48 protein-coding genes and 8 pseudogenes (2 of these 56 only partly in view) are annotated in these 55,756 nt (G+C 69.9%); 23 read left to right on the plus strand and 33 right to left on the minus strand.

Annotation, left to right across the window (positions count from 1 at the left end):
• The 3 genes from IE263_RS33760 to IE263_RS33770 form a co-directional block, all read left to right on the plus strand.
• A protein-coding gene (locus IE263_RS33760) for a 4'-phosphopantetheinyl transferase family protein (protein WP_189941734.1) crosses the window boundary here: on the plus strand, positions 1 to 689 show its 3' portion. 43 nt of this gene lie to the left of the window's left edge; 689 of the gene's 732 nt are visible here — the last part of the coding sequence; its start codon lies off the left edge, out of view; the stop codon is at positions 687 to 689.
• Positions 690 to 762: 73 nt separating this feature from the next.
• Positions 763 to 1,956: a nitroreductase family protein gene (locus tag IE263_RS33765; protein WP_189941736.1), complete on the plus strand. Its 1,194-nt coding sequence runs from the start codon at positions 763 to 765 to the stop codon at positions 1,954 to 1,956.
• 358 nt (positions 1,957 to 2,314) lie between these two features.
• On the plus strand, positions 2,315 to 2,992 hold the full coding sequence (locus IE263_RS33770; RefSeq protein ID WP_189941738.1) for a helix-turn-helix transcriptional regulator: 678 nt from the start codon (positions 2,315 to 2,317) through the stop codon (positions 2,990 to 2,992).
• 27 nt (positions 2,993 to 3,019) lie between these two features.
• On the opposite strand, the gene IE263_RS33775 is transcribed toward IE263_RS33770, so the two are convergent.
• The 5 genes and pseudogenes from IE263_RS33775 to dmpG form a co-directional block, all read right to left on the minus strand.
• Positions 3,020 to 3,340 (minus strand): RedY/HapK family protein, encoded by a 321-nt coding sequence (locus IE263_RS33775; RefSeq protein ID WP_189941740.1) that lies wholly within the window; start codon positions 3,338 to 3,340, stop codon positions 3,020 to 3,022.
• A 26-nt stretch (positions 3,341 to 3,366) separates the two neighbouring features.
• Positions 3,367 to 4,527, minus strand: coding sequence for an L-prolyl-[peptidyl-carrier protein] dehydrogenase (gene redW / locus IE263_RS33780; protein ID WP_189941742.1), 1,161 nt, complete (start codon positions 4,525 to 4,527; stop codon positions 3,367 to 3,369).
• Positions 4,524 to 7,535, minus strand: a complete 3,012-nt coding sequence (locus IE263_RS33785) for a beta-ketoacyl [acyl carrier protein] synthase domain-containing protein (protein WP_189941745.1) — start codon at positions 7,533 to 7,535, stop codon at positions 4,524 to 4,526. Before IE263_RS33785 ends, redW begins: the two co-directional genes overlap by 4 nt.
• 122 nt (positions 7,536 to 7,657) lie before the next feature.
• On the minus strand, positions 7,658 to 8,530 hold the full coding sequence (locus tag IE263_RS33790; RefSeq protein ID WP_189941747.1) for an AfsR/SARP family transcriptional regulator: 873 nt from the start codon (positions 8,528 to 8,530) through the stop codon (positions 7,658 to 7,660).
• A gap of 260 nt (positions 8,531 to 8,790) precedes the next feature.
• Positions 8,791 to 9,359: pseudogene (gene dmpG / locus IE263_RS33795) on the minus strand (4-hydroxy-2-oxovalerate aldolase); the annotation flags it as partial.
• Here dmpG and IE263_RS48930 point away from each other — a divergent pair.
• Positions 9,355 to 10,192: pseudogene (locus IE263_RS48930) on the plus strand (GNAT family N-acetyltransferase). The pseudogenes dmpG and IE263_RS48930 overlap by 5 nt on opposite strands.
• A gap of 35 nt (positions 10,193 to 10,227) precedes the next feature.
• Here the strand turns inward: IE263_RS48930 and IE263_RS33800 are convergent.
• From IE263_RS33800 to IE263_RS33805, 3 genes and pseudogenes are all read right to left on the minus strand, one after another.
• Positions 10,228 to 11,157 (minus strand): UTP--glucose-1-phosphate uridylyltransferase, encoded by a 930-nt coding sequence (locus IE263_RS33800; protein ID WP_189941749.1) that lies wholly within the window; start codon positions 11,155 to 11,157, stop codon positions 10,228 to 10,230.
• A gap of 132 nt (positions 11,158 to 11,289) precedes the next feature.
• Positions 11,290 to 11,457 (minus strand): annotated as a pseudogene (locus IE263_RS48935) (cupin domain-containing protein); the annotation flags it as partial.
• 19 nt (positions 11,458 to 11,476) lie between these two features.
• The gene (locus IE263_RS33805; RefSeq protein ID WP_189941751.1) at positions 11,477 to 12,451 is read right to left on the minus strand and encodes a helix-turn-helix transcriptional regulator; all 975 of its coding nucleotides are present in this window, start codon (positions 12,449 to 12,451) and stop codon (positions 11,477 to 11,479) included.
• Positions 12,452 to 12,587: 136 nt separating this feature from the next.
• Between IE263_RS33805 and IE263_RS33810 the strand changes: the two genes are divergently transcribed.
• Positions 12,588 to 12,983: a RidA family protein gene (locus tag IE263_RS33810; RefSeq protein ID WP_189941902.1), complete on the plus strand. Its 396-nt coding sequence runs from the start codon at positions 12,588 to 12,590 to the stop codon at positions 12,981 to 12,983.
• A gap of 230 nt (positions 12,984 to 13,213) precedes the next feature.
• Here the strand turns inward: IE263_RS33810 and IE263_RS33815 are convergent, their stop codons facing one another.
• Positions 13,214 to 13,825, minus strand: coding sequence for a hypothetical protein (locus IE263_RS33815; RefSeq protein ID WP_189941753.1), 612 nt, complete (start codon positions 13,823 to 13,825; stop codon positions 13,214 to 13,216).
• A gap of 212 nt (positions 13,826 to 14,037) precedes the next feature.
• Here IE263_RS33815 and IE263_RS48940 point away from each other — a divergent pair, with 212 nt between their 5' ends.
• The 3 genes from IE263_RS48940 to IE263_RS33825 are packed head-to-tail and all read left to right on the plus strand — an operon-like array spanning position 14,038 to position 15,931.
• Complete coding sequence (locus tag IE263_RS48940) at positions 14,038 to 14,556, plus strand: ATP-binding cassette domain-containing protein (RefSeq protein ID WP_308430781.1); 519 nt, start codon at positions 14,038 to 14,040, stop codon at positions 14,554 to 14,556.
• Positions 14,544 to 14,936: an ATP-binding cassette domain-containing protein gene (locus IE263_RS48945; RefSeq protein WP_229911316.1), complete on the plus strand. Its 393-nt coding sequence runs from the start codon at positions 14,544 to 14,546 to the stop codon at positions 14,934 to 14,936. The genes IE263_RS48940 and IE263_RS48945 overlap by 13 nt, the downstream gene beginning before the upstream one ends.
• Positions 14,933 to 15,931: an ABC-2 membrane transporter-related protein gene (locus tag IE263_RS33825; RefSeq protein WP_189941755.1), complete on the plus strand. Its 999-nt coding sequence runs from the start codon at positions 14,933 to 14,935 to the stop codon at positions 15,929 to 15,931. Before IE263_RS48945 ends, IE263_RS33825 begins: the two co-directional genes overlap by 4 nt.
• A 251-nt stretch (positions 15,932 to 16,182) precedes the next feature.
• Here IE263_RS33825 and IE263_RS33830 read toward each other — a convergent pair whose 3' ends face one another.
• The 3 genes from IE263_RS33830 to IE263_RS33840 all read right to left on the minus strand — a co-directional run bounded on the left by IE263_RS33830 (position 16,183) and on the right by IE263_RS33840 (position 18,639).
• On the minus strand, positions 16,183 to 16,617 hold the full coding sequence (locus IE263_RS33830) for a VOC family protein (protein WP_189941757.1): 435 nt from the start codon (positions 16,615 to 16,617) through the stop codon (positions 16,183 to 16,185).
• Between the two features lie 188 nt (positions 16,618 to 16,805).
• Positions 16,806 to 18,002, minus strand: coding sequence for a hypothetical protein (locus tag IE263_RS33835; protein ID WP_189941759.1), 1,197 nt, complete (start codon positions 18,000 to 18,002; stop codon positions 16,806 to 16,808).
• Positions 18,003 to 18,111: 109 nt separating this feature from the next.
• A complete protein-coding gene (locus tag IE263_RS33840; RefSeq protein WP_189941761.1) occupies positions 18,112 to 18,639 on the minus strand; it encodes a SigE family RNA polymerase sigma factor in 528 nt (175 codons plus the stop codon).
• Positions 18,640 to 18,906: 267 nt separating this feature from the next.
• On the opposite strand from IE263_RS33840, the gene IE263_RS33845 reads away from it, so the two are divergent.
• Complete coding sequence (locus IE263_RS33845) at positions 18,907 to 22,305, plus strand: S8 family peptidase (protein WP_229911317.1); 3,399 nt, start codon at positions 18,907 to 18,909, stop codon at positions 22,303 to 22,305.
• Positions 22,306 to 22,521: 216 nt separating this feature from the next.
• Here IE263_RS33845 and IE263_RS33850 read toward each other — a convergent pair whose 3' ends face one another.
• From IE263_RS33850 to IE263_RS33865, 4 genes are all read right to left on the minus strand, one after another.
• Entirely contained in the window at positions 22,522 to 22,863 is a 342-nt protein-coding gene (locus IE263_RS33850; protein WP_189941763.1) for a VOC family protein, read from the minus strand.
• 116 nt (positions 22,864 to 22,979) lie between these two features.
• Entirely contained in the window at positions 22,980 to 23,342 is a 363-nt protein-coding gene (locus tag IE263_RS33855) for a hypothetical protein (RefSeq protein ID WP_189941765.1), read from the minus strand.
• A gap of 62 nt (positions 23,343 to 23,404) precedes the next feature.
• Positions 23,405 to 23,905 (minus strand): GNAT family N-acetyltransferase, encoded by a 501-nt coding sequence (locus tag IE263_RS33860; protein WP_189941766.1) that lies wholly within the window; start codon positions 23,903 to 23,905, stop codon positions 23,405 to 23,407.
• Positions 23,906 to 24,067: 162 nt separating this feature from the next.
• The gene (locus IE263_RS33865; protein WP_189941768.1) at positions 24,068 to 24,685 is read right to left on the minus strand and encodes a LysE family translocator; all 618 of its coding nucleotides are present in this window, start codon (positions 24,683 to 24,685) and stop codon (positions 24,068 to 24,070) included.
• A 549-nt stretch (positions 24,686 to 25,234) separates the two neighbouring features.
• On the opposite strand from IE263_RS33865, the gene helR reads away from it, so the two are divergent.
• Positions 25,235 to 27,382: an RNA polymerase recycling motor ATPase HelR gene (gene helR, locus IE263_RS33870; protein WP_189941770.1), complete on the plus strand. Its 2,148-nt coding sequence runs from the start codon at positions 25,235 to 25,237 to the stop codon at positions 27,380 to 27,382.
• A 479-nt stretch (positions 27,383 to 27,861) separates the two neighbouring features.
• The gene (locus IE263_RS33880) at positions 27,862 to 28,347 is read left to right on the plus strand and encodes a glycosyltransferase family protein (RefSeq protein WP_189941772.1); all 486 of its coding nucleotides are present in this window, start codon (positions 27,862 to 27,864) and stop codon (positions 28,345 to 28,347) included.
• A gap of 64 nt (positions 28,348 to 28,411) precedes the next feature.
• On the opposite strand, the gene IE263_RS33885 is transcribed toward IE263_RS33880, so the two are convergent.
• The 5 genes and pseudogenes from IE263_RS33885 to IE263_RS33905 form a co-directional block, all read right to left on the minus strand.
• A complete protein-coding gene (locus IE263_RS33885) occupies positions 28,412 to 29,545 on the minus strand; it encodes a winged helix DNA-binding domain-containing protein (protein ID WP_189941774.1) in 1,134 nt (377 codons plus the stop codon).
• Between the two features lie 140 nt (positions 29,546 to 29,685).
• Positions 29,686 to 30,324, minus strand: a complete 639-nt coding sequence (locus IE263_RS33890; protein WP_189941776.1) for a DUF6518 family protein — start codon at positions 30,322 to 30,324, stop codon at positions 29,686 to 29,688.
• Between the two features lie 338 nt (positions 30,325 to 30,662).
• A pseudogene (locus IE263_RS33895) lies at positions 30,663 to 31,010 on the minus strand (YciI family protein); the annotation flags it as partial.
• Between the two features lie 56 nt (positions 31,011 to 31,066).
• Positions 31,067 to 31,780: a CAP domain-containing protein gene (locus IE263_RS33900; RefSeq protein ID WP_189941778.1), complete on the minus strand. Its 714-nt coding sequence runs from the start codon at positions 31,778 to 31,780 to the stop codon at positions 31,067 to 31,069.
• 567 nt (positions 31,781 to 32,347) lie between these two features.
• On the minus strand, positions 32,348 to 32,839 hold the full coding sequence (locus IE263_RS33905; protein WP_189941780.1) for a flavin reductase family protein: 492 nt from the start codon (positions 32,837 to 32,839) through the stop codon (positions 32,348 to 32,350).
• A 202-nt stretch (positions 32,840 to 33,041) separates the two neighbouring features.
• Here IE263_RS33905 and IE263_RS33910 point away from each other — a divergent pair, with 202 nt between their 5' ends.
• Both IE263_RS33910 and IE263_RS48950 read left to right on the plus strand, forming a co-directional pair.
• Positions 33,042 to 34,499, plus strand: a complete 1,458-nt coding sequence (locus IE263_RS33910; RefSeq protein WP_189941782.1) for an FG-GAP repeat protein — start codon at positions 33,042 to 33,044, stop codon at positions 34,497 to 34,499.
• A 97-nt stretch (positions 34,500 to 34,596) separates the two neighbouring features.
• On the plus strand, positions 34,597 to 35,247 hold the full coding sequence (locus IE263_RS48950) for a LysR substrate-binding domain-containing protein (protein ID WP_373312167.1): 651 nt from the start codon (positions 34,597 to 34,599) through the stop codon (positions 35,245 to 35,247).
• Between the two features lie 28 nt (positions 35,248 to 35,275).
• On the opposite strand, the pseudogene IE263_RS50145 reads toward IE263_RS48950, so the two are convergent.
• From IE263_RS50145 to IE263_RS33935, 5 genes and pseudogenes are all read right to left on the minus strand, one after another.
• Positions 35,276 to 35,344, minus strand: a pseudogene (locus IE263_RS50145) (hypothetical protein); the annotation flags it as partial.
• Positions 35,341 to 35,496, minus strand: a complete 156-nt coding sequence (locus IE263_RS33920; RefSeq protein ID WP_189941784.1) for a hypothetical protein — start codon at positions 35,494 to 35,496, stop codon at positions 35,341 to 35,343. The pseudogene IE263_RS50145 and the gene IE263_RS33920, both read right to left, overlap by 4 nt.
• Positions 35,497 to 35,518: 22 nt before the next feature.
• Positions 35,519 to 36,232 carry an SDR family NAD(P)-dependent oxidoreductase gene (locus IE263_RS33925; protein WP_189941787.1) on the minus strand — a complete coding sequence of 238 codons (714 nt, stop codon included), beginning with the start codon at positions 36,230 to 36,232 and terminating at the stop codon, positions 35,519 to 35,521.
• A 144-nt stretch (positions 36,233 to 36,376) separates the two neighbouring features.
• Positions 36,377 to 36,676, minus strand: a pseudogene (locus IE263_RS33930) (MmyB family transcriptional regulator); the annotation flags it as partial.
• A gap of 295 nt (positions 36,677 to 36,971) precedes the next feature.
• Positions 36,972 to 38,018: a saccharopine dehydrogenase family protein gene (locus IE263_RS33935; RefSeq protein ID WP_189941788.1), complete on the minus strand. Its 1,047-nt coding sequence runs from the start codon at positions 38,016 to 38,018 to the stop codon at positions 36,972 to 36,974.
• A gap of 101 nt (positions 38,019 to 38,119) precedes the next feature.
• Between IE263_RS33935 and IE263_RS33940 the strand changes: the two genes are divergently transcribed.
• Both IE263_RS33940 and IE263_RS33945 read left to right on the plus strand, forming a co-directional pair.
• Positions 38,120 to 39,097, plus strand: a complete 978-nt coding sequence (locus IE263_RS33940) for a helix-turn-helix domain-containing protein (RefSeq protein WP_189941790.1) — start codon at positions 38,120 to 38,122, stop codon at positions 39,095 to 39,097.
• Between the two features lie 14 nt (positions 39,098 to 39,111).
• Positions 39,112 to 39,222: pseudogene (locus tag IE263_RS33945) on the plus strand (pirin family protein); the annotation flags it as partial.
• Here the strand turns inward: IE263_RS33945 and IE263_RS33950 are convergent.
• Complete coding sequence (locus IE263_RS33950; protein ID WP_189941794.1) at positions 39,188 to 41,698, minus strand: patatin-like phospholipase family protein; 2,511 nt, start codon at positions 41,696 to 41,698, stop codon at positions 39,188 to 39,190. The pseudogene IE263_RS33945 and the gene IE263_RS33950 sit on opposite strands and share 35 nt — an antisense overlap.
• A 147-nt stretch (positions 41,699 to 41,845) precedes the next feature.
• Here IE263_RS33950 and IE263_RS33955 point away from each other — a divergent pair, with 147 nt between their 5' ends.
• Positions 41,846 to 42,439 carry a TetR/AcrR family transcriptional regulator gene (locus IE263_RS33955; protein WP_189941796.1) on the plus strand — a complete coding sequence of 198 codons (594 nt, stop codon included), beginning with the start codon at positions 41,846 to 41,848 and terminating at the stop codon, positions 42,437 to 42,439.
• Between the two features lie 154 nt (positions 42,440 to 42,593).
• Here the strand turns inward: IE263_RS33955 and IE263_RS33960 are convergent, their stop codons facing one another.
• The 3 genes from IE263_RS33960 to IE263_RS33970 all read right to left on the minus strand — a co-directional run bounded on the left by IE263_RS33960 (position 42,594) and on the right by IE263_RS33970 (position 44,854).
• Positions 42,594 to 43,007 (minus strand): (R)-mandelonitrile lyase, encoded by a 414-nt coding sequence (locus IE263_RS33960; RefSeq protein WP_189941798.1) that lies wholly within the window; start codon positions 43,005 to 43,007, stop codon positions 42,594 to 42,596.
• An 81-nt stretch (positions 43,008 to 43,088) separates the two neighbouring features.
• Complete coding sequence (locus IE263_RS33965) at positions 43,089 to 43,754, minus strand: SDR family NAD(P)-dependent oxidoreductase (protein WP_189941800.1); 666 nt, start codon at positions 43,752 to 43,754, stop codon at positions 43,089 to 43,091.
• An 83-nt stretch (positions 43,755 to 43,837) separates the two neighbouring features.
• Positions 43,838 to 44,854, minus strand: a complete 1,017-nt coding sequence (locus IE263_RS33970) for a zinc-dependent alcohol dehydrogenase family protein (RefSeq protein ID WP_189941802.1) — start codon at positions 44,852 to 44,854, stop codon at positions 43,838 to 43,840.
• Between the two features lie 180 nt (positions 44,855 to 45,034).
• Here IE263_RS33970 and IE263_RS33975 point away from each other — a divergent pair, with 180 nt between their 5' ends.
• Positions 45,035 to 45,904: a helix-turn-helix domain-containing protein gene (locus tag IE263_RS33975; protein WP_189941803.1), complete on the plus strand. Its 870-nt coding sequence runs from the start codon at positions 45,035 to 45,037 to the stop codon at positions 45,902 to 45,904.
• A gap of 361 nt (positions 45,905 to 46,265) precedes the next feature.
• Complete coding sequence (gene rox / locus IE263_RS33980; protein ID WP_189941910.1) at positions 46,266 to 47,813, plus strand: rifampin monooxygenase; 1,548 nt, start codon at positions 46,266 to 46,268, stop codon at positions 47,811 to 47,813.
• A gap of 96 nt (positions 47,814 to 47,909) precedes the next feature.
• On the opposite strand, the gene IE263_RS33985 is transcribed toward rox, so the two are convergent.
• Both IE263_RS33985 and IE263_RS33990 read right to left on the minus strand, forming a co-directional pair.
• The gene (locus IE263_RS33985; protein WP_189941805.1) at positions 47,910 to 49,070 is read right to left on the minus strand and encodes an FAD-dependent oxidoreductase; all 1,161 of its coding nucleotides are present in this window, start codon (positions 49,068 to 49,070) and stop codon (positions 47,910 to 47,912) included.
• Between the two features lie 426 nt (positions 49,071 to 49,496).
• A pseudogene (locus IE263_RS33990) lies at positions 49,497 to 49,729 on the minus strand (SDR family NAD(P)-dependent oxidoreductase); the annotation flags it as partial.
• A 423-nt stretch (positions 49,730 to 50,152) separates the two neighbouring features.
• On the opposite strand from IE263_RS33990, the gene IE263_RS33995 reads away from it, so the two are divergent.
• From IE263_RS33995 to IE263_RS34015, 5 genes are all read left to right on the plus strand, one after another.
• Complete coding sequence (locus IE263_RS33995; RefSeq protein ID WP_189941806.1) at positions 50,153 to 50,914, plus strand: DeoR/GlpR family DNA-binding transcription regulator; 762 nt, start codon at positions 50,153 to 50,155, stop codon at positions 50,912 to 50,914.
• Positions 50,915 to 51,001: 87 nt separating this feature from the next.
• Positions 51,002 to 52,357: an ABC transporter substrate-binding protein gene (locus IE263_RS34000; protein ID WP_189941808.1), complete on the plus strand. Its 1,356-nt coding sequence runs from the start codon at positions 51,002 to 51,004 to the stop codon at positions 52,355 to 52,357.
• 82 nt (positions 52,358 to 52,439) lie between these two features.
• Positions 52,440 to 53,399: a carbohydrate ABC transporter permease gene (locus IE263_RS34005; RefSeq protein ID WP_189941810.1), complete on the plus strand. Its 960-nt coding sequence runs from the start codon at positions 52,440 to 52,442 to the stop codon at positions 53,397 to 53,399.
• Positions 53,396 to 54,286, plus strand: coding sequence for a carbohydrate ABC transporter permease (locus IE263_RS34010; protein WP_189941812.1), 891 nt, complete (start codon positions 53,396 to 53,398; stop codon positions 54,284 to 54,286). The genes IE263_RS34005 and IE263_RS34010 overlap by 4 nt, the downstream gene beginning before the upstream one ends.
• Positions 54,283 to 55,272: a zinc-dependent alcohol dehydrogenase family protein gene (locus tag IE263_RS34015; protein ID WP_189941814.1), complete on the plus strand. Its 990-nt coding sequence runs from the start codon at positions 54,283 to 54,285 to the stop codon at positions 55,270 to 55,272. Before IE263_RS34010 ends, IE263_RS34015 begins: the two co-directional genes overlap by 4 nt.
• A gap of 80 nt (positions 55,273 to 55,352) precedes the next feature.
• Here the strand turns inward: IE263_RS34015 and IE263_RS34020 are convergent, their stop codons facing one another.
• On the minus strand, positions 55,353 to 55,756 hold the final stretch of the coding sequence (locus tag IE263_RS34020) for a GNAT family N-acetyltransferase (protein WP_189941816.1). Its footprint extends 574 nt past the window's final position; 404 of the gene's 978 nt are visible here — the last part of the coding sequence; its start codon lies beyond the right edge, outside the window — the gene reads right to left on this strand; it ends in the stop codon at positions 55,353 to 55,355.

Here is a 55,756-nt window from a genome sequence, read left to right on the forward strand (position 1 = left end):
ACCGGCTCACCGTCGCGGTGGTGTCCGTCGCGTGGCTGCGCGCGCAGAGTGAGGCGGTGCTGGCCCGGCTGGAAGCCCGGCACCTGGCCCCGGAGGAGGCTGCCCGGGCGGCCGCCCTGCACGTGCCCAGGCGCCGCTACGAGTGGCTGGCGGGCCGGTTCGCAGTGAAGCACGGCGTCTGCGCGTACCTGCGGCGGCACCGGGGCCGGGACGCCGGTACCCGTGCTGTCCGGGTCGGCGCCGTCCCGCACGGGCCGATGGCGGGCCGGCCCGTGGTCGACGCGCCGGTCGGCGTCGGGATCTCCCACTCCGGGGACTTCGCCGTGGCCGCGTGCGGACCGCACGCCGTCGGGATCGACCTGGAGCACCGTCGCACTCTGTCGCCTCCGCTCGCCCTGCTCCTCTCCCGCGAGGGGGATCCGCGCTCCCCCTGCCCGGAGGGCGGACGCCTGGCCGGAATGCCGCTGCCGCTGCGCTGGGCGTGCAAGGAGGCGGTGCTCAAGTACTACGGGTTCGGGCTGCGCGTCGACTTCCGCGAGGTCGCCCTCACCGGCTGGCACCACGACGGGTGGTTCTCCTGGCGCGCGGGCCCCGGCCTGTTGCGGCACGCACCGACCGCGGACCGTGCCGCGCCGCGGACCTGGGCGCGTGAGGTCGGCGGCTGCTTCCTGGCCCTTGTGTGGACGTGAGCATGCTCCTGGCGCGGTGGGTGTCCGTCTGTGGAAGTGAACCGACCTCTGTGGAAGTGAGGTGGAGGACGGCATGCCGTCGCCATCGTCCCGTCCCGCGCCGTCGCCGGTGCGGCCGTTCCCCGACGCGCTCGACGAGGCGACGCGCTGCGCGGCGCTGAGTCCCTCGTCGCACAACTGCCAGCCATGGGCACTGGCCAGGGCCGTGACCGGGCAGGCGCGTGCCAGGGCGGCCGCGTTCCTGGGCCTCGCGGAGGACGACCCCGGGCAGGTACCTCCTCTCCACGGCGGCACCGAGTACCTGGCGCTCGCCCTGGATGAGCGCCGCCGCCTCGTCGCGCTGCCCGCGCACGCCGTCGAGATGGGCGTGAGCTGCGGCGCGTACTGGCGGGTGCTGCTGCGCGCGCTGGCCGCCCAGGGCTGGGCAGTGGTGCGGTCGCGTACCGTGGAGGCGCCCGGCGCCTGCCCGTTCGGGCCTGTCTGGCCCCGCGAGTGGAGCCTGCTGTGCGTGGCGGCGCTGCGGCGTGGTGCAGCCTCGGACGAACGCCTCGCCGACCTCGGTGCCATGGCGCGGGAGCGGCGCACCAACCGATCGCCGTACCGAACGGCTCTGCTCGATCCCGGCCTCCTCGAACGCCTCGCCCGCCCCGCCCACGCTGCGGACGGCCTCGGCGGGATCGACGTCCGGCACGTCACGGAGCCGACGGCGCTGGAGGTCTTCGCGACGCTGCTCGCCCGGCACGCGGGCCGGGACTTCAGCCATCACCGTGCCTGGAGCGAGACGCACTCGTTCCTCCGCCGGAGCGAAGCCGACGCACGCGGCCGTGGCGACGGCTTCACCCTCACCCAGTTGTTCGGGCCGATGTCGCGGACCCACCACCTGGCCAGGCGCCTGGCCCTGACGCCGTCGGCGATGCGGGTGCTGAGCCGTGTGGGGTACGACAGGCGCCTCGCCGCTGGGCTCGCGACGCTGGCCCGGTGTTCCCCCGCCGTGGTGGCGATGGGCTTCACCGGCGTCGCCCCCGGGCCGGGCGACGCCCTGCGCGGCGGGGCGCGGCTGGTGGACTACTGGCTCCAGGCCACGTGCTCCGGCCTCGCTCTGCATCCGATCAGCATTCTGGTGCAGCACGACGACCTGAGGCTCGAGACGCAGACCGCACTCGGTCTTCCCGGACACACGTTCTTCCTCGCCCGGCTCGGCCGGCCCACCACCGGCAGCCCGCCGGCCCCGCGCTGTGCCGCATCCTCACGACACCGCCCGATCTGAAAATACGAGAGCGCAGTACGGCTGCCCGCTCCCGCGGACTTCCGAAAATGCCCCACAGACTCTCCCCGTGAATATGAGCGCCGAAATCCAGCCAGGCCGAAGCAGGATTCCAGCCAGCAGAAACGTCCCCGCCGACTAACCGCAGTCTTCTTTCCCGGGCCGCTTGCAGAGCACCATGAAAGCGCCCCGAGAAGCGCCGCACAACCTTACCCGCGTCACTGCTCGCGTGCTAATGTGAGGCGCCTCAAGTAAACGGGGAAATGATGCACATGGCTCAGTGGTTATTGATGCTTCAACCGCCTTCCCTCCGCGCTGGGACTCCTCGCACAGCCGCCCGGCAGGACCCCTGGGGGCGCCGGTGAGCATTCATGTGGTCGTCTACTGCGACGAGGCGATCATGGGCGCCGGCCTGTCCGCCCTTCTGCGACAGCACGACCTCGACGTCCGGGTGGAGACCTCGCTGGACCGCGCACGCAGGGCGGCCGTCGAGTCCCGTCCCGACGCGCTCATCGTCGTCGCCCCGGTCCTCACCGTCGACGACAGATGCGAACTCGCCGAACTCTCCCGCCTGAGCCGGGTCATCCTGCTCAGCACCGCGGAGTACGCCCACCGCGCATTCGAGGCACTTCGACACGGCGTGCATGCGGTGCTCTCCTTGGAGAGTTCGGCCGTGGCGCTCATCCACGTCATCACGACAGTGGTCCAAGACAATTCCCTGGTGGCCCCTCTGGCCGCCCGCACATCACTCGGAAAGCAATTCGAGAAGAAACCGGCACCCCCGATGGGGCACGTCGCCGAAAGACTCACCCCACGGGAAAGAGAAATTCTTCTGTTATTGACCCGGGGAATCTCCAACGCCGAAATCGCGCAGAAACTCTCGGTGTCCAAGGCAACGGTGCGGTCGCACGTCCACAACGTGCTGCGCAAGATGGGCACGTCCACCCGCGCCCAGGCCGTCGCCGTCGCCTACCAGTCCGGGCTGGTCGACGCGATCGCGTCCCCCGTCCGGCAGGCGAACACGACGGGCGCCGACTGACCCGCGGTCCCGGTCCGGGCCGCGTCGTCAGCAGGCGGCCCGATAACCGGGCCCGACGCGCTCGCCGACCACTTCGTCCACCACCTCGGCCATCGTGCCGAAACCGGCCACCAGGCCCCGGAAGACCTCCGAGCCCATGTCCCGCTCGAACTCCACCCGGCTGCCCACCTCGATGACCTCGACGTAGTGGAAGGGAGCCCCCGGGTCCGCCGAGACTCGCTGAACACTGAAGGACAGCACACTGGGCAGTTCGGAGCACGCGGCGTAGTCGACGTGCCGCACCCAGTCCTCGAAACGGGCGGGCTCGGTCTCCGCACGCAGCCGGATGCGGTGAATGATGAGATGCACGGCGCTCTCCCCTCCTTCGTACGGCGTCAGCGGCGCATGCCGGCGGGTCGGCCGCCGAGTCCCAGCGCCCGTGCGACGTTGTTCTTCTGGATCTCGTTGGTCCCGGAGAAGATCCGGGCAGGTACGGCGTCGCACAGCAGGGCGTGGGACTCGCCGTCGAGAATGCCGAGCGCACCACGGAGCTGGACGGCGTCCAGACCGAGTTGCACCGCCGCCTCGCTCACCGCCAGCTTCGCCAGCGCCGGGCCGACCTCGTCGTCGCTGCCGTCCGCCAGAGCCCTGGCGGCCTTGTAGAGCATCAGCCGCGCCGACTCGTACCGCAGCATCATGTCCACGACCCGGTGGCTGACGGCCTGGAAGGAGCCGATGGCGGCCTCGAACTGCCGACGCTGCCTCACATGCTCCACCGTGGTGTCCAGGACCCGCTTCATGGCCCCCAGGTAGGCCGCGAACAGGCACGTCCGTTCCCACCTCATCGACGACGCGAAGACGGCCGCACCCGACCCCTCCGCGCCCAGCACCTGATCGGCGGGCACCGCGCAGTCCTCGAAGTGGACGTCGGCCATAGGGGATCCGTGCAGCCCGGTCTTCCCGTAGCGGCGGCCGACGCTCAGCCCAGGGGTTCCGGCCCGGACGAGGAAGGTGGTCAGGCCGAAGAAGCCGCCGCCCGGGGCGGTGGCGGCCTGCACCACGAAGACGTCGGCGACGGGCGCGTTGGTGATGAAGCACTTGGAACCGTTCAGCACGTAACGTCCACCGTCCCGCACGGCACGGGTACGCAGGCGGAGCGCGTCCGATCCGGCTTCCGGTTCGGTGACACCGTGCGCCGCGATCCACTCGCCCGAGGCGAGGGCGGGCAGCCAGCGGCGCTTCTGTTCCTCGGTGCCGAACTCGACCACCGGCATCACGGCCGCGAACAGGTGCGCCGCCACCGAGAAGACGAACCCGGTGTCGGTGCAGCCCTGCCCGAGCGCCTCCGTCATCGCCGCGGCGCAGACGGCGTCCAGGCCGCTGCCGCCGTACGCGACGGGGACGGTGCTGCCGACCAGCCCCTGCTTGCCGGCCAGCCGCCAGCGGCGCCGGAAGTCGTCCGGGTCGAACTCGGGCGGCGCGGTGAGTTCACCACCCGCGAAGCGCACGACCATGTCGCGCATCTCCTCGGTCTCTGCGTCGAAGTCGAAGTTCATCGGGCTCCGTCCGTCACTTCCTCGATCAGCAGGTGGTAGTTGATGCCGCCGGTGCCGAAGGAGCTCACGGCCGCGCGCCGCGGCCGCCCCGGCACCGGCTCCCAGGGGGCCGGAGCCGTGGCCACACGTGCGGGGATGCTCTCCAGCTCCCGCACCAGCTCCGGGTTCAGCGTGCGGAGATTGACGTTCGGCGGGAGCGTCCGGGCCCTGAGGGCCTGTACGACGCGCAGCAGCCCCGCGCCGCCCGCCGCGGCGAAGGTATGGCCGAAGAACGACTTGGCCGACCCGATGTGGAGCGGGCGGCCGCGCCGCCGTCCGCCGTACACGCGAGCCGCCGCCGTCACCTCCACTCGGTCGCCGACGCGGGTGCCGGTGCCGTGGGCCTCCAGGTAGTCGACGTCGGCGGGGCCGAAGTCGACCTGCTCGAAGGCCCGCTCGATGGCGCGGACCTGGCCGGCGACATCCGGTGCGATGAGGGACTTGGCGTCGTTGGACGCGCCGACGGCGCGCAGCACCGCGACGACGGGATCGCCGTCGCGCACCGCGTCCCGGTAGCGCCTGAGCAGGAACAGGGCACAGCCGTCGCCCGGCGTGAACCCGTCGGCCCGCACGTCGAAGGGGGTGATCCTTTCGTGCGAGAGCAGCCCCAGACCCGAGCAGAGCACCAAGTCGCGGGCGTTGCAGGGCAGTTCCACGCCGCCGGCGACGGCGTAGTCCGCGCTGCCCGACCGTAGACGGCTCACGGCCACGTCGAGGGCGGCCAGCGACGACGCGCACGCCGCCTCCACGGCCACCGGCACGGCGGCCAGGCCGTGTTCGTTCGCCAGCAGCGCGGCCACGCCGCCGGCGAGACAGCCGTCGAGCGCCGCCGGGGAATCCGCGTCCGGCACCTCGCCGTAGCACTCGCGGACCAGCTTGAGCACGGCCCGCAGTTCGTCCGCCGAGAGGTGGCCGAGCGCGCCGAGTCCGCGCACCTCGGCCTCGTACTCGTCCAGGCGGAGCCTCGCGTTGACGTGACGCTCCCGGGACAGGCCGAGGTTGCTGCCGACGGCGATCAGGCCGGTGCCGGTCAGCGTGGCCTGCGGACGGCCGCGCCCGGCGAACAACTCGCCGGCGACCGCCAGCGTCAGCCGCTGGGCGGCATCCAGGGCCGCGTAACGCCGGGGCGGTATGCGCAGGCCGGACGGCGGCTCCTGAGGCGCCCGCACCGGGGCGCCGTGGTCGGTGTAGGTGTGCGACAGGCTGAGCACGCCCGGGGCGTGGTACAGCTCCCGGTCGAGCAGCGCCTCGGGCAACGGCCCGATACGGTCCCGGCCGGAGAGCATGGCCTGCCAGAAGACGTCGGCGTCGCGCGCACCGGCGAAACGGCCGGCGAAACCGACCACCGCGACGGGTTCGGCGGCGCGGGCCGCCAGCGGGACGGGTTCGGCGGCACGGGCCGCCAGCGCGACGGCAGGCGGGCGCGCGGTCACCTCGGGTTCGGCCGCAGAGGCCCCTGTCGGCACAGCAGCCCCACCGGCACCCACCACCGGGTCGGCCGCACAGGCCTCCGCCGATACGGCGGGCCCGCAGGCGCGCACATCGCGCGCGGCCGCGTCCGGCACGTGCTCCTCCAGGATCAGGTGGCACAGCGTCCCGGTGAGGGACGCGGCGCTGACCACGGCCCTGCGGGGCCCACCGTCCCTCGGCGCGGGCCAGGGTTCCGCCGCCCGGGGGACACGGAACGGCGCGGTCAAGGCGCCGGGTCCGGCGGGGTCGGCCGTCGCCCTGGCGGAACGGTCGCCCGCCGGTCCCGCGTGCGGGCTCAGCGGCGGGAGCGTGCGGTGGTAGAGCGCCAACGCGACCTTGGTGACGCTGGCGAGCCCGGCGTTGGCGAAGGTGTGCCCCAGCCGGTCCCGGGCGCTGCCGAGCGCCACGGAGCCGGGGGCCGCCTCCGCGAACAGCGCGGCCAGCGCGTCGAGTTCGGCCCTGGTCTCGGCGCCCACCCCGTAGCCGGCGCACTCGACGTACTGCACCGAGACGGGAGGGATGCCGACTCTCCCGTGGCCGGCCGCGGCTGCCGCACGGCGCGGTCGCGATGCCGTGGGGTAGCGGAAGACGCCAGGGCGCGCGTCGTGGTGCAGCGAGCAGTCACGGATCGTCGCGTAGACGCGGTCGCCGTCGTGGAACGCCGACGACAGACGCTTCAGCAGCAGCGCACCTACGCCCTCACCCGGCACGAAGCCCGTGCCGTCCGGGTCGAGGGGCCGGGCGAGAGGCGCGTGGAGACCCTTCGCCGCCAGGGCGCGGGAGAGGAAGCGGCCCTCCCATTGCTGGCCCGCGAGTACCAGGACGGCGTCCGAGGAGCCGCCGAGCAGGCTGTCGACCGCGAGGGCGAGCCCCAGATGGGAGGTGACGTCGGCGGACTCCAGGGCCAGGGTGCGCCCACGCAGCTTGAAGGCGGACGCCACCCGCGCCGGGATGGTGCCGGCCATCTCGCCGACCCGGTCGTGCGGCGACGCGCCGAGGCGCCGTGACAGCGCCGTGCGGAACTCCTCGGCCGCCAGGTCCGCGGCGTCCTGACCGGAGCCGCCGAACTCCTGCCCGGACAGCACCCGCCGCAGATCGCGGGCGTAGCGACTGCCCTCGACGCGCAGGGCGTTGGCGTACTGACGGTCGAGGCCGAAGCAGGTGCCGGCGATCACGTCGGTGCGGTCGGTCGGCAGTGCCCGCCGCGGGTGTCCTGCGTCGTCGAGGCACTGGCGCGCCGCCTCCAGCATGAGGAGTTGCATCCGGGCCAGGGACCTCGCCTGTGCGGGCGGAATGCCGAACCGGGCGACGTCGACGGCGACATCGGCCAGTCCCCGTACGGCGTCCGGATCCGGCTGCTCCCGGGCCGTGAGCAACCGCCAGTAGGCGTCGGCGCCGCGCGCGTGCGGGTAGAGCGCCGCGATTCCGACGAGGGCGACCGGCTCTCGCCGCGCGGTACCGCCGTCCGGGCCGGTGCAGGGGTCCGGCGTAGGGCGCATCTCGGTGGACTCCTCTTCCTGGGTGGCCGTTTTCCCGGCTTCCTCGGTGGCCGTCTCCCCGGCGGCCGCGCCGGCCCTCGCCGGCGCCTCCTCGGCGGTCGCGACCCCATCCCGCCCGGTCGTCAGACCGCCAGCAGGCCGTCATGGCCCCGTTCCCGGCGCAGTCGCCACACGGCGGCGGGATGGGTCAGCACGGGGTCCTGCGCCAGGATCTCGGCGTGCAGGCGTTGCATCCGCGCACCCGGCAGAATGCCCAGCTCCTCGTCGAACCGCTGCCGGGTTCGGCGGAACAGCTCCAGGGCGTCGCCCTGCCGCCCCGACCGGTACAGAGCGAGCAGGAGCAGCTCGCAGAAGTGTTCCCGGAGCGGATACTGGGCCACCAGCCGCCGCAGCTCGGCGACCGCCTGCGGTTCGTCGCCGAGCGCCAGCCTGGCGCCGGCCAGTTGCTCCCAGGCCGTCAGCCGGCGCTCCTCGAACAGCACTGCCGCGCTCCGGCAGCGCAGGCCCTCGCCCGCGTCGATCAGCGCCGGTCCGCGCCACAGGCCCAGGGCGGCCTCCAGCAGCCGCAGGGCCCTGTCGGGGGCGGTGGGCAGCACCGTCGCGCCCTGAGAGGCCAGATCGAGGAACCGGTTGCCGTCGACGCAGTCGCGCGGCACGTCCAGCAGGTAGCCGTTGGACAGCGCCCGCAGCACGCTCGTCTCGCGCTCCCCGTTCCGCCCGGGCCGGTCCAGCAGCCTGCGGACACGGGTCGCGTGAGCCTGCAGGGCGTTGCGGGGGTTGCCGAGCGGATGACCCGACCACAGCTCCTCGGCGAGTTCGAGATGCGAGATGGCGTGGCCCGCCTCCAGCGCGAGCGTGGTGAGCAAGGCCCGGACCTTGCCGGCCCGGACCTCGTACGTCCGCTCCCCGACGGTGACGGATACCGGGCCGAGAACATTGATCTGCACAGACGTCCCCCAGATGTCGAACTCGCACAGGAATCTGCACCGGAGCATCCGGAATGCCCCGTCACGCCGACAGGATGCGCAGGCGGCCCTCTCCTGGCCCGATGTCCACGGATCTTTCCGTCAATGCGGAAGTCGGAATGCGACGCCCTGTCCACCGACCATTCTCACAGCCTCCCCGACCGACGTCATCAGCCCACTGATCTGCTTTTTTCTGAACGGAAGTTGGGGTGCCCAGGGCCGCATCATCCTTTCGTTCGGATCCTCCGGTACTCCAGCACGCGGTACGTCAGGAGAGTGGGCACGGGGGTTCAGCTCGCCGGTGTCGCCTCCACCGCCGCGAGGTCGAGGGCGATGTCGACGATCATGTCCTCCTGGCCGCCGACCAGGCCACGGCGGCCGACCTCGAGCAGCAGTGTCCGGGCGTCGACGCCGTAGTGCCGGGCGGCGATCTCGGCGTGGCGGAGGAAGGACGAGTACACGCCTCCGTAGCCGAGGGTGAGCGTCTCGCGGTCGACCTGCACCGGGCGGTCCCGGAGGGGGCGGACGAGGTCGTCGGCGGCGCCCTGGAGGGCGAACAGGTCGCAGCCGTGCTTCCAGCCCTCCAGGTTCGCCACGGCGATGAACGCCTCGATCGGGCAGTTCCCCGCGCCGGCGCCCTGCCCGGCCAGGGAGGCGTCGACGCGGGTCACGCCCTCCTCCACACGGCCACGACGCTGTTGGCGACCGACAGGGAGAGGTTCTCGTGGGCGTGGATACCGATCTCGGTCGCCGGGTCGAGGACGTCGCGGTAGGCACGGACGCGGTCGCGAACCCCGTCCATGGTGAGCCGGCCGCCGGAGTCGGTGACGTAGACGCAGTGAGCGCCGTAGGACTTGAGCGACTCGCTGAGTGCCCACATCGAGCACTACTACGCCACCGTGCCGTTGCTGTTCGCCGACGCCGAAGAGTTCGGTTCGTTACGGCTGTTCGTGCGCAGGAAGGCAGGTTCCCCGTACTACGGCGGCCCCAGCCATGCCCAACCCACTGCAGAAGGGGCCTCGGCCGTCACCGCCGCTGACATCGCCCGGGTGCGGGCCCAGCAGCGCGAACTCGGCGTGCCGGAGGCTTTCGAGTGGCTGGCCGAGGCGGCGCTGACGCTGCGTTCCTGTATCGAGGCCGCCGGCCTGCCAGTGGCGGAACGCCCGCTGATGGCTCTGGATCCGCACCACCCGGTGGGGCCGCAGCCGTTGCCCGAGGGCGTGACGCTCCGTGCGCTGACAGCCGAGGACCCCGCGTTGCCCGCAGCTCTCGCCCTGCCGCGCCTGGCTTTCGCTGAGGAGGGCACTGCGGTGGGCTCGGCGGGCCGTGAGGAGCTGTGGGTGGTGGCCGAGGAGCTGGCCGAGGACGGCACGGTGGCAACGACCCGCCCCACGATCCGTGCCGGGCACAAAACACTCATCGCCGCCATCGCCTCGGACGGCGCCCCGCTGGCCGTGGGCCACTACCACCCGGCGAACGGCACCACCGAGATCGGCGGCATCGGCACGCTTCCCATAGCCCGCGACCAGGGCCGCCGTCACGGCGGCCCTGGTCACCCACGCGCGCGAGAACGGGGTGCGCACCGTCTTCCTCGCCTATGCGCAGGACGCCGTCGCTCGCGTGTACTCACGCCTGGGATTCCGCCCTGCCGGCAGCACCTTTCTGATCGCCAACCAACCCGCGCGATCGTAGGGTCGCAGGCTGGAACGGGAGACAAAGACGGCAGGTCATGTGTTGGTTTCCGCCTGAGGGGCAGCAGCGCGGTCGGCATCGAGTCCGGCGACCAGTCCGCGCAGGACGGGGCCGTACTCCGGGTGGGCGAGGGCGAACGCCATCTGGGCGACCAGGTAGTCGGCCGGGTTGCCGGTGTCGTACCAGCGGCCCTTGATGACCTGCCCGTACACCGCGCGCGTGGCGGCGTAGGCGTTGATGGCGTCGGTCAGATAGACCTCGCCGGTCCTGTGCTCGTACCAGCGGCGGGTCTGCTCGCGCAGTTCATCGATGATGCCGGGAGTGATGACGTAGCCGCCGATCGCCGCGTACGACGACGGGGCGGCAGCGGGCTCAGGCTTTTCGACCAGCCCGGTGATCCGCAGCTGGCCGTCTCCGAGGTCTTCCTTGACGATGGGCACGCCATAGCGCTGGGAGTCGGCGGGGTCCATCGGCATGAGGGCCAGCACCGGGCAGCCCGTCTGCTCATACGCGCGGATCAGCTGCTGGGCGCGGGGGACCTCGGCCACGAAGACGTCGTCGGGCCACAGCACCAGCACCGGCTCGTCTCCGAAGGTGCGGGCAGCGTTCAGCACCGGGGTGCCGTTGCCGTACGGGCCGTACTGGTCGAGGTAGGTGATGTGGCCCTGGCGGGCCAGCTCTGCGATCTCCTCCACCGCGTCCGCGTAGGCCGTCTTGCCGTCTTCGCGGAGTTGTTCGACGAGGGCGGGGTTGGGGCGGAAGTGGTCCTGAATGAGGCTCTTTCCGCCGGAGACCACGATGGTGATGTCCGTGATGCCGGACTCCACCAACTCACGGACGGTGTGCTCGATGACCGGCTTGTCGCCGACCGGGAGCATCTCCTTCGGGGTCGCCTTCGTCAGGGGCAACAGACGGGAGCCGAGTCCGGCGGCGGGGATCACGGCCCTGCGAATCGTCGGGGACATCAGTCTCTCTCAGTCGAGCGGCACACCGCACCGGTCGGTACAGCACACATGGACGCTACCAACGCCCGCAGCGGCCCCTGCCGATCGCCCGTCCGGGAGCTTCGAAGACAGGCACCCAAGCCAAGCGGCGGGTCAGGACACAGGACGCGGAGCACGCAGGTGGGCTCGCCGGGCCAGTTCCTCCTCGTCGACCAGCGTGAGCATCGGCTCGCCCGGCGCGCACAGCATGGTCACGACGAACCGGCAGGGCACGTCCGTCAGGGCGTTGCCGTCCTGGTAGTGGAGGACGTCGCCGCCCGGTCATTGGGGAGCGCCAGTCTCAGGAGGGGTCTCCGTAGCGGGTGGCAATCGCGGCGGCGCGGTTGCGTAGGGAGGTGCGCAACGTCTGCGGGGCCAGGGCTTCCGCGTCCGTGCTGAGCTGCCACAGCGCCCATTCGGCGTGTCGTGAATCTTGGAAGGTCACCTCCAGCCGCAGCCAGCCGTCTGCGTCGGGTTCTTCTGCGCGGACGGCCAGCGCGGTGTCCAGCAGGTCCTCCCGCCGCTCCGGGTTCACCCGTACCAGCACGGTGATGTGGTCGCCGCCGGAGAGAAACTGCGCGGAGCGTTCCCGCCAGATCCGGTCCAGGTCGACCCGGTTCGGTCGCTGTGCCGTTTCGGGGAGTTCCTCGGCGGCCAACACCCGCGACAGCCGGTAGGTGCGGTCCGCGCCAGATCTCGTGGCCAGCAAGTAGGCCCGGTCGCGCACGGTGACCAGGCCGATCGGGTCCACCGTGCGCCACTGTGGTGTCTGGCCCGTGGCCGCGTAGTGGATGCGCAGCTTGTGTCCGGCGAGCACCGCGCGCCGCACCTCGATCATTGTGGTGTCGGGTACCTCCTCAGCGACCAGCCGACGTGAGAGCAGGTCGGTCTCCGGGTCGACGAGAAACCGCTGGGCCGCGTCACTCGCCGTGGCCCGGTGGCTTGCGGGCAGCGCGTCGACCACCTTCCGCATGGCCGAAGCGAGCGCCGAGCCGAGGCCGAACACCTGCTCACCGCGCGCCGATCCGGCGGTCAGCAAGGCAAGGGCCTCGTCGTGGTTCAGACCGGTGAGCTCGGTCCGGAAACCGGGCGACAACGCGAAACCGCCGTGCCGGCCGCGTTCGGCGTAGACCGGGACGCCGGCCGCGGACAGCGCCTCGATGTCGCGCAGCACGGTGCGGGTGGATACCTCCAGCTCCCGGGCCAGCGTGTCCGCAGTCAGCCGACCGCGCTGACGCAGCAGCAGCACCAGCGAGACCAACCGGTCGGCGCGCATACGAGAACTTTATCGGAATACGTGACTAAGGGTGTCGTGATTTGTTGCGAGGCTCGTTGACACGACGTCGAAGCCGGCGGCTACCGAGCCGATGGCCGTACGTCCTCCCAATGAATCGAATGGAGCTGATGTGGCAATGGAACGAACGGCGGTCAACCCGGTGACGTGGTCGGTGGAGATGGGATTCAACCAGGGTGAGGTCGTCTCCGGGCATACCAGGACCCTGTACATCTCGGGGCAGACCGCGATGAGCGGCGACGGCAAGCCCCAGCATGACGGTGACATGGCGGCGCAGTTGGCGCTGAGCATCGACAACCTGGAGGCCGTGCTCGGCGAGGCCGGCATGTCTCTCGCAAACCTCGTCCGGCTCAACGTCTACACGACCGACGTCGATCTGCTTTTCCGGCACTACGGCGTGCTGGCGGCGCGGTTGGGCGCTGCCGCGGTGGCGCCGACCACCACGATGCTCGGGGTGACGCGCCTGGCGATCCCCGGCCAGATGGTCGAGCTCGAGGGGACCGCCGTCGCGTGACGCGACCTCGCAGTGGAACAGCGCGAACACCGTGCTCCACTACGGCAAGGACGGCGCCCGTACGGCACCTTCCGCCTGAACATGGACAAGCGCCTCGACCTGGGGGTGGTCGCCAACGTGCCCCACCGCGGGAGCCGGCGGACGCTGCCGGCCGATCGCGCACGGTGACACGAGGAAAGATGTCCTGAGGCAGACGCGTTATGGGTCGCCCGGGTCAGCCGCAGGGTCTTCTATGCGTCGGTCCAGCGGATCGGGTGACCGGATTGATCGGCGGTGAGCCAGGATCCGTCTCCGAGGGGCTGAATGTCGTAGGGGTTCTCCGCGTGCGCGTCGAACTCAGCTTGGACCTGGCCGGAGCTCACATCGACGCGGTAATGGCGGAACCACTCCTGCTCGTCCTCGGTTTCGCCGGCGAGGGTGACGATGACGGTGTCCTGGTTCAGGTAGCCGCCGCTCCATTCCACGTAGGTCTCGTCCGGGTCGTGTCCGAAGGCGTCGACGGAGAGGCTGAACGTCACCTCGCCGTCCGGGTAGGTATGGATGGCGACATCGGCCTGCTCGTGGTCGACGGTCATGAACTGGCGTCCGTCGGGCGCCAGGTCGATGAGGCACCGGTCGTTCCAGGGATAGCGGATGAGATCCATCCGGCCCTCGGCCACCGACGCGCGGTAGATGACCGAGCCGTCCTGCCCTTCTCCCACATCGAGGAACACCTGACCGCCCGCCTGGTGCAACAGTTGCTGACCACCATGCCCGACGGTGTCCAGATCCGCCTGCGCGATGACCGCTCCGGTCCCGGCGTTCAGGGCGACCCACTGGTCGGGGCGGTCACGGCCGGCCATGGCATCGGGCCTGTAGACCCAGACCACTAGTCCGTCCGACGACAGCACGCAGCTGGGCCGGTGCCCGAATCGCTGGTCTGACTGCGGCTCGAACTCCGACAGAAGGACCTGCGGCGGTGGCTGGCCAAGGCCCGCCTGGCCGGCCTCGACGAGGAGTCCATCGAGGCCCTGTTCATGACCACCTTTCGGACCACCGCTGGAGAGGACGTAGCGTGAGCGCCGTCTTACGAGCCCAAGCCCTGGGCAAGAGATACAAGCAGCGCTGGGCGCTGCAGAACTGCGACCTGGACGTGCCCGCCGGGCGGGTCGTCGGACTGGTCGGGCCCAACGGGGCGGGCAAATCCACCCTGTTGAACCTGGCCTCCGGGATGCTGAAGCCGACCGCGGGCACCATCGAGGTGTGCGGCGGCCGTCCCGCCGGCGGCCCCGCGCAGCTGGCCAAGGTCGGCTTCGTCGCCCAGGACACCCTGACCTACGCCGCCTTGAGCATCACCGATCACCTGCGGCTGGGTGCCGCCCTCAACCCCGGCTGGGACGACGTCCTGGCCCGGGACCGGATCCGGCGGCTTGGCCTGGACCTCAAACAGAAGGCCGGGAGGCTGTCCGGCGGCCAGCGCGCGCAGCTCGCCCCCTCACCCTGGGCCTCGCCAAGCGGCCCGAGCTGCTCATCCTGGCCGAGCCGGTCGCCGCCCTCGACCCCCTCGCCCGGCGAGAGTTCATGCAGGACCTGATGGAGGCTGTCGCCGAGCACGAGCTGAGCGTCGTGCTCTCCTCCCACCTGGTCTCCGACGTGGAGCGGGCCTGCGACTACGTCATCGTCCTGGTCGACTCCCGGGTGCTGGTGGCCGGCGACATCGACGACCTGGTCGCGTGCCACCACCGGCTCACCGGTCCGCGCCGGGACCCGGACACGCTCCCGGCCGGTCAGCACGTCATCACCGCCAGCCACACCGATCGGCAGACCACCCTCCTGGTGCGCACCGACACCGCGGTCCACGATCCGTCCTGGACCGTCAGCCCGCTCGGTCTGGAAGACATTGTCCTGGCCTACATGACCCGGCCCGCCGATGCGGTACGTGACACTCGACCCGCACTGGAGGTACTCCGATGATCTGGCTGACCTGGCGCCAGTTCCGCACCCAGGCGGCCGTGATGTTTGCCGCGGTGGCCGCCCTCGCGGTCACCGGCCCGCAGCTGGCCGACCTCTACCGAGCTGCCGGCAGCAGCCTGGTGGACCGGCTCTCCAGTTCGGACCAGACCGTCTACTACGCCGGACTGGTGGTGGTGCTTGCCGTGCCGGCGGTCATCGGGATGTTCTCGGGCGCGCCGTTGATCTCCCGTGAACTGGAGACCGGCACCCACTACCTTGCGTGGAACCAGGGCGTCACCCGCACACGCTGGCTGGCGACCAAGCTGGCCCTTGGTGCGGCGGCCGCCATGACCGCTGCCGGACTGGCCGCACTCGCAGTGAGCTGGTGGAGCAGCCCCATCGACCGGGCTGTCAACGGCGGTGGCGCGACGGACACGTACTTCCCGCGGCTCGACCCCGTGGCCTTCGCCGCACGGGGTGTCGTCCCCATCGCCCATGCCGCCTTCGCCTTCGTCCTGGGCGTCGCCCTCGGCCTCGTCATCCGCCGTACCCTGCCCGCGATGGCAACCACGCTCGCCGTCTACGCCGCTGTGCAGATCGTCGTGCCGTTGTGGATCAGGCCCCACCTGGCCGCCACGGACCGGACCACCGTGCCGATCGAGCCCGGCGGTGCCCCCATCAGCATCCAGGACGGCGCCAAGCAGATCGTCGCGCACCTCGACGAAGTGCCCGGTGCCTGGATCACCTCCCAACAGACACTGAACGCCGCCGGCCAGCCGGCCTCCCTGCCGTCGTCCTTCGCCGACTGCCTGCACACCGAGTCGGGCCCGCCCACCCTGCAGCAATTCGACCGCTGCATCGCCGACCTCGGCGCCCAGGGCTACAAGCAGCAGGTCACGTACCAGCCCGCCGGCAACTTCTGGGCCCTTCAATGGGCCGAGACCGGGCTCTACCTCGGCCTCACCCTGGCCCTGACCGGGTTCTGCGCCTGGTGGATCCGCCGCCGACTGACCTGACGAGGCAGCAGGTCCGGAGCACGACGCCGGACCGCTGAAGCAGGTGCGAGGGGCAGCCGGGGTCATCCGGCTGCCCCTCGCGGTGATCCACAGCGTCGCGTGTCATCGGACACGAGGACGCCAGTCTTGGCATGACTGGGCATCGCCCGACTTCACAACCTCGCCCTCACGGAACAACTCCCGCCCATACGGGACCACCCTGAGAGAGGCTCAAGGGAGACGGCTCCCCACCCCGCCGTCTCGGAGGATGCTCAGTCGAGACAGAACTCGTTGCCCTCGATGTCCTGCATCAGGAGGCACGACTCGTTGTCGTCATCGGCAGGCAGCAGTCGCACGCGTACGGCGCCGAGCGCGACCAGTCGTGCGCATTCGGCCTCAAGCGTGGCCAGGCGCTCTTCACCCACGAGTCCGGTGCCGACCCGCACGTCAAGATGCAGCCGATTCTTGGCGACCTTGCCTTCGGGAACGCGCTGGAAGTACAGTCGCGGGCCCACACCTGAGGGATCACTGCATGCGAACCATGAATCCCGATCGTCAGACGGCAGCGAGCGATTGAAATCGTCCCAAGTGGCAAACCCCTCCGGCGGCGGGGGTACGACGTACCCCAACACCTCGCACCAAAAACGAGCGACGCGCTCAGGTTCCGCGCAGTCGAAGGTGACTTGGAACTGCTTGATCGTTGCCATCGGTCCACCGTAACAGGGGGACTCTCTTGCTGTGGCTGTTGTGGACCTGCCACGGACCTGAGGTCGACCACGGCTCGGGACCTGGCACTACGGGCAGACCGCTGTGGCCACCGTGGCTGTCCGGAGTGGCGGCGGCTGCCCGTCCGACCGGCCGGACCGCCCCGCTCCGTTGTCGGTCGCTGTCGGCGCTATCGCGCGAGGAGCCAGGTGCGGCTGGTGGCGACGGCCTTGAGTTCTTCTTCCGTGATCAGGTGCTGGGCGCCGCTCCTCCTGGACGTGGGGCTCGGCGCGTTGTAGGCGGAGACGGAGATCCACAGCCCGTTCACCCGGAGTGCGTCGACGCGGAGCTGCACGACTCCCGGCTGCTTGCCGGTAAGCCGCCGGGTGCCCACCTTGGTGCCGTCGGCCAGGGTCTCGTTCCAGAACTCCTTGTCGCCGGCGATCCGCATGGCCTCGACGTAGGTCCGCTTCCCGGTCTTCCGGTCGATCACGACGACATGACCTTCCGCTCCGGAACCGCCCTCCGAGTGGATGTGGAGGCGCTCGGGCAAGAGTGCCTTCAGGACGGGCAGGATGTCGCCCGACTCGGCCTCGGCGCCCGGCACGACCGTCCCGAAGGAGTTGGGCTCCCCGTCGCGGGCGAACGAGCCGTCGACGAACATCGCCAGGGAGCGCAACTTGCCCGGGTTCATACGGGGATTGCGGCTCACGAGCGCTGACTCGGCCTGCTTCGCCATCGGCACGTTGTGGGTGGCGACCTCGATGAGGTAGCCGTTGGGCGAGAGCATCGTGACCGCCCATTTCTTGACCCCGCCCGCCTTGCCGGCCTCGGTGTATCCCTTCACGGCTCGGTTGTCGGGCTGGGTGGTGCACTCCTCGTACGGCGAACCCTTTTCGGGCGGGCAGGTGATCAGCTTCTTCAGGTCCTGCTCTGCCGGGTCGACGCGGCGCACCGAGAGCGTGACCCTCGCCGCGCCCCAGCCGTCCTCGAAGTCGATCGTGGCCGTCGCGGGCCGGGCCTGGTCGGAGCTGCCCGTTCCCTGCACCTTCGGGCGCGCAACGGCGATCCCGGCGCGGTTCATGCCGTTGTGCAGGATGTTCTCCATCTCCTCGGCGGTGACCGCGAAGTGCCGGTAGTCGCCTGCCAGTCGCGGCTTGGAGGCGTGGTCGCGGCCCTTGCCGGCACCGCCCTGCCCGCCCAGTTGGGCGCCGGCCGTTGCCAGGAGGGCGACGGTCAGCGCACTCCCGGCGACAACGGAGGCACGGCGGCGGGCCAGTCTGCGGCGGCCGCGGACGAGGCTGCCTTCCGCCAGGGAACGCCGGTCGGTGGTGAAGGCGCCCGCTGTGTGGCGGAGCGCCCTGCCGAGATCGTCTTCGAAGCGCATGCGGAACCACCAGTTCCTGTGTTGGTGCGGATGAGAAGCGGAGGGGCGAACGCAACGGGCTTTCGTCGGCCCGGCTGTTCGCCGCGGTGGGGAATCGAACGGCAGGAGGTCAGGCTGGGGTGCGCAGCTCGGCGAGGCTGCCCCCCAGCCGTTCGCGGAGCTTGGCGAGCGCCCGGCTCGACCGGCTGCGTACGGCGGCGGAGCTCACGTTCAGCGCATGGGCTGTCTCCTCCACACTGCGGTCCTCCCAGTACCGCAGCACAACTACCGCCCGGTCCTTGGGCGGCAGTTCCCGCAGGGCCTGGAGCAGAGCGAGCCGCAAAGCCGGGTCGTTCCCGTCGTGGAGGGCCGGGCCGTCCGGCAGTTCCGCCAGGGGACGCTCGGAGGCGGAGTACCGTCGCCGCTGGGTGAGGAACGTACGGACGAGAACGGTCTGGGCGTACGCCGCTGGGTTGTCGATCCGGGACATACGGCCCCACAGGGCATACATCCGGCTGAGCGTCTCCTGCACCAGATCCTCGGCGAGGTGAGTGTCTCCGCTGGTGAGCAGGCACGCGGAGCGGTGCAGATGCCCGGCCCGCCCAGCTGCGAACTCCATGAACTCATCCGTCCGGGACCACGTCCGGGACCTTCTCATTCCCACGCCTCGGCGCCTTTCCGTCGGCCTACACCTCACAGACGCGGTGGACCTCGGCAAATGTTGCAGACGGATTCACCAAGAGTCCGACGCAGTGTGGGCAGCCCCTCGGCGTCGCCCCGCCAAGACGGGCGTATGCGCGGCGACTTGACTCATCAGAAGCTGAGACGAACTGGTGGTGACACTTTCCGCTCCACTCACCGCGTCTGTTCAGAGTGGAGGCACATGATCCCTCGTGTGCCCGAAATGCCTCTCGCAGGAGGACAGTTGCGCAAAAGACACAACGGAGCCGGCAAGGTCGGCATGGCAGCGGCGCTCGCACTGGCCGCGGGAGCGGTCACCGTTCTGCCTGCCACCGCCGCCCCCTTGTCGCCCACACCGCCACTCGGCGGGCCTTCCACCGCCTTAGCCGCCGGATCGCCCACCGTCACGGGAACGAACACCGCCCCCGTGACCCACTGGATCACCTTGGTCACGGGCGACAGGGTGGGCGTGAGCGCGGCGGGCGAGCCCGTCCGGATCGTGCCCGGCAAGGGGCGCGAGAACATACCCGTCAGGATCGAGAGAACCAAGGGCCACACCCTGGTCATCCCGTACGACGCCCGACCGCTCATCGACACGGGCCGGGTCGACGAGCGGCTGTTCGACATCAAGGAACTCAGCGGCGCCGCGTACCGGAAGCGTCAGGCGTCGGGTATCCCGCTGATCGTCAGTTACCACGACTCGGCGGCGGGTGGCGCCGCCGCGCATGCGGCGCGAAGTCTGAAGTCCGAGGTGCGTGAGGACGGCGGAGCCAAGGTCCGCCGGTCCTTCCCCCGGCTCGACGCCGAGGCCGTCACCGTGCCCGACGCCTCGGCGGGAAACCTCTGGAAAACTCTCACCCGGCCCTCCGGACCGGCCCGCTCCGGACGGCGCACCGCTGACCCCGGGCTGCGGCAGATCTCCCTCGACGGCCTGCGCAGGGCGAGCCTCGACAGGAGCACGGCGCAGATCGGCGTGCCCGCCGCACGGCAGGCCGGCTACGACGGCCGCGATGTGCGTATCGCGGTCCTCGACACCGGAGTCGACGAGACGCACCCCGACCTGCAGGGCCGCCAGGACGCCGAGCAGAACTTCTCCCGCTCGCCCGACGCCAAGGACCGCGTGGGCCACGGCACCCATGTGGCGTCCATCGCGGCCGGTACGGGAGCGAAGTCCGCGGACACGTTCCAGGGCGTCGCGCCGGGTGCCCGCATCCTCGACGCGAAGGTGCTCGACGACGACGGGTACGGCAGGGACTCCGACGTCATCGCCGGCATGGAATGGGCGGCCGCCCAGAACGCCGACATCGTCAACCTCAGTCTGGGCGGCGTCGACCGGCCCGGCGTCGATCCGGTGGAAGAGGCCGTCAACCGGCTCTCGGCCGAGCGCGGCATCCTCTTCGTCGTCGCCGCGGGCAACAAGGGCCCGAGCGCGGGCACCGTCGAATCGCCCGGGAGTGCCGAAAAGGCGCTGGCGGTGGGAGCGGTCGACGACAAGGAGGCCGTCGCCTCGTTCTCCGGCCGCGGTCCGACCGCCGACGGCCTCGTGGTCAAGCCGGACATCACGGCACCCGGGGTGAGCATCACGGCCGCCGTGGCGCCCGACAGCCTGATCGCCCGGGAAGCCGGGGAACAGCCGCCCGGGTACGCCACGATCTCGGGAACGTCGATGGCCACCCCGCATGTGGCAGGCGCGGCGGCGCTGCTCAAGCAACAGCACCCGGGCTGGAAGAGCGCGGAGCTCAAGGCCGCGCTCGTCGCCGGTGCCCGGCCGGCCGGCACGGGTGCGCTCGCGGAGGGCAGCGGTCGTGTCGATGTCGCCGCGGCTCTCGGGCAGACGGTGGTCGGCGAGCCCACCTCGGTGGCGTTCGCCCGGCAGTCCTACCCTCACGCGGACGACGAACCCGCCATCGAGCGGATCACCTACCGCAACCTCGGCAGTGAGCCGGTCACCTTCGACCTGTCGGTGGCCGCCGTAGGACCCGACGGAAAGCCCGCACCGGCAGACATGTTCACGCTCGACGCCCAGCGGCTCACCGTTCCCGCGAACGGAACCGCCACGGTCGGCCTGACGGCCGACACCCGGCACGGCGGCGACGTCAACGGTGTGTACACCGCGGCCGTGACGGCCCGGGGCACGGACCAGACCGTCAGGACGACGGCAGCCGTCGAGCGAGAGGTCGAGACGTACGACGTGACGGTGCGGCACATCGGCGCCGACGGCGAACCGGCCACCGACTACTGGCCCTCCCTGAACCGGCTCACCGGCCTCGGCGACGCAGGCGAGGAGTACGCGAGGATCACCCCGACGGGCGTCTACACGGCGCGTCTGCCGAAGGGCGTCTACTACCTCGACGCGTTGATCACCGGCACGGACGGGATCCGGAGCCGGATCACGGCACCGCACTTCGAGGTCACGAAGGACACCACGGTCACGCTGGACGCGCGGACCGCGAAGCCGGCCGAGATCACCGGCCCCGATCCGGCCGCGGAACGGGTGTTCGCCGAGATGTTCATCGAGCTCGACACTCCTGAATTCGGCATGTCGACCGGTATGGGCGGTACCTCTTTCGCGACCATCCGCAGCGCACAGCTCGGCCCGGACTTCGCGACCGAGGGCACCCTCTACCAGGAGTTCAGCGCGCTCGACATCAACGGCACGAAGGAGTACCGCTTCGCCTACGGCGGCAAGGTGAACCGGCTGGCCACCGGCTTCGCACGTGAGGCGAAGCTGGAGGAGATGGCGAAGATCGGCACCCGCCTGGGGGCCACGGTCCCCGGAAAGCAGGGGGTGCTCGCCGCCCGACCGGTCGTCCCGGACGTCTTCGGCTCCATCAACAGCCCGGGCGTCATACGTCCGCTGCCCGTGGCGACGACGACATACGTGACGACGGCGGGTACCGACTGGTTCATCGGGCTGGCCCAGCTCGACGACACGGGGACCTATCCCGAGCTGTCGCACAGCACGGGGATACAGCGGTACGAAGCCGGAAAGTCGTACCGCCGTGATCTGGGGGTCGGCGTCTTCGGCCCCTCGCTGGGAACCAACGAGGGCGTCTCGCGCAACGGTGACGAGATCACGGGATGCCTCAGCCTCTTCAAGGACGGTGCGGGCAACTGGAGCAACGGGATCGAGGACACCGTCTCGGCCACGCTGTACCGGGACGGGGTCGAGGTCGCTTCCTCACCGGACCTCCTGGGCTGCTGGAGCGGTGTCACCGTCCCGGCGGAGCCCGGCGGCTTCCGGCTCACGGCGACGGCCACCCGCGGCGGCTCCTCCGCCGCGCCCACCGAGGTCTCGGCGGCCTGGACCTTCACCTCCGGCCACACCACCGCCGAGCAGGCGCTGCCCGTCTCCGTGGTCCGTTTCGCGCCACGCCTCGACGGTGACTCGACGGCCAAGGCCGGAGCGATCACCCGGGTGCCGGTGACCGTTCTCGGCGCCGCCGCCGGTGAGAACCTCAAGTCGCTGACCGTCGAGGTCAGTTACGACGGCACAACCTGGAAGAAGGTGAAGGTGAGCAACAGCGGGTTCCTCGTCCGCAACCCCACGGCCGGCCAGGGCATCTCGCTGCGCGCCGTCGTGGTCGACAAGCAGGGCAACACACTGACCCAGACGATCCGCAACGCCTACCGGGGCAAGTGAGCCCGTCCGGCGCCGCGGCGGCCCGGCCGACAACCGTCGGCCGGGCCGCTCCACCGTGTCGTCCGGACAGATGCGTCCGATCGACCGACCGCCCGTCCAGGAGACACGCTCTCGGGAACGCCCCCGGCGCCCGGGCGAGGGGGCGGGTCAGGGCACACGATCTCGCTGAGGTGCGCTGGTCAGGCGTGACCGTCCCGCAGGGGCGCTTGCCCGCAGTCAGAGCGGAGCACCGCCGAACCCGATCTCGTTTCCGTCCGGATCCTGGTACGTGACCTTGCGCACTCCGTTTGAGTAGGTCTCGCGATTCATGGGGTGCAGTCCCCGATCAGCGATCCCGGCAACGCGTGTGTCGAGGTCGTCGACGAAGACGGTGTGCAGGGCGTGGCCCGCGCGCCCGGGCCGATGCTCGATGTACACATACCGATGTTCCGCCAGCTCCCACACGGCCTCCGTGTCGTTCGGAACAAACGCCGGCGGGGAGCCCAGCAGCCGCTCATACCAGGCCAGCGCTGCTGCGTAGTCGTTCACTGGGATTCCTGCGAAGAGGTCGACGGCCATGACGCCATGGTAGGTCGAGCGGCGCCCTGCCTTGACGACTGCGGCCACCTGCGCCGATGGCTCCCCGAGCGAGACATCGGCGACCGCCGACTCACCGACCAGAACGACGTCCGAGATCAGGCGTCTTCGGCATCGCTCGGAAAGTTCTTCCCCCTACGCTCATACGAACGCTGCGATCTCTCCATCCACGCGTCCACGTCCGGTGCCATCGAGGGGAAGGCTTCCTTCAGCGGTCCTGCCAGTTCGGCGAGTTCGCTCCAGGAATCAGCGAGGTAGGTCTCGTTCTCCAAGCCGATCGCGACGGCCACTCGGAACGCATCGTCCGACTTCAGCCACTTCCTTCCGACCTCGGTGATGCGGGCAACATCCTCGGCGTCAATGATCCATGCCATGGAGAGGAGTTGCTCGGAGATGTACCCAGGCACCACGTTGGGAGCCCTGTGCTCAACCAGGAAGTCCATGACATCCTCGATGTTCACCGATCACAACCTGCCGCACCTCCGGCAAGAACAGCTTGAACCGCACGGAGCGGCTTCGCCGGCTACTGCGCCTCTGCGGCGAGGTCCACCCACGCCGTGACCACATCACCATCACGGACGAGATCCACACCGATGCCGGCCATCAGAGCTTTGACAGCGGTGTTGTCCGGCGTCGTGCTCACGAACAAGGTGCCGAACCCGTCGGCACGAGCTCGGTCCAAAAGGCACCCCAGCACAGCCCTACCGACGCCGACGCCGCGGTGGGAGCGTCCGATCCATACGCCGGCCTCAACTGCCCTGGCCGCTTCCTCCAACGGACACAGCCGCGCAGCCCCGGCCACCCGCTCACCCACGATGACGGCAAAGGTTGCTTCTACAGGGTCAGCGGCCAGCGACCGTGACTCGTGAAATCGTACGAAGGCGGCCTGACGCTCGGGGGTCCATCCCCCAGGGCCAGGAACCGGCGGCATCACCTCGCCGGGGTCGGCATCCTCGACCGCGACATGCAGCAGCTCCTTGAGAAGACCCTGGTCAAAGGGCTGAAGTGAGACCTCGGAGCACATAGCCGCATCCTGTCACGCGGCCATGGCCGGCTCCAGTGAGTTATGGCTCGGACAAGGCCCCGAGCCAGGGCGGATGCTGTGGTCCGTTCAGGGGTCGTCACATCTGGGCCCTGGTCACACAGCTGACATCACAGTGTTCCTACGGGGGGCGAGGCGGGCGCGTCAGCCGGCCAGGCGTTCCACGAGCAGGAAGCCACCGATGACGATCATCATGGCACCGGAGGCGCGAGTGACCGCCCGGGCCGCTGACGGCCGGGTCCTGAGCACGGTACGGGCCAGCAGCCCTACGGCGAGATAGACCACGGCACAAGCAGCCATGTGAAGCGTGCCGAGCAGCCCGGTCTGAGCCGCGACAGGCCAGCTTGCCGCAGAGTCGATGAACTGCGGGAACAGTGAGAAGTACAGCAGCAGCGCCTTGGGGTTCAGGCCGCTGGTACCGGCGCCCCTGAGCATGACCTGCAGCCGGGAGGAGGACATGGCCTGCGCGGACGCACCCACAACCGCCGGTCGCGCCACGACACCCCAGCCGAGCCACATCAGGTAGGCGGCCCCCGCGACGGTCAGCGCGGTCAGCAGGCCCGGAGAGCTCGCCACGATCACCACCAGGCCGGCCACGGCGAGCAGCGTGTAGCCGGCGTATCCGGCTATCAGCCCGGCAACCGCAGGGACGACCGACCGCTCCCGCAGCCCCGCAGCGATCGCATAGGCCCAGTCCGCGCCCGGAGTGAACACCAGCAGCAGATCCACTGCCAGAAAGGCCGCCAGCGTCGTCGTGTCCATGGATCAGTCCCTCTCGCGTTCCTTGCTCTGAGAGGGAAGGCTAGGCGTGAAATGCCCGAAAGTGTTTCTGTCTTTGCCTCATGATCGCGGTCTGTGAGGGATAATCTTCCCCGCAGAGGCCTGGATCGGAAAGTTCTTACCGCACGACAGCTGGAAGGCCGTTTGCCCGTATCGGAGCCGGCCTTGTTGAAGAGGGTGGGAACTTCTCGCACGTGGCGCGTCACTGCCTCGCAGAGAGCGAGGGATTGTCCCGTCAACAGCGGGTGAACGGAGGCAAGAAGGAGTACCCACTCCTTGCCACTCTCAACATATAGCGCACCGGGGGGCTTGCGGCAAGACCCGGGTCGTGCCGCAGAATCGCTGCTCGACGCCAGGACCTGCGGAAATTGGAGATTCACGAAGTGCGTGCGGTGTTATCAGTTCATGGGACGTTCGGTGACGTCGAGTCGGTGGCAGGTGTCGCGCTGCGGCTGCCGGCGCTCGCCCCCGAGGTGGGGGTGTGCGCGGCGTCGGAGTTCGCCGGCGCGACCTCGGATCGGAGCTGATGAGGTGAATCCCCTGACCACCAGCGCGTTCGACCTTCCCGACCGCCTCTCCCCCAAAGCCGACCCGATGCTGATCGCCGGCGACGAGCGGCACTTCGCGGCCATCGCGGAGTGCCTCGAGCAGGCGATCACCGAACTGTCCGACCGCCTCGACGCCGAGCGCAGGGCGCCTGGCGGCATCGGCCGGCAGGCGATGGACCGGGACATGGAGATCCACCGGCTGACGGGTCGTCTGCGCGCCTTGCGGCGCTTCGGTTTGGACCTGTGCCTCGGACACATGGTCAGCGCGGACGACCCTGAACCCGTGTACGTCGGACGACTTGGCCTTACGGACAGCTCAGGTCGTCGGCTGCTGATCGACTGGCGTACCCCCGCGGCTGAGCCGTTCTTCGCGGCGACCCACGCCAACCCGATGGGACTGGCGAGCCGCCGCAGGTACCGCTGGACACGCGGCCGGATCAGCGACTACTGGGACGAGGTGTTCACCGCGGACGGGCTTGACGGGCACGCCGCGCTCGACGACCAGTCCGCCTTCATCGCCAGCCTGGGCAGCAGCCGGTCGGCCCGGATGCGAGACGTGCTCGCCACCATCCAGGCCGACCAGGACGCCATCATCCGGGCGGGATCCCACGGCACTCTCGTCGTCGACGGCGGTCCGGGTACGGGCAAGACCGTTGTCGCTCTGCACCGCTCCGCCTACCTCCTCTACTCCGACCCTCGCCTTGGTCACCGTCGGGGCGGCGTGCTGTTCGTCGGTCCGCACCGGCCCTACCTGGCCTATGTCGCCGACGTGCTGCCCAGCCTCGGGGAGGAGGGCGTGCAGACCTGCACTCTGCGGGACCTCGTCGCCGAGGGAGCCGAAGCAGCGGTCGAGGCGGACCCGGACGTGGCCCTGCTGAAGTCGTCCGCGGACATGGTGAAGGCGATCGAGAAGGGCGTCCGGTTCTACGAGGAGCCGCCCACCGAGGGGATGACGGTCACCACCTCCTGGTCCGACATCTGGCTGAGCGCAGACAACTGGGCCGAGGCGTTCGAGGCGGCAGAACCCGGTACTCCGCACAACGAGGCGCGCGACCAGATCTGGGAGGAACTGGTCACGATCCTGATGGACAAGCACGACGGCGATGTCTCGCGCGACCAGTTCCGCAGGTCGCTGCTGCATGACAAGGAGCTGATCGGGACCCTCAACCGCGCCTGGCCGCTGCTCGAAGCGGCCGACCTCGTCGGAGACTTGTGGTCGGTACCCGCCTACCTGCGGATGTGCGCTCCCTGGCTCAGCCCCGAAGACGTTCGGAAGCTGCAGCGTGCGGACGCCCAGGCCTGGACGGTGTCCGACCTGCCGCTCCTGGACGCGGCACAGCAGCGGCTCGGCGACCCGGAGGCGTCGCGGCGCAAGCGTCGGCACGAGGCCGCGGTCGCCGCCGAACGCGAGCGCATGGCCGGCGTCATCGACAACGTGCTCGCAGCCGATGACGACGGCGAGGGCGCGGTGACGATGCTGCGAGGACGGGACCTGCAGGACAGCCTGATCGACGAGACCGCCCTGCCCGGCACCGAACCGGATCTGCTCGCCGGCCCGTTCGCGCACGTCGTCGTGGACGAGGCTCAGGAACTGACCGACGCGGAGTGGCAGATGCTGCTGCTCCGCTGCCCGTCCCGGAGCTTCACCATCGTCGGGGACCGCGCCCAGGCCAGGCACGGCTTCACGGAGTCGTGGCAGGAACGGCTCGAGCGGATCGGCCTCGACCGGATCGACGTGGCCTCCCTGAGCATCAACTACCGGACGCCGGAAGAAATCATGGCGGAAGCCGAGCCGGTCATCCGGGCCGAGCTCCCGGACGCCAACGTGCCGACCTCCATCCGCGGCAGCGACGTCCCCGTCGTCCACGGATCCGTCGCGGATCTGGACTCGATCCTCGACACCTGGCTCGCCGCACATGCCGACGGAATCGCCTGCGTCATCGGCGATCCCACGTTCCCGGCGACATCGCGCGTCCGGTCGCTGACCCCGGAGCTGTCCAAGGGGCTGGAGTTCGACCTGGTCGTCCTCGTCGACCCGGAGGAGTTCGGCAAGGGCATCGAAGGAGCGGTCGACCGCTATGTCGCGATGACCCGGGCGACCCAGCAACTCGTCATCCTCACGAGCTCCTGATGTCGGCCGGGTGGGGACCTGCCGGGTGATCAATGGGCGCTGCCGGCAGCCCCTCCACGACCCGTTCCGCTCTGGCGACGTCAGGAAGTCCGGGCAGTGGTGCTGAGCAGGTTGCAGGCCCCTTCTCCTTGGCCCCCGGCTCAACTCCCCCTCGTCACACACGGTTCATCCGCTGTGGCGGGTGGGGAGGCCAGGGGCCGGGAGCGGGCAGTCCCTCCGCCGCCACCGGTGCGACGTGCGACCGGTGCGACCGGTGCAACCGGTGCAACCGGTGCAACCGGTGCAACCGGTGCAACCGGTGCAACCGGTGCAACCGGTGCAACCGGTGCAACCGGTGCAACCGGTGCAACCGTGAGCGTACGTCCGGCCGGCCAGGCCGCCGAGTCGCGCACGCGTCCGGTGACCACCCTGCCCGGCGGCCCGTCGCCGACGGCCCATCGGCGCGGCACGGCATGTCGAGATCACCAACGCTGGGCGCGGTGGGCGGCATTTTCTACGGTGACCCCGGCGGTGGCCTCCTCGGCCAGCTTCAGCGCAACGAGTACCTCCGCTACAGCCGGGACATCGCCCGCCGCCTGGACCGGGTCATGGTGCTCACCGGAACGGCCTCCGCGATCAGCGTGCTTGCGCTGCGCGATGTGGCCGCCGCCCGCGGCACCGTCCTGCCGGGCACACGGGGGCAGGTCTACGACACGCTCGCCCTCACCGAGGACAACGAGCTCACGCTCGCTCTGAAGACCCTCGGCTGGAAACTGACCTACCCGTCGACCTGCCGTGTAACCAACGGAGATCATGCCCAGCTGGCGCGACCTGTGGCGGCAGCGTATGCGCTGGCAGCGCGGCGCACTGGACAACCTGCGCCACTACGGGCTCACCGGCACCACCCTGCACTACTGGGTGACACCCGGCTGACAGCAGGGCAGCGCCCCATCGCAGTCAACAACCCTGCGGCTGCCGGGAATTGAGAATCGTCAGGGTGTGCTCGCCCGCGGGTCCGGACCGAAGTCAGGTGTGCGGCTCGGGTCGGTCTCACAGTAGTCGGACGTCGGCTTCGGGAAGCTTCGCCCACCAATGGTGGTAGCGACGGTAGACCGCCGCCTCGCGGTCGCCGAGGAGTGTTGTCAGGGACTGAGCCTCCGCGGCGAGTCCGTCCCAGGCGGCGGGCGCCAGAGAGTGGAAGGCCGTGGCCTCGATGCCGCCGTCCACCGGACGCCACACACCGGCGACATGGCCGTCCACCAGCAGGGTGGGCAGTACATCGCCGTTACTGCGGATCACCAACGGACGGTAGGCCGGGGGGATCACGCGGCTGCGGTCGGCGTAGGCCAGCAGAATGCTGTCCCACATCGCCATGAGCCGGGGTGGTGCGGGGGTTTCCGCCGGCGGCCGGTGGGCGCCCGGGAGGTCGAACAGCGTACTGCCGTCCGGTCCTTGGAGCCGCTCGAGGGCGCTGCCCAGAGCGCGCAGCGCCTGGCGGACGTCTGTCCGCCGCACCATGGCGAACTGCGCCATGTCCGCCACCGAGGCGGGCCCGAACCCTGCCACATAGCGCAGGATCAGGGTCTGCAGCGCCTGCAGCCTCACTTCCCGTCCCGTGGGGACAGGCCCGGTCCCAGCTGTGATGAAGGACGGTCTGGGGCCGAATGACCAGGACGCATCCGTCGGGACGTGGTGCAGCGGCGCGTACGCCTTCATCCCCCACCACGCCCCGTCCTTCTTCTCGACGCCGAGCCGTTCTTCGATCCACGCCTGCATCTGTGCCGAGGTCCGCGGCCGGCCGGCGAAGGCCAGCAGCTCCGGCACCAGCTCGTCGGCGTCCGCGGGGGTCAGCCCAGCGGCTGCGAAGCGGGAGCCGAGCCGGGAGGCGTACAGCGTGGGCTGCATCGCCGCGCGGAAGACCCAGTAGTCCTCCGCGTGCACAGCGTGCAGGGTGATCCGCATCAGGGTCGCCTTGACCACCGAACGCCCGGTGAAGGCGGCATCCAGCTCGTCCGGAGTGAAACCGGTGAGCCGGTTCCACAGTGCGAGGTACGGCGAGGCCGGGTCCTGCGCCTGCAGCGCGACCACGCGTCGCACTCCGTCGGAAACTGTCAGCGACTCCCGCTCCAGCAGCAGTTGGCGGCTGAGGGTCGCCCGGTTGAGTTCGCGCGCGGTGATCATCACAGTGCAGGATTCTGCCCCGTCCCGCACCGGCCGGCGCCCCGGTGGATCCAAGTTCGGCGACACGAATCCGCGTCAGTCAAGTGGATCCAAGTTCGGCGACACGAATCCGCGTCAGTCAAGGTTGGACAGGTTGGACAGAGTCATACCGATCCGAGCAGGCCGTCGAGGATGCCCTCCTCGGCGAGGTAGAAGGCGAGACCGCCCACGGGAGCGAGCACGGCGCACAGCCAGTAGCGGTGCACACCGGCGCGCGCCAGATAGACGGTCAGGACAGCGGTGAGCAGCGCGCCGGCGGCCAGGAAGGCGGCCGCCTCTCCCCAGTGACGAAGCGCGAGACCCAGCCAGAGCGCCTCCCCCAGCACCACCATCGCGATGACCGCCCCGGCCACCGCCCGCACGTCCCCCCGCCCACGCCGTACGGTCCACCCGGCCCACGCCAGCAGCGGCCCTCCGGCCAGCCCCGTCACCGACCACACGGCGGCGGCTCCAAGCCCTGCGGCCCCGAATGTGTCCCCGAGTGTGGACGCCGTGTAGTAGCCACCGCAGGTGGCGAGCATCATCAGCGCCCCGCCGCAGACAGCGAGCGTTCGGGCACGGATCAGCGCACCGGCCACGGCAGTCCAGATGATCCAGGTGGACACCGAGTTGGTCGCCCGCTCCAACAGCGGTGTCGTCCCGTGCAGGCCATACGTGGCCCAGCCGAGCAGCAGCCCGAAGGCCACGGACGAGGCGAGGACGGTGACGGGGGTGTCGCGACGGGACGCGGTTGCAGTAGCCATGCCGGAGCACTATACACAGAGCGTATACGCGTGATGTATAGCGGCGGGTCGACAGTTGTTCGTCCGCGCCCCGCGCTCGGTCGAACTCGCCGCTGTGTTTGCCGGGACACCCGCCATCGGCACGCGTCCGTGACGGCAGGTCGGCGCAGACATGCGCGAGACCGGCGGTACGTCCTTTCCCCCACCGACGCCGAGAGGTTCTGGAGAAGAAGCTGGCTGTCAGCCACTTCCGAGGGTCACATGTCGCCGAGGACAGTGCCGTAGGTCCGCCCCTTGAGGAAGGCGAACTCGTCGATGCCGGGGAATGGTGGCACGGACGCCGGCCCGGTTCGCGTCCGCCGCCCGCCGAACTCCCAGTCATGGACCTCGATGTCGGCATACCGGTCCGGCGTCAGGACGGTGCCTGCCATGTCGGGTCCGCGGCTCGGAGCAGTACCGCCGTACCGAGCCAGGTGGCGCCGTCGCCGGACAGCAGCGGCCCGTGCGCGATCAGCTCGTCCCGGTCGGGCGGCACGACGTGGTCGGCGGTCGGCCTGCCGCCGTCGCCGGCGAAGGTCGGGCAAGCGAGCGATCATCTCCGCCGCATGGTGGTCCAGGTAGGACCAGTGCGCTTCCAGCAGCTCGTCGCGCAACGTGACGGAGCGGGCCGATCCGACGCGGTGAGCCGGCCGGCGACAGCGAGCCATGTCCGCCCGGGCCTTCCACGTTCCGTGAACGCGGGGGCCCGGGCCGGCTCGGGCAGTCAGCGGGCCGTGGCGAAGTCCTGCGTCCAGTAGTTGCCGGGCTGGGCGAGACCGACGCCGATCTCCTTGAAACCGCAGTTCAGGATATTGCGTTTGTGGCCGGGGCTGGACATCCAGCCCGCCATCACCTTCTCGGGGGTGGCGTATCCGTAGGCGACGTTCTCGCCATAGGTGCTCCAGCTGTATCCGGCCCGCGTGATCCGTTCGCCCGGGTTCGAACCGTCGGAGCCCGTGTGCGACATGTTCTGGTGGCTCGCCATGTCCGCGCTGTGGCCCTGGGCGGCCTTGGAGAGCGTCGCGTTCAGGGTCACCGGGGAGCAACCGGCCTTGCTGCGCTCGCTGTTGACCAGGGCCACGATGCGAGACACGGCGGAGGATGCGGGGGCCGCCGTGCCGGTGGCGCTCGGCGACGGGGCGGAGGATGCGGGGGGCTCAGCGGGCGCCGTCGAGGCCGGCGCGGTGGCCGCCGGCGAAGCGGGCGCCGAGGGCTGCGAGGTCGGCTTGGCGCCCTTCCACCGCTCGTTCTGGGACGCGTTGGCCCAGTTCTTCCACCGAGCGTGGGAGTCGTCCTTCCACCGAGCGGAGGACTCGGCGCTCTCAGCGCCCTGATCGTTCACACAGGCCATGGCGGCGGACGGTACTGCCAGCGTGCTCAGCGCGACGGCGGCGATGACTATGTGCCGACGGCGCGTCGTCCTGCGGTGCTTGCTCATGCGAACCTCGCTCGATCGTTTCGAGTGCGCCTCCGGTGGGCTCGGCTTTACACGGACGCTGTGACAGACGCTGTGCTTGACCTGCGGTGACGCCTTCTGGGGGCCGTCATTGTTGAACCCGGGTGAGCGAGCGGGCAACGAGGGCTTGCCACTATCCGGCCTAGTAGCGAACGGTTGCTCTTGAATCCGGCACAGGGTTGTGCTGACCCGGCCCACCGGAACACAAGCAGGGACTGACGCAACGTCAGGAGAGGGGCCATGTCGGGCGGTCGACGCGAAGGGAGCCAGTCGAATTCGCACGATCGGATCAAGTGCGCCGTATGTCTGCTTCCGTGCGCCACATCCCCTATGTCGCCCGAAGGCCATGTACTACCGAACGACGTTGATGCGGGAAGCCCGCGTGACGGATGTCACGGCGAACCACCGCAACCCTTTCCGCCGCAGGCACCCACAGCCGGGCCGCACTTCGCATATCGGGCTCTGCACCCCAAAGGGTATGACCTCACTCAGGGCACCGTCGCGGGCGCCGTGGAAAGCGACCGGAGGCAGGGATTGTCCCCACCCAGGTCAGTCGATCGGGTGCCCCGGGTCGATCGTGAGGGCGTCCGCAAGGCGCAGCAGCTGCCGGCCGCCGGACTTCTCCCGCCCGCCGGACTGCACCGGGTCCAGGACGAAACCGACGTGGTCGCCCCCATCGATGCGCTGCTCGATCCTGCCCACGAACCAGGCGGCCGCGTCCTTCAGGACGACAGCCCCGCCGTGCTCCTGTGTCCAGCGGATGCGCGCGAACTTGTCCACCCGGTCGCCGGTCTCGCCGCCGAACAGGGCAGCCAGCCCGTACTGCTGCGGCGCCAGCAGATGGACGGCGAGGAAGTCGGCGCAACGGGCCACCTGATAAGTCCGGTTGACCTTCGACAGCCACACCACGAACCGCACCGGCCGAATGGAGCACTGCGAAGCAAACCCCACGAGACAGCCCGCCCGCTCACCGTCCGCCACCGCCGTCACGATGCACAGATCGGGGTTCAGCCGGCCGACGAAGACGTCCATGTCCGCCATGCCCATCCTCCCTCAAAGCCCTGCGGCATCCCTCCACGTACCCGGCAAGGACCCAGACACCACCAGCACCTCACCCTGTCGCCGTTTGTAACCGACCTGTCACGGCCGGGCACGACGGCACAACTCCCCTACGGCACCCCGTGTCGAACGGGGTGTCGGTAAACGGAGAAATACCCAGCAATGGGGAAACGGGGATCAATACATGATCAACAGTAGGAACCTCGCACTTGGCGCCGCCGCCTTCCTGCTCCTGGCCGGTGCCGGAATCACCGCTGCGCCCGCCGCCTTCGCGGGCACGCCGGGCGGCACGCACGCCAGTGACCGCAACAGCGACTTCGACGGGGACGGCTACGACGACGTCCTGACCGGCGCTCCCGGCGGCACCGTCGGCGGTAAGAAGGGCGCGGGCTATGTCACCGTCCAGTACGGCTCGGCCAGTGGCATCGGAACCGCCGAGACCCTTCCGAGGGTGCGTACCGCCGTCTTCAGCCAGGCGTCGGCCGGGATCGCCGGCGCGGCGGAGACCGGGGACGCTTTCGGTGCCGCCGTCGCGACCGGCGACGTGAACGCGGACGGCTACGACGACGCGATCATCGGCTCGCCCGGCGAGGACCTGGGCGGGAAGGCGGACGCGGGCAGGGCGAGTGTGCTGTACGGCTCCGCGAGCGGACTGCGGGGCACCGGCAGCGTCTCTCTGGAGGCCGTGGAGCCGAAGCAGGAAGCCGGCTACGGCGGCGCTGTGGCCGCGGCCCGCTTCACCGCGGCCACCCCGGGCGACGGGATCGCCGTGTCCGACGACGAGGGCGTCGACCTGTTCTCCGACGAGGGCCTCATGCTCCGCGTCACCCGACTGGAGACCGTCGACGCCCCCGGCGGCCGGTCCGTCGTCCCGTTCCACCTGACCACCGGGAACTTCGACGGCGACGGTTACGCCGACCTCGTCGTCTCCGGGCTCGGCCTGGTGGACGACGAGGGGGTGCGCGGCCGCTCGGTGGTGTACGAAGGCGGCGAGCACGCCCTGACCTACGCCCGCGACCTGACCGGCGGCCCGTCTGCGGCTGCCGGCGACATCAATGGTGACGGATACGACGAGCTGGTCACCGGCGAGGAGGGCAGCCCCGAGTCCGGGGGCCTCGTCTCCATCCGCTACGGCGGCGAGGACGGCCTCACCGACCTCGCCGACGAACTGACCCAGGACTCCCCCGGGATCCCCGGCACGGCGGAGGAGGGCGACGGCTGGGGCACCGACCTGTCGGTCGCCGACTCGAACGGCGACGGCCATGCGGACATCGCGATCGGTGCTCCCGGCGAGGACATCGGCACGGTGCCCGACGCGGGCGCGGTGTGGGTGATCCGCGGCCAGGAGCGCGGCTGGACGCCGGACGGTGTGCGCTCCTTCGACCAGAACTCGACGCACGTACCCGGCTCGGCCGAGGCCGGTGACGCCTTCGGCGCCCAGGTCCGGCTCGTCGACACCGACGACGACGGCCGCGGCGAACTGCTCGCCTCGGCCCCTGGTGAGAACACGGGCGACGGCATCGCGATCGCCTTCCCGGCCGCGACCACGGGTATCACCGCCGACGGCTCCTGGCTGTACGGCGGCGGTTCCTTCGCCACCTCGGGCACGGACGCGCTCTTCGGCGCCGCGATCGACGAGTAACGCGACAAGCCGATGCCTGTCGACTCGGTCTCATGGGGAGCCTCTCACGGCGGCTGGTGCGGTTTTCCTGGCCGAAAGCCGGAAGGTGCTGGCCGCGGTGGACGCCGCGATGTTGCGCGCCCAGCGCAGCGGCCGCCCGCACCGGCTGGTGGTAGCCGCGCGGCAGGGCACCGGCTCCGGGCTGCTGGCCGACGTGGTGCGTGCCTATCGCCGCCAGCCCGGTGCGGCTGACGTCGAGGTCGTGTTCACCCGGGACCAGATCGACTTGGTGCGCAACGGTTCGGCGGACATCGCGTTGGCGTGCGACCACGGCGTTCTCGACGGAATGGAATTCTCCGAGCTCGTGAAGGTGGAAACATTCGCGTTGCTACCGCTGGACCATTCCCTCGCGGCGAAACCGGCTGTTTCGGTTGCCGATATCGTGCAGGACGAGCTTTTCCGGCCGCTTTCGTCGGCGGTCGCGCCAGAGGCCATGCTCGACGAGATCGTCGACAAAGTCGCGATGGGCGAACTGATCACGATGGTAGGGGCGAGCGCGACCGACCGGATCGGATCCGCCGTCACGGCTGTTCCTGTTGTCGACGCACCGCCGACGCTGCTGGTGCTGACATGGCGGCAGGACGTCCCGGCCGCGACGCGTGACGCGTTCGTGCACACCGCACAGCGCGTGGCAGCCGGGACGCGGGCCTCTCAGCCCCAGGGGCCCAGCTGGGTGGCGCCGCCGCGACAACCAGCTCGAAGCCCGTGATGTAACTGCTTTGATCCGATGCGAGGAACAGGATCGCGTCGGCCTGTTCCTCCGGCCGCCCCCACCGGCCCAGCGGGATGCCCGCCGGCTGGCTCACTCGTCGAAGTGCTCGTCAGTGACGTGGCCGAGCATGGCGAATCCGAAGGTCGCGGCGTTCGCGACCAGACCTTCGAGGTCACTCCAGAAATCGCCGAGCACCAGGAGCGCTTCGCCAAACTCATCAGCCACCGCGCTCATCAGCCACCGCATCCCCTCGCCTTGGGGGTCGCGGTCAGTCGAGCGGGACGCCCGTATGGCGTTCCAGGACTTGGATCAAGTGAGCCTGGAATTCTTCGCCTTGCGCTGCGGGGTGTGGTGTCTGCGTCCGGCGGTGGTACCAGTAGCCGCCGGTGCTCGGGGTCACGTCGTGGTGGGTGGCGAGCCACACCTGTGTCCGGTGGCCGGCGGTCAGGTCGTCCGGTGCGCCTGCACCGCCCATGCGGGTGGGGACCCACCCTGGGTCGACCGCATGGCTGGTGGTTCCTTCCCACCGGGACGCGAGGGCGAGCGCGAGGGTGGTGACCCACAGTTTGCTGTCGTCGTAGGAAGCGGTGCCGTCGGCCAGTCGTCGCAGGTCGGTGGAGCCGGTTCGGTGCATGGAGCTGCTGAGACAGATGAGCCTGGCCGGTTTGTCCATCAGGGCCGTCAGCACGTACGGCGCGATCGTGTTGACAGTGATCGCCTCCGGAGAGCGCATGGTGCCGGCGTTGTGAATGACGGCGTCGAAGCGGCCGAACTCGGCGGCCTGCCGGGCAACGCCGCGGATCTCGTCCAGCTCGGCGAGATCCCCGGTGATGACACCTTTCCACCGGGCGGTGTCATCCGCGTCGGTGAGACGCTCCGGGTTGCGGACGTGGACAACCACGTCGTGGCCGTCGTCGGCCAACGCGTTCGCCGTGTTGCGCCCGAGCCCGCTGGACGCTCCGGTCACCAGAATCAGTGCCATGTCAGTCGTCTTTTCTCTGTGTGGCGATGGATGCGCTGAACTGGTCGGGAGTACCCCCCCTCGCCGAGGTCGGCTCCACGGCCGAGCAGCCTCCGAAAACCGGACCGGCTCACGGTGACAGGTCGACGACGGTTCTTTCGGTGATCAATTCGGCGGAGTGGTCGGCGACTTGGGAGAAGAGGCGGCGGGGTCGCGGGTGGCGGCCCAGGAGGCGAGCAGGTGCAGGCCTTCTTCGGAGGGGGAGCCGGGTTCGGCGGAGTAGATGGTGAGGGTGAGGCCGGGTTCGGCGGCCATGGCCAGGGCTTCCCAGGCGAGGGTGAGGTCGCCGACGACCGGGTGGTGGAAGCGTTTGATGCCGGTGCCGTGGCGGGTGACGTTGTGGGCACCCCAGCGGGTGCGGAAGGCGTCCCAGCGGGTGGACAGCTCGCCCACCAGGTCGTGGAGGCCGCCGCGAGCACCGGACCCAGTCCCTGCCCGTGATCAGCGATCGCCGTAGGCGTTCGTCGAGTCATGTCTGTGTCCCCCTGCCGGGGGCTGTCGGTGTTCTGGGAGGCCGCGGCACCGGTGCAAGCTGTACCGCGGCGTGATCCAGCTGCAGAACGGCTTCTCCCCCGAGGGCATCGCCATCCAGGGGCACACGGCCTACACCGGTCGCCGGCCGACGGTTCGGTCGACCGGATCGACCCGATCGACCTGCGCACCGGCCCGCGGGCGTTGGCCGCAGCACTCACTCCGACGGTCAGGACGCTGTCTGCTGCTGAAGCGGTTCGAAGGAGATGTGCGGGGACAGGGCGCGGAGGAAGCCGGGCGCGTCGAAGATCTCGCCGGCGGAGGCAACACCGACCGTGCGGGTCTGGCCGGTGAGGATGCGGTGCACCGCCTCCACCGCGAGCGGCGCGCTGACGGCGTAGATGTCCTGGCCGCTTGCCACAGCCCGCCGTTCGGTGCCGCCGGAACGTACGACGGCGTCGACGAGGAAGGTCTGGTCGGACCGCCCGTTCTCATCGGCTGCGGTCGGCGCCGGTGTGTCCGGGGCTGAGAGGTCTCTGGCCGCTTCGGTCGTCATGTGGGTGCGTACGTCGGGGATGGAGAGGTGGCTGGGGATGGTGACTACGTCGGCCATCGTGAACTCCCCGATGACTTCCCTGGTGCCCATGGGGTCGGGGAAGGACCACTTCAGAATCGTCGGCTGGTCGTCGTGGTACTCCAACCGCCCGTCCGTGTAGCGGACGCGCCGGCCGTTGCGCCGGTCCCGGGAGACCGTACCGGCGGTGCGTGTCCCGGGGGTCGGGTGCCAACTGCTCAGTCCGTATGCGATGTTCGCTTCGTCGGCCGCCGTCCAGTCGCCCATCGCGGCGGTGGCCAGCAGGTCGCCCAGGCCGCCGTAGAAGGCCATCGCGGGGACGATCACCGCTCCCGCCGCGCGGGCGCGGTCCGCGAAGTGCGTGAACGTGTCGAGGTTGGCCTCGATCTCGGCCGCCACATCGACGTACGGGATCCCTGAGCGCAGTGCCGCCTCGATCACGGGAGCGGCAGTCATGGCGAAGGGCCCGGCGCAGTTGATCACAGCGTCTGCACCGTCCAGGGCGCGGTCGAGCGAGGCAGGGTCGTCGACCGACGCCGGCCGGACCTCGAGTCCGGGTGCGGATGCCGCCAGCGCCCGCAGCTTGCCGGCGTCGCGGCCGGAGAGAACCGGGACGAACCCGCGATCCCGCAGCTGTGCCACCACAAAGCGTCCGGTGTGTCCGTACGCGCCGAACACCGTCACCGTCTGTCCCGATCCCATGGGTTCTCCCCCGTGCTCGAATGATCCACTGAGGACATCCTGGCGAGGGCGGGCGCCCCGGCGTGAGTGTCCGGAACGACTTACCCCGTACAATTTCAGACATGGGCACTGTCGCGCTGGCCGTCACCGAGGGGATGCTGCACTTCGAACTGTCCATGGCGTACGAGGTGTTCGAAGCCGCTCCGGTCGGCGTGGCCGTCCCCTGGTACGACGTCGAAGTCTGCGGGTCGGACGCTGTACAGGTCGGCCGGTTCCGGCTGGAGCCCGACCAGGGGCTCGACCGCCTCCGGCATGCCGGCACCGTGATCGTCCCCGGCTGGGCGGATGTCGACGAGGACCCGCCCGCCGTTCTCGTCGGCGCGGTGCGTGCGGCCCACGAGGCAGGTGCGCGCGTGGCCTCCCTGTGCACGGGCGCGTTCGTGCTGGCCGCCGCCGGTCTGCTGGACGGCAAGCGCGCGACCACGCACTGGGCGCACACCGGGGCCCTGGCCGCCCGCTACCCGCGGGTGGAGGTCGATCCGGACGTGCTCTACGTGGACAACGGCAGCGTGCTCACCTCCGCCGGCAAGGCCGCCGCGATGGACCTGTGCCTGCACCTCGTCCGTCTCGACCACGGCTCGTCCGTCGCCAACGCCGTCGCCCGCCGCCTGGTCGTACCGCCGCACCGAGCCGGCGGCCAGGCCCAGTTCGTCGCCGCCCCGGTGCCCGCCCGGGAGGACCACCCGCTCGCCTTGCTGTTGCCCTGGGCGATCGAACGCCTCGACCACCCACTCACCGTGGAGGACCTGGCACGCCAGGCACGGATGAGCTCGCGCCATCTGGGCCGCCACTTCAGGGCGGTGACCGGCACCACTCCGCTGCAATGGCTGCTGACACAACGAATCCGCCGCGCCCAGGAGTTGCTGGAGACCACCGACGACGTTGTCGACGCCATCGCGACAGCCACCGGCATGGGCACCGCCGCGACGCTGCGCCGACACTTCAACCGCACCGTCGGCGTGCCTCCGGACACCTACCGCCGGACTTTCCGCTCACGACCCCACACCGACTCGAACGACGACCGGCAGCGCCGACGCTGACGGCGTCCCAGCTTTACGGCCCATTCGTGATGAACACCCGTAAAAAGGGCCAACAGGCCTTCGAGGACTACCAGGCGGGCCGACTCGGCGTCATCCCCGCCCAGCGACTCCCCCGCACTTCCTGAACTCGACGTCGTAGGCCGCGGCTTCGAACTGTGCCAGGCGTCGGCGCATTCGTCCCGTCGACCATGGCCAGCTGAAGCTGTTGACGCCGTTGTCGTCGAGGTAGTAGCTCGAGCAGCCGCCGGCGTTGTAGACGGTGGAGGGCAACGCCTGCTGGACCTCGGCTCGGAAGGCGGCCTGGACTTCGGGGCGCACGTCCATGCTTGCCCAGTCCGCCGCCCGGAAGTGGCGTACCGCTCCGGCCACGTACTCCAGTTGGGCTTCGAGCACCATGAAGGCCGAGGAGTGTCCGGTGCCGAGGTGCGGGCCGAGGAGGACGAACGCGTTGGGGAATCCGCTGACAGTGGTGCCCAGGTAGGCGTCGGGGCTTCCCTTCCAGTGGTCGTCGAGGCTGGCGCCGTCACCGTCGAACACGCGGCGGGCGATGGGCATGTCGAGGATGTGGAAGCCGGTGCCCAGAATGATGGTGTCCACGTCGGCACTGCTGCCGTCCGCGCCGACGACCCGGTTGCCCTGGACGCTCTCGACCGCGGTGGCGTGAACGCTGACGTTGGGCCGGGTCAGTGCGGGGTAGTACGTGTTGGACAGCAACAGGCGTTTGCAGCCGAGGGTGTAGTCGGGGGTCAGTGCCCGGCGGAGCTGCGGGTCCTTGACCGTTGCCCTGAGATGGAGATCGCCCACCTTCTGCACCGCGCGCAGGAGGGACGGGTGCCTGAACCCCACGCCCAGCGTCTCCATCGCCGCGTACTCCGCGGTGCGCAGGGCTCGTTGCGCCGCCGGGAAGCGTCGCATGAACCAGCGTTCGACGTGCGGTACGTAGTGGTCCGGCTTGGGCAGCACCCACTGGGCCGTGCGCTGGAACAGGTGCAGTCGGCTCACGTGCGGCTGGATCGCCGGCACGAACTGCACGGCCGACGCACCGCTGCCGAGGACGGCCACGCGCGCGCCTTTCAGTTCGTGGTCGTGGCGCCAGCGAGAGGAGTGGAAGACCTCGCCGGGGAAGTCGGCCAGGCCGGGGAGGTCCGGGGTCAGCGGCTCGTGCCAGGGGCCCGCGGCCGCGATCAGGAAGCGGGCGGTGTAGCGGTCGCGGCTGGTCTCGACGTGCCAACGGGCTTCGTGCGGGTGCCACTGTGCCCGTGTGACCTCGGTGCCGAAGCGGATGAGTGGCGTGATCCCGTACGTGGCCGCCGTGTTCTCGAGGTAGGAGCGGATCTCGGCCTGGCCGGCGAAAGCACGCGTCCACTCAGGGTTGGGCGCGAAGGAGTAGGAGTACAGGGCGGACGGGACGTCGCACGCACAGCCCGGATAGGTGTTGTCCCGCCACGTGCCGCCGAGTTCGTCCGCTTTCTCGAGGAGCACGACGTCGCGTACGCCTGACTGCCGCAGCTTGACAGCGGCCCCGATGCCGGAGATCCCGCTGCCTATGATCAGCACTTCCACGTCGTGGGTCCCGGAGATGCGAGCTGCTCCTTGCGCATCGGGGCGAGGCAGGTCGGGCTGCTGCCGGGCGTCGGGTCGACGGGGGTGTGGCACGGCCGTCCGGAGGCGGTCGCGGACGACGGTCCGAGTGGTGCGCAGAGATCTCTCCAGCACTGCCAGGCGGCGCCGGGGGTCCATGAGGTTGCCGCCCATCGTGTTCAAGTCGGCGACCGTGGGCTCGATACGGATCACCCGGGTGCCGGCCGCCTGCAGCGTGGCACATTCGGCGTTGAGGGTGCGGGTCATGACACGGCGCAGCACAGCCTCGGCCCGGCCGAGTCCCGTACGGCGTCCCGGAGCGACGGAACTCATCGGCGCCACGACGTACACCTCATCGAGTCCGCGGGACGCCAGCAGATCCGCCGAGGTCGGGGAACTGATGCCGCCGTCGGCGTAGAGCCGGCCGCCGATGCGCACCGGCGGGAACCATCCGGGAATCGCCCACGAAGCGCGGAGCGCGTCGCGCAAGGCGGCCTCCGGGTGCCCGAGAAGTCTGCGTATGCCCGTGTCGAAATCGGTCGCCACCAGCCAGGTCGCGGGGTGCTGGACCCACGCGCCGTCGGGCGCCAGGTGGTCGGCCAGGGCTGCCAGCCATGCCGCATCGCCGCGCCCTCGCGGCAGTAAGCCGGACACTCCGGTCAGAGCGGGAACGCCACCGCGCAGCGCCCGCCCGGCCAACCGCGCTGATCCCAACAGGACCGCCGGCCGCGGCGGCGTCCGGCGGGGCGGATGCGCGAAGTGACGTACCAGTTCAGGGCGGGAGTCCCCAGCGGCGAGCTGCGCCGCGAGCAGTTCCTCCGCACCGATGCCGGCGCCCAGCATCGCCGCCACTTCCGCCCCGGCCGAGGTCCCCACCAGGACGTCGGCGCTCCGCAGGTCCCATGACACCGCCTGCTGCAGCGAGTGCAGGGCGCCGATCATCCAGGCGGCACCGAGGGTGCCACCGCAGCCGAGGACCAGGCCCCGGGAAGGAGCAGTTCGCGTGCCGTTCGTGGTCACTGAGCTCTCCGCCCATTCGATCGAGATACCGATGAGATCTGGATACTAGCGGTATCTAAAGCCGGGCAGCAGTCTCTGTCGGGGATAGGATCCGAGAGCTCGAGGGCTTCACGGGAAGCCGTGCAGGACGGACAGGGGAAACAGGACATGGCCCGCCTCAGCCGCGTCGAGAGTCAGGAACTCACTCGCGAGCGGCTGGTCGCCACCGCGCGAACCCTGTTCCTGCGGAACGGCTACGCGGCCACCTCCCTCAGTGACGTCGCGGAGACGGCCGGCTACTCCAAGGGCGCGGTCTACTCCAACTTCCGCAACAAGGACTACCTCTGCCTCGCGGTCCTCGACGACATCCGCGCAGAGCAGCTGGCGCTGCTCACGGACTCCGTCATGGGCGACGGCCCGGCCGACGACCGCCTCGCCGCCTTCACCGCCTGGGGTGAGGCACATATCGGCGACGAGGCCTGGACGACGTTCGAAGTCGAGTTCCTCACCCGCGCCCGTCATGACGAGGAGCTCCGGCGGGAGATCACGGCGCGCGCCGGAATGATCCGCGAGGTGCTGACTCAACTCCTCGAGGCCTTGGCCCAGGAGTTGGACGCCCGTCTGGCCATGCCCGCCGACCAGGCCGCGATGACGCTGCTCAGCCTGGGCATAGGACTGGGAATCCAGCGGGTCGCCGACCCCGCCGTCCCCACGACGGTGCTCACCGACACCCTGCGTCTCATCCTGGGCATGAACCACTGAAGTGTGATCAGGTGCCTCCGGGCGGACCGTGCGACTGCACGTGGGGTCCGCCGAATCAGTTGGCTCCCATGTCTTTCGGGGGGCTTCACTGGCCGTCCGCTCCGGAGGGGCGGCCCCAACTGGTGAGGCACCCGCGTAAGCGTTCGTTCTGTGCTTATCGGTTGCGGGTACGGTGGCCGTTGTACTGCTGGTCGGTGACCGGCTCGGCCCACGTGGTCTCGGTCGTGCCTTCGCCTGCGCCCTCCCACATGGCGATGTGCTCCATGAACCGGTCGGGGGCCGCGCCGTGCCAGTGCTCCTCGTTGGGCGGGCAGGAGACGGTCTCGCCCGGACGGGCCTCGAAGATGGTGCCGTCTCGGGTGCCGATCAGGGCGATGCCGGAGACGACGTGCAGGGTCTGGCCCAGGACATGGGAATGCCAGTTGGTGCGGGCGCCCGGTGAGAAGCGGACCAGGTTGGCGCGCATCCGGGACGGTTCCTGGCCGGCGACGATGACGTCCCACCACACGTCACCGGTGAACCAGTCCGCCGGGGCCTTGCTGCTGGGCTGCTGCTTGATGAATTCCATGGTGTTCCTCAACTGATGGATGGCGGCGGCCGGAACCGCACGGGCAGGGGCGGCCCGAGTCACGGGTGTCGTCCTGGGGATTCAGTCGGGCAGGGGTTCGGCGTAGTGGCGGAAGCCGTCGCGCTTGTGGTGGATGTCGTACAGGCGCCGGGCCAGGGCGTCGGGGCTGCTGTGCTCGGCGTCGGGGTGGATGGCTCCCGGGATGATCAGCTGGGCGGCGTGGATGTTCTCCGGGGCGAGGGCGTCGTGGAGCATGCGGGCGTAGGCGCTCTCGGCGGCGAAGGCGATCGAGGTGCCGGCCCGGTCGGGGTGGGGGCGTACGGCGCTGCCTCCGTTGACGAACAGCAGGGTCCCGCGGCCGAGTTCGCGCATGCCGGGCAGGACGGCGTTCACCACCGTGACCGGGCCCTTCACGGAGAAGGCGAGCGGTGCGTCGAGGTCGTCGGCACTGGTGTCGAGGACCGGCTTCATGAAGTCGGCGCGGGGCACGGGGCTGTACTGGAGGATCTCGATGGGCCCCAGGGTGTCGGCCGCCGTCCGCAGGGCCGCGGTGAGGGATGCCGGATCCAGGACGTCGGCGGCGAATCCGCGGGCCTGGATGTCGTCGCGGGCCAGCTCGGCGGTCAGTTCCTCCAGATGCTGGGCGTTGCGGGAGATGAGGGCGACGGTGTGGCCGGCGGTTCCGAAGCGGCGGGCGGTGGCGAGCCCGAGGCCGGGGCCGGCGCCGACGAGTGCGAAGGTCGTCATGGTGGGTCCTTGTGGGCTGGGGCGGGTCCCGTCCGGGGCCGCATCGTCGGAGGTGCGGCCCCGGACGTGGAGGGCGTGGGAGGTCAGGGCTTGAGGAGGGCCTTGATGGCGCGGCGCTCGTCCATCGCCTGGTAGCCCTCGGCGACCTGGTCCAGGGGCAGGGTGAGGTCGAAGACCTTGCCCGGGTTGATCCGGCCGGACAGGACCCGGTCGATGAGGTCGGGCAGGTAGCGGCGTACGGGGGCGGGGCCGCCGCGCAGGCCGACGTGGGAGAAGAACAGTTCCACGCCGTCGACCTGCACGTCGTGGGGGACGCCGACGAAGCCGACGTTGCCGCCGGGCCGGGCGGAGTGCAGGGCCTGGCGCATGGACTCGGCGGTGCCGACGCACTCCAGCACGGAGTCGGCGCCGATGCCGCCGGTGAGGTCCTTGACGCGGGCGATGCCTTCGTCGCCGCGTTCGCCGATGATGTCGGTGGCGCCGAACTCGACGGCGAGCTGCCGGCGGGATGCGTGGCGGCTCATGGCGATGATCCGCTCGGCGCCGAGCTCGCGCGCGGCGATGACGCCGCACAGGCCGACCGCTCCGTCGCCGACGACGACGGCGGTGGAGCCGGGCTTGACCTCGGCGGCGAGGGCGGCGTACCAGCCGGTGCCCATCACGTCGGAGACGGCGAGCAGGCTCGGGACGAGCTCGCCGTCCGGGTGCTCGTCGGTGGCGACGAGGGTGCCGTGGGCGTTGGGGATGCGGACGTAGTCGGCCTGGCAGGTGCTCATGAACTCGCGGTGCAGGCAGTTGGACTGCCAGCCGTTGCGGCAGTTCGCGCAGGTGTTGTCCGAGGTGGCGAAGGAGCCGACCACGAACTGGCCCGGCTTGACGTTGGTGACCTCGCTGCCGACCTCCTCGACGATGCCGACGTACTCGTGCCCCATCGGGTGGGGATCGCCGATGGGCTCCAGGCCGCGGTAGGGCCACAGGTCCGAGCCGCACACGCAGGTGGCGACCGTGCGGATGACGGCGTCGGTCGGCCGGACGATCTTCGGGTCGTCGAGGTTCTCGAAGCGCACGTCGCCGGGGGCGTGGATGACTGCTCCGCGCATGGGGTGCTTCCTTCACGGGGTGTCTGTGTTGGGCTGCCGGGATCACGAACGGCTGTTGACGGTCGACCCTCACACGCGAGGGCGGGCGCGAAAAGCGGAGAAATCCATCCTGGGAGAAAAACATCCCGGGAGTAAATTCTCCCCCCTTCCGCACGTGGGACCGATGCCATCCTGGGAAGCATGAGCAGCAACGTGCCCCTCAATGAGCTGGGAGAATTCCTCAAAAAGCGCCGCTCGGAGCTGAGTCCCCGCACGGTCGGACTTCCCGAGACCGGCCGGCCCCGCCGGGTGGCCGGGCTGCGCCGTGAGGAAGTCGCTCAGCTCGCCAACATCAGCACCGACTACTACACCCGGCTCGAACAGGGCCGTATGCAGGCGTCGGCGCCCGTGCTGGATGTTCTCGCCCGGGTGCTTCACCTGGGCGACGACGAGCGGGGCTATCTCTTCCAACTCGCGGGCAAGACCACCACCCGCACGCGGCGCCGAGGCCGGCAGAAGGTCCAGCCGCAGCTGCAGCGGGTCCTGGACGACCTCACCGCCACGCCTGCTCTGGTGCAGGGTCGGCGTGGGGACATTCTGGCCTGGAACTCGCTGGCCGCGGCCCTGGTCACGGACTTCTCCCGGGTCCCGGAGAAGCACCGCAACTATCCCCGGATCCAGTTCACCGATCCGGCCATGCGCACCCTGTATGCCGACTGGGAGACGTCCGCGAAGATCTCCGTGGCCCAGCTGCGGATGGAAGCGGCGAAGTATCCCGAGGATCCCCGCCTGATCGAGCTGGTCGGCGAGCTGTCGATGCGCGACAAGCAGTTCGCCCAGTGGTGGGGCGAGCATCATGTCGCGTCCCGCACCGTGGGCACGAAGACCCTCAACCATCCGGTCGTCGGCGAACTCGTCCTCGACTGGGACACCCTCACCGCCAACACCGACTCCGACCAGCACCTGACCGTCTGGACCGCCGCCCCCGGTTCCCCGACCCACGAGCGGCTGCGCATCCTCGCCTCCTGGGCCGCCGACCAGAACCTGCCCGCTTCGCAACCGCTCACCTGACCGACAGGGCTGCCGATGTGTGCGGTCCAGTGACGCGCACGTCTCTCCCCTGCGCGAACTTGCAGCGGCCCAGGAACGGCGGGTCGCCGTCGTCTTGCTGTGCGTCGTCATCGCGCTGGTCGTCAAGCTCACTCAACCGCACACGGGCCCGTTCGGAGTCGTGGTCACGTGGCTGGGAAAGGATTGGACGGGGTGATGCTAGGGCTTGTAGCTTGCGGTGGACCGTGACACCGCCCGAGGAGGTGAGACCCATGAACGCTGTATCGATGTGGGTGCTCCCCCTTCCCGTCACGATCGGGCGATTGATGTAGGTGTCGCCGGGAGCGCCTCGCCAACAAGGCACTCCCGAAAGGCAACACCTATGCACTCTCAGCAGGTCACCGCCGAGCCGCCGTCGAACGACAGGGTCGAGCGTGACTCCACGGTGGGCGACGTCCCCGGAGTTCTCCAGTCGCCGGCCTCCGGCGCCGATGGCGCGCCCCTCGTCTTCGATGTGATCATTGCCGGGTGCGGGCCGACTGGCGCGATGCTGGCCGCCGAACTGCGGCTGCACGATGTGCGGGTACTCGTTCTGGAGAAGGAAACCGAGCCCGCGTCGTTCGTCCGCATAGTCGGTCTGCATATTCGCAGTCTTGAGCTGATGGCGATGCGCGGACTGCTGGATCGCATCCTCCAGCATGGAAGACGGCGTCCGGCCGGCGGTTTCTTCGCCGCCATCCCCAAACCCGCGCCCAAGGACCTGGATTCCGCGTACGCCTATCTGCTGGGCATCCCGCAGCCGGTCATCGTTCACCTGCTCGAGGAACATGCGATCCAACTGGGTGCGCAGGTCCGGCGCGGTTGCGCGGTCGCCGGTTTCGAGCAGGACGACGAGGGTGTGACCGTCGAGCTGGCCGACGGCGAACAGCTGCGTTCGCGCTACCTCGTCGGCTGTGACGGCGGGCGCAGTACGGTGCGTAAACGGCTCGGTGTCGGCTTCCCCGGCGAGCCCTCACGGACCGAGACGCTGATGGGCGAGCTGGAAGTGGGTGTGCCGCAGGAGGAGGTCGCCGCCAAGGTGACCGAAATCCGCGAGACCCATCAGCGATTCTGGCTCCGGCCCTTCGGCGAAGGGGTCTACAGCGTCGTAGTCCCCGCCGCGGGAGTCAGCGACCGCGCGGAACCGCCCACCCTCGAGGACTTCAAACAACAGTTGCGCACCATCGCCGGAACCGATTTCGGCGTGCACTCCCCGCGCTGGATGTCCCGCTTCGGGGATGCCACCCGGCTGGCCGAACGTTATCGGGTCGGGCGGGTGCTGCTGGCCGGCGATGCGGCACACATCCATCCACCCACCGGCGGACAGGGCCTCAACCTGGGCGTTCAGGACGCATTCAACCTCGGCTGGAAACTGGCCGCACAGATCCGCGGCTGGGCGCCGGAAACACTGCTGGACACCTACCAGGCCGAACGTCATCCGGTCGCCGAGGACGTGCTGGACAACACCCGCGCCCAGATGGAACTGCACTCCACCGAACCGGGCCCGCAGGCCGTGCGCAGGCTGCTCACCGAACTGATGGACTTCGACGAGGTGAACCGCCATCTGATCGAGAAGATCACCGCGATCGGCATCCGCTACGACTTCGGCGCAGGCCCCGACCTGCTCGGCCGCCGCCTGCGCGACATCGACGTGAAACAGGGCCACCTCTACGGTCTGCTGCATCGCGGCCGCGGCCTGCTGCTGGACCGCACCGAACGCCTGACCGTCGGCGGCTGGTCGGACCGGGTCGACTACCTCGCGGATCCCACTGCGGTACTGGATGTTCCGTGCGTCCTGCTGCGCCCCGACGGCCACGTCGCCTGGATCGGCGACGATCAGCAGGACCTGGACGACCACCTCTTCCGCTGGTTCGGCGAACCCGCCAACTGAGATTTCGCCTGAGCAACCGAAAGGCCCGTGAGGATGATCGGAACGGCCACGGGGGCGAGGAACCGGCGGACTGGGCCATGCTCTCGTGCTTGGCAGTCAGGAAGGCTGGACCTCGTCGAAGAGGGCGAGGGCTTCGGAGGGGTCCGGGCTCACGAGGCGTTCCAGACCAGCCGTCGTGATGTTCGCCCACCTGCCGGCCCGTGCCCACATCTGTTCCTCGAAGGCGCGGACGGCCTCGTCCAGATCTCCAGGGCCGCGGGCGGCGGCGATGGACTCGGCGAGTTCGGCGCCTTCCAGCATCGCGAGGTTCGCGCCCACCCCCAACGGGGGCATCAGGTGGGCGGCGTCGCCCAGTAGCGTCACCCCGGAGACGTGGGCCCAGGTGTGGGACACGGGAAGGGCGTAGAGGGGGCGGTGGACGAAAGCTGTGCCGTGGCGGAGGAGGTCGAGGACGGGAGCGGCCCAGCCGTCGAACAGAGCCAACAGGCTTGAGCGCACGGCCTCGACGTCGGACAGGTCCAGGCCCGCGCGCTGGTTCAGGCCCAGATGCCGGTCCGGGTTCGTGTGCCAGTCCAGGGGCACGCGGAACTGGGCGTATACCTTGACGTGGCCGCCGCTGTTGCGCTGGGCGACGAGCGCGCGGTTCACGCCGTACACAGCCACGGAACCGTCGCCGACCAGCCGGGCGAGGTCGGGGTGGCGGGTGTCGACGTCGTCCAGGGAGGTCTCGACCAAGGTGACGCCGGTGTACTGCGGCGTCGCGGACGAGACCGCCGGGCGGACCCGGGACCAGGCACCGTCAGCGCCGATCACGAGGTCGAACGTCTCCTGTCGCCCGTCCGCGAAATGGACCAGCACGCCATCCCGGCTCTCCGGCACCACCTCCGTCACGACCCGCCCCCACTGAACGTCCAGTGGCCCGAGCAACAGGTCACGGAGTTGCCCGCGGTCGATCTCGGGATTGGCCCGGTCACCCGGACGAGGTTGCCAGTCGCGGAGGACGGTCCCGTCCGCGTCCAGGATGCGCATGGCCTGCCCCTCGGGACGGGACAGCGCCTGGAACTCCGCCAGCACCCCCGCCTTCTCCAGCGCCAGTTGGCCCAGCCCCTCGTGCAGGTCCAGCGTGCCGCCCGCGGGACGGGCGTCGCGGGCGGGATCGCGTTCGAGGACGGTGACAGGGTGACCATGACGGTGCAGGACGCGGGCGAAGGTAAGGCCGGCGGGGCCGCTGCCGATCACGGCGATACGGGGTCTCATGTCGATACAACGTACGTCCCCTCACCAAGCCAGTCCCGGCCCGTCACCGAACCGAAACGACGGCGTGAGCCAGCGGATGGGTGATCCGCGTCGTGCTCAGTTGCGGGGCAGAAGGGCGCATGGTCGCACGGGGCGGCCGAGGAGTCGGAACACGAGGGTGCGGTGGGCGGCGTGGAGGGTGCGGACGTCCGCGCGGTTGATGTCGGGTTTGACGGCGGGGCCGCCGTGGCGGGGGCGGCCGGGTTCGGTGCGGGGGGTGAAACTGGCGACCTCGCGTAATCGGCTGTCGCTATTCCTCAATGAGGGAGGGTTTGCGGTCACTGTGTGTGGCACGACCGCCCCGCCGTCGTCCGGGAGTACTACCCCGGTGACGAACGAGGCAGCCGGCGCGGCGAGCTGGGTGATGGCCCAGGCCACCTCCTCCGGTCGGACGATCCGCTCGGGCTGGCCCTCGGCGGTCATGTCGGCGGCCAGCGGGTGATCCGGTCGTGCCCGGCTGCGGTCTCGCGGAGCGGTTCGGCCCGCCGGCCGATGGCCAGGACGTGGGCGCCCTCAGCGGCGAACGCGCGGGCGGTGGCCCGGCCGATGCCGGTGCCGGCCCCGGTGACGGCGACGATCCTGCTGATCGGAGGTCCAGTGCTGCTGTCCATGCCGGTCATCGTTCAACCCTGCCGCCAGTGGCAAGGTCAAGCGGCGGCTGTCTGAGCGGGTCGGCCGGGCGCTCACTCCCTCACCCGGGCACCGCCCGAGGAACCGCGGAGACGACCCGCAGGTGGCCGGATGCCGGCGCCGGATTCCGGTTCGCTGTCCGGGTCCGTCCGGCAGAACGGGCAGCGAACGGGCACACCCCGGCTGGTGCGCGGGCAGCAGCTTCCCGCGCCGCGGGGCCCTCCACCGCGTCATCCAGGGGCTCCGCGCTCCGGAAAGCGGGCGCATTCGGTCATGAACTGCTCTACGACAAACCTGGTCAGTAAGGGCAATCGCCTTGTAGAAATTTGGCCACCGGAGCCCGATCGGGCAGGGCTCCGGGAAAAGCCGGCGCGAGCATATGGCGCGCAGAGCCGTGAAACGGAGGTGTCGCCGTGGACGCCGAGGAACGAAGACGCGGAATTCTGGAAACGGCGCGCCATTCCGGATCCGTGGACGTGGGAACGCTCGCCGCAGATCTCGGGGTCTCCAAGGAGACCGTGAGGCGCGATCTGAACCTGCTGGAGGGGCACGGGCTGGTCCGGCGTACCCACGGCGGTGCCCATCCCGTGGAGAGCGCGGGCTTCGAGACCACGCTCGCCTTCCGTACCACCATGCACGTCCCCGAGAAGTCCCGGATCGCGACCGCCGCGGCCGAACTGCTCGGGGACGCCGAGACCGTCTTCATCGACGAGGGCTACACCCCGCAGCTCATCGCCGCCGCTCTCCCCCGCGACCGGCCACTGACCGTGGTCACCTCCTCGCTGGCCACCGCAGGTGACCTGGCTTCCGCCGAGAACATCACCGTGCTGCTGCTCGGCGGCCGGGTGCGTGGCGGGACGCTGGCCACGGTCGACCACTGGGCGACCCGCATGCTGTCCGGCTTCGTCATCGACCTGGCGTACGTCGGCGCGAACGGCATCTCCCGCGAGTACGGACTCACCACCCCCGATCCCGCGGTCAGTGAGGTCAAGGCCCAGGTCCTCAGGACCGCCAGGCGCCGGGTGTTCTCCGGGGTTCATACGAAGTTCGGTGCCGTGAGCTTCTGCCGCTTCGCGGACGTCACAGAGTTCGAGGCGATCGTCACCGACGCCGGGCTGCCCGCCTCCGAGGCACACCGCTACTCACTGCTGGGTCCCGAGGTCATCCGGGTCTGAGCCGCGGTTCGTCTCCCCTCCCCATCCCACCCTCGCAAGCCGGGGGCCTGGTTCCCCATGCCCTCACGACATCCCCTGGAGTCAGTCATGCGCACACGAAGAATGACCCATGTCCTCGTCACGGCCACGGCCGCGGGCTCGTTGCTGGTCGCCTGTAGCGGGGCGGGCGGATCTTCGAACTCCGATGGCGGGGGCAAGAGCATCAACGTGCTGATGGTCGGCAACCCGCAGATGGAGGACATCGCGAAGCTGACGAAGGACACGTTCACGAAGGACACCGGGATCAAGGTGAACTTCACGGTCCTTCCCGAGAACGAGCTGCGCGACAAGGTCACCCAGGACGTCGCCACCCAGGCCGGTCAGTACGACGTCGCCACCATCGGCGCCTACGAGGTACCCGTCTGGGAGAAGAACGGCTGGCTGCACGAGCTCAGCTCCTATGCCGACAAGGACGCGAGCTTCGACAAGGCCGACCTGCTCAAGCCGATGGTCACGTCTCTGTCGGGGTCCGACGGCAAGCTCTACGCCCTGCCGTTCTACGGCGAGTCGTCGATGCTCATGTACAACAAGGACGTCATGCAGGCGAAGGGCATCACGGTGCCCGAGCGCCCGACCTGGCAGCAGATAGCCGACATCGCGGCCAAGGTCGACGGCGCCGAGCCCGGCATGCGGGGCATCTGCCTGCGCGGCCTGGCCGGCTGGGGCGAGCTCGGGGCGTCGCTGACGACCGTGGTCAACACCTTCGGCGGCACCTGGTTCACCAAGGACTGGAAGGCGCAGGTCAACAGCCCGGAATTCAAGAAGGCGACCAACTTCTACGTCGACCTGGTCCGCAAGCACGGGGAGGCGGGCGCGGCGCAGGCCGGGTTCACCGAGTGTCTGAACGCGATGAGCCAGAAGAAGGTCGCGATGTGGTACGACGCGACCAGTGCGGCCGGGTCGCTGGAGGACCCCGCGTCCAGCAAGATCGCCGGTCATGTCGGCTACGCCTACGCTCCGACCGTCGCCACCAAGTCCAGTGGCTGGCTGTGGAGTTGGGCGTGGGCCATGCCCAAGACCACGAAGAACGCCGACGCGGCCTCGCAGTTCATGCTGTGGGCCTCCAGCAAGGAGTACGAGAAGCTGGTCGGCGAGAAGCTCGGCTGGTCGCGCGTCCCGGCCGGCAAGCGGGCCAGCACGTACGAAATCCCGGAGTACCAGAAGGCCGCCGCGTCGTTCGGTGACATCACCCTGAAGTCCATCGAGGGAGCCGACCCGGCCAACCCGGGCGTCCAGCCCCGGCCGACCGTGGGCATCCAGTACGTGGCCATCCCCGAGTTCCAGGACCTGGGCACGAAGGTCACCCAGGAGATCTCCGCCGCCATCGCCGGAAAGACCAGCGTGGACAAGGCGCTCAACGACGGCCAGAAGCTCGCCGAGGACGTCGCCAAGAACTACCAGTGACCCGCACGCATCGCTCGGCCGGCCCGGCGCCGGCCGGGCACCGCCTGCCCACCCTGGCCGTCACCGGCAGAGGAACCCATTCATGACCACGCTCACCGCTGCTCCCAAGACAGCACCACCACCCGCCCGTACCCGGAAGTCCTCGGGCATCGACAAGGGGCGCCGCCGCATCCCGCTGCTGCCGGCGCTGGTCTTCACCATCGTCGTCACGCAGCTGCCCTTCGTGGCCACGCTCGTCATCTCCACCTTCCAGTGGAACATCCTGCGGCCGGGCGAGAAGCACTTCGTCGGCCTGTCCAACTTCACGTTCGTCTTCACCGACGAGCGGCTGCGCACAGCGGTGCTCAACACCGTCGTCCTCACCGCGTCGGTGGTGCTCCTCAGCGTGGTCCTCGGCCTCGGTCTGGCCATGCTGCTCGACCGCCGCTTCGCCGGCCGCGGGCTCGCGCGGACGATGCTCATCGCGCCGTTCCTCGTCATGCCGGTCGCGGCGGCGCTGTTGTGGAAGCACGCGATCTACAACCCCGACTACGGGCTGCTCAACGGCACTCTCAACGCCGTCTACCGCTTCTTCGGCGCGGCCAACGGCCCCACCATCGACTGGGTGTCGTCGTATCCCATGCCCGCCGTCGTCATCTCGCTGGTGTGGCAGTGGACCCCGTTCATGATGCTGATCCTCCTGGCCGGCCTGCAGGCACAGCCCGGTGACGTCCTGGAGGCGGCCCGCGTCGACGGGGCGTCCGCCATGGCCACCTTCCGCCACATCACCTTGCCGCACCTGCGCCAGTACATCGAGCTGGGCATCCTGCTCGGCACGATCTACGTCGTGCAGACCTTCGACGCGGTCTACACCATCACCCAGGGCGGCCCCGGCTCCCAGACCACCAACCTGCCCTACGAGATCTACCTGACCATGTTCCGCAAGTACGAGTACGGCCAGGCAGCCGCCGCCGGTGTCGTCGTCGTCCTCGGCTCGATCGTGATCGCGACCTTCGCGCTGCGCACCATCGCGTCGCTGTTCCGCGAGGAGGTGTCCCGATGAGCACTCACACAGCAACCGACGCCGCGCCCGGCGCGAGGCTCAAAAAACTCATCCACCGCCACGACGACCCCGGGGGCGCACCCCGGCTGTCGCCCCTGTGGACCTTCGTCGCCTGGCTCGCCACACTGGCGTTCTTCGCGCCGGTGGCCTGGATGGTGCTCACCTCCTTCCACCAGGAAGCCGACGCGGCGACCAACCCACCCACCCCCTTCGTCCCGCTCACCTTCGACCAGTACAAGCTGCTGTTCAGCCGGGACATCACCCCCTTCCTCCTCAACTCAGCCATGGCCAGCGTGATTTCGACGCTGCTGGTGCTCGCCCTGGCCGTACCGGCGGCCTACGCGCTGTCCATCAAGCCGGTCGAGAAATGGACCGACGTGATGTTCTTCTTCCTGTCCACCAAGTTCCTCCCCGCCATCGCGGCCCTGCTGCCCGTGTACCTGATCGTCAAGGACGCCGGGATGCTGGACAACGTATGGACGCTGATCATCCTCTACACCGCCATGAACCTGCCGATCGCGGTGTGGATGATGCGCTCGTTCCTCGCCGAGGTCCCCAAGGAGATCCTGGAAGCCGCCGAAGTCGACGGCGCCAACCTGCCCACCGTGCTGTGGCGCATCGTCGCACCGGTCGCCATGCCCGGACTCGCCGCCACCTCGCTGATCTGCTTCATCTTCAGCTGGAACGAGTTCATGTTCGCCGTCAACCTCACCGCCACCCAGGCCTCCACCGCACCGGTCTTCCTCGTCGGCTTCATCACCAGCGAAGGCCTCTTCCTCGCCCGGCTCTGCGCCGCCGCCACCTTGGTCTCCCTGCCCGTCCTCATCGCCGGTTTCGCCGCCCAGGACAAACTGGTCCGGGGCCTGTCCCTAGGAGCAGTCAAGTGAAAGCCGCTGTCATCGAAGCCCCTGGCAAGGTCACCGTCACCACGGTGCCCGACCCCACTCCCGGGCCGCGCGAGGTCGTGGTCGATGTGGCGGCCTGCGGGCTGTGCGGGACCGATCTGCACATCCTGCAGGGCGAGTTCGCACCGACCCTGCCGGTCGTGCCGGGCCATGAGTTCGCCGGGGAGGTCGTGGGCCTCGGCAGCGAGGTCACCGAACTCGCGATCGGCGACCGGGTCGCCGTGGACCCCTCGCTGTACTGCAACGAGTGCCGCTACTGCCGCCTCGGCCGCAACAACCTCTGCGACCGGTGGCAGGCGATCGGAGTGACCGTGGCGGGTGGCGCCGCCGAGTACGCCGTGGCGCCCGTCGCCAACTGCGTACGGCTGCCGGACCATGTGGACGTCCAGGACGCGGCCCTGATCGAGCCGCTGTCCTGCGCCGTGCGCGGCTACGACGTGCTCAACAGCAGGCTCGGCTCCCATGTGCTGATCTACGGCAGCGGGACGATGGGCCTGATGATGCTGGAGCTGGCCAAGCGCACCGGTGCCGCCTCGGTCGATGTCGTCGACGTCAACCCGGAGCGGCTGGCGACGGCCGAGAAGCTGGGCTGTTCACAAGCGGCGCTCTCGGCCGAGGAGTTGGGGCGGCCTGCTGGCTGGGACGTGGTGGTCGACGCGACCGGCAACGCCGCCGCCATCCAGGACGGACTGGAACGGGTCGCCAAGGCCGGAACGTTCCTTCAGTTCGGTGTCTCCGACTACGCGACGACGGCCGCCATCTCGCCGTACCGCATCTACAACCAGGAGATCACCATCACCGGCTCCATGGCGGTGCTGCACAGCTACGAGCGCGCGGCGGAGCTGTTCGCCACCGGGGTGCTCGATCCCCAGGTGTTCATCAGCCACCGGCTGCCGCTGACGGAGTACCCGCAGGCACTGGAGCAGTTCGCCGCCGGCCAGGGACGCAAGATCGTCGTACTGCCCTGACCTCCGCTCCGTCCAACTGGGGGAGCGTCTCTGTGCCCCTGGCCGCCGACATCGGCCAGGGGCACAGGTGCCTTCAGAACTCATCGCCCGGCGGACGGGGCGGCGGTTGCGCCGCCGTCGTCCGCCGGGCGGTCCGTGCGGGCTGCGGCGCGCGCGTGGAGGTCGCGTCGCCACGCCGCTTCGTCGGCGAGTGCCCCGGTGGCACGGTAGTGGTGGACCTGCGGCGCTTCGGGCAGGGCCGCGGCGGCCTCGGCGACCGGTACCGGGCGGAAGCCGAGCCGGGTCCAGAACGCTCCCGCGCCGGTGGAGAACAGGTAGGCCGTACAGGCTCCTCGGGCGGAGGCGTCCGCGAGGACGTGCTCCACCAGGCGTCGCGCCGCTCCGCAACCGCGCAGGTCGGGGCGGACCGCGACGCTGCGCAGCAGCAGGTGGTCGCCCTGGCCTTCCAGTCCCAGGGCCACGGCGGGGCCATTGGTGTCCCGGG

The sequence above is a fragment of the Streptomyces aurantiogriseus genome (assembly GCF_014649375.1).
GTDB lineage: Bacteria > Actinomycetota > Actinomycetes > Streptomycetales > Streptomycetaceae > Streptomyces > Streptomyces aurantiogriseus.

What these genes read in the sequence shown, in the direction of transcription:
- IE263_RS33765 (WP_189941736.1), top strand. Translation starts at nt 763, where the DNA reads ATGCCGTCGCCATCGTCCCGTCCCGCGCCGTCGCCGGTGCGGCCGTTC.
- redW (WP_189941742.1), bottom strand. Translation starts at nt 4,527, where the DNA reads ATGAACTTCGACTTCGACGCAGAGACCGAGGAGATGCGCGACATGGTC.
- IE263_RS33785 (WP_189941745.1), bottom strand. Translation starts at nt 7,535, where the DNA reads ATGCGCCCTACGCCGGACCCCTGCACCGGCCCGGACGGCGGTACCGCG.
- IE263_RS33790 (WP_189941747.1), bottom strand. Translation starts at nt 8,530, where the DNA reads ATGCTCCGGTGCAGATTCCTGTGCGAGTTCGACATCTGGGGGACGTCT.
- IE263_RS33800 (WP_189941749.1), bottom strand. Translation starts at nt 11,157, where the DNA reads ATGTCCCCGACGATTCGCAGGGCCGTGATCCCCGCCGCCGGACTCGGC.
- IE263_RS33805 (WP_189941751.1), bottom strand. Translation starts at nt 12,451, where the DNA reads ATGCGCGCCGACCGGTTGGTCTCGCTGGTGCTGCTGCTGCGTCAGCGC.
- IE263_RS33810 (WP_189941902.1), top strand. Translation starts at nt 12,588, where the DNA reads ATGGAACGAACGGCGGTCAACCCGGTGACGTGGTCGGTGGAGATGGGA.
- IE263_RS33815 (WP_189941753.1), bottom strand. Translation starts at nt 13,825, where the DNA reads ATGGCCGGCCGTGACCGCCCCGACCAGTGGGTCGCCCTGAACGCCGGG.
- IE263_RS48945 (WP_229911316.1), top strand. Translation starts at nt 14,544, where the DNA reads ATGCAGGACCTGATGGAGGCTGTCGCCGAGCACGAGCTGAGCGTCGTG.
- IE263_RS33825 (WP_189941755.1), top strand. Translation starts at nt 14,933, where the DNA reads ATGATCTGGCTGACCTGGCGCCAGTTCCGCACCCAGGCGGCCGTGATG.
- IE263_RS33830 (WP_189941757.1), bottom strand. Translation starts at nt 16,617, where the DNA reads ATGGCAACGATCAAGCAGTTCCAAGTCACCTTCGACTGCGCGGAACCT.
- IE263_RS33835 (WP_189941759.1), bottom strand. Translation starts at nt 18,002, where the DNA reads ATGCGCTTCGAAGACGATCTCGGCAGGGCGCTCCGCCACACAGCGGGC.
- IE263_RS33840 (WP_189941761.1), bottom strand. Translation starts at nt 18,639, where the DNA reads ATGAGAAGGTCCCGGACGTGGTCCCGGACGGATGAGTTCATGGAGTTC.
- IE263_RS33850 (WP_189941763.1), bottom strand. Translation starts at nt 22,863, where the DNA reads ATGGCCGTCGACCTCTTCGCAGGAATCCCAGTGAACGACTACGCAGCA.
- IE263_RS33860 (WP_189941766.1), bottom strand. Translation starts at nt 23,905, where the DNA reads ATGTGCTCCGAGGTCTCACTTCAGCCCTTTGACCAGGGTCTTCTCAAG.
- IE263_RS33865 (WP_189941768.1), bottom strand. Translation starts at nt 24,685, where the DNA reads ATGGACACGACGACGCTGGCGGCCTTTCTGGCAGTGGATCTGCTGCTG.
- IE263_RS33890 (WP_189941776.1), bottom strand. Translation starts at nt 30,324, where the DNA reads ATGGCTACTGCAACCGCGTCCCGTCGCGACACCCCCGTCACCGTCCTC.
- IE263_RS33900 (WP_189941778.1), bottom strand. Translation starts at nt 31,780, where the DNA reads ATGAGCAAGCACCGCAGGACGACGCGCCGTCGGCACATAGTCATCGCC.
- IE263_RS33905 (WP_189941780.1), bottom strand. Translation starts at nt 32,839, where the DNA reads ATGGCGGACATGGACGTCTTCGTCGGCCGGCTGAACCCCGATCTGTGC.
- IE263_RS33910 (WP_189941782.1), top strand. Translation starts at nt 33,042, where the DNA reads ATGATCAACAGTAGGAACCTCGCACTTGGCGCCGCCGCCTTCCTGCTC.
- IE263_RS33920 (WP_189941784.1), bottom strand. Translation starts at nt 35,496, where the DNA reads ATGCGGTGGCTGATGAGCGCGGTGGCTGATGAGTTTGGCGAAGCGCTC.
- IE263_RS33925 (WP_189941787.1), bottom strand. Translation starts at nt 36,232, where the DNA reads ATGGCACTGATTCTGGTGACCGGAGCGTCCAGCGGGCTCGGGCGCAAC.
- IE263_RS33935 (WP_189941788.1), bottom strand. Translation starts at nt 38,018, where the DNA reads ATGGGATCGGGACAGACGGTGACGGTGTTCGGCGCGTACGGACACACC.
- IE263_RS33940 (WP_189941790.1), top strand. Translation starts at nt 38,120, where the DNA reads ATGGGCACTGTCGCGCTGGCCGTCACCGAGGGGATGCTGCACTTCGAA.
- IE263_RS33955 (WP_189941796.1), top strand. Translation starts at nt 41,846, where the DNA reads ATGGCCCGCCTCAGCCGCGTCGAGAGTCAGGAACTCACTCGCGAGCGG.
- IE263_RS33960 (WP_189941798.1), bottom strand. Translation starts at nt 43,007, where the DNA reads ATGGAATTCATCAAGCAGCAGCCCAGCAGCAAGGCCCCGGCGGACTGG.
- IE263_RS33965 (WP_189941800.1), bottom strand. Translation starts at nt 43,754, where the DNA reads ATGACGACCTTCGCACTCGTCGGCGCCGGCCCCGGCCTCGGGCTCGCC.
- IE263_RS33970 (WP_189941802.1), bottom strand. Translation starts at nt 44,854, where the DNA reads ATGCGCGGAGCAGTCATCCACGCCCCCGGCGACGTGCGCTTCGAGAAC.
- IE263_RS33975 (WP_189941803.1), top strand. Translation starts at nt 45,035, where the DNA reads ATGAGCAGCAACGTGCCCCTCAATGAGCTGGGAGAATTCCTCAAAAAG.
- rox (WP_189941910.1), top strand. Translation starts at nt 46,266, where the DNA reads ATGCACTCTCAGCAGGTCACCGCCGAGCCGCCGTCGAACGACAGGGTC.
- IE263_RS33985 (WP_189941805.1), bottom strand. Translation starts at nt 49,070, where the DNA reads ATGAGACCCCGTATCGCCGTGATCGGCAGCGGCCCCGCCGGCCTTACC.
- IE263_RS34000 (WP_189941808.1), top strand. Translation starts at nt 51,002, where the DNA reads ATGCGCACACGAAGAATGACCCATGTCCTCGTCACGGCCACGGCCGCG.
- IE263_RS34005 (WP_189941810.1), top strand. Translation starts at nt 52,440, where the DNA reads ATGACCACGCTCACCGCTGCTCCCAAGACAGCACCACCACCCGCCCGT.
- IE263_RS34010 (WP_189941812.1), top strand. Translation starts at nt 53,396, where the DNA reads ATGAGCACTCACACAGCAACCGACGCCGCGCCCGGCGCGAGGCTCAAA.